Below are 50304 nucleotides of genomic sequence, written 5' to 3'. Positions count from 1 at the left end.
CGGGCCAGCTCGGCCCGCATGACCAGAGCCAGCACACCGCCGATACAGAAGAACGCGAACGACGTGACGAGATACAGCGTGCCGATCGTCTTGTGGTCCGTGGTGGTGAGCCACTTGATCACGACGTTTCCGGGCTGCTTGCGCCGTAGGGGCAGCTCGTCCTCGTAGTACGAGGGTTCAGCCGCCGAGGCGCCCTGAGGTTCGTTGACGATGCTCACAGGTTGTTCGTCTCCCGGTTCTTCTCGTGGCTCGTCTGCGCGATGCCGGCGGGAACGTAACCGGTCTGCCCCTTCTTGGCGAGGTCCTTGAGGTGCTGCTGGTAACGCTCAGGGGAGACGACCTTCACGTTGAACAGCATCCGGGAGTGGTCGACGCCGCACAGTTCGGCGCACTTGCCCAGGAAGGTGCCCTCCTTGTTGGGAGTCACCTGGAAGGAGTTCGTGTGGCCCGGGATGACGTCCAGCTTCATCAGGAACGGCACCACCCAGAAGGAGTGGATGACGTCACGCGAGGTGAGGACGAAGCGGACGGTCTCGCCCTTGGGGAGCCACAGCGTCGGACCGGGGTTGTTGGTCTGCGGGTTACGCATACCGGGGGTACCGACGTCGTAGACACCGCCGGCGTTCGCCGGGAATTCCTTCTTGAACCGGTCCGGAATGGCGGCCAGGTTCTTGTCGGTCTTCGCGTCACCGGTGGAACCGTCGACGCTCTCGATGTAGTTGAAGCCCCAGCTCCACTGATAGCCCACGACGTTGACGGTGACGTCGGGCTTCTTGTCGAGACTGAGGAGCTTCGACTCGTCGCGGGCCGTGAAGTAGAAGAGCACCGAGACGATGATGATCGGGACCACCGTGTACAACGCCTCGATCGGCATGTTGTACCGGGTCTGCGGAGGGACCTCGACCTTGGTGCGGCTGCGCCGGTGGAAGATGGTCGCCCACAGGATCAGGCCCCAGACCAGCACGCCGGTGGCGAGTGCGGCCGCCCAGGAGCCCTGCCAGAGGGAGAGGATCCGCGGAGCCTCTTCTGTGACCGGGGTGGGCATACCAAGGCGGGGGAAGTCCTTGTATGTGCAACCGGTGGCGGTCGACAGGACCAAGCCCGCGGTCAATGCCTGGAGCAGCTTCCGCCGCATCGGGCGCCGCGGCGAGCGGTCGGAGCCGTTGGGACTCACGTAGCGCCTTCCCGAGAGTCTCGCCCGCGCTGTTCGGCTGCGGCCTTCTCGCTGGTCGGTCGCCGCCCTGCGTCGGGCAGGGGTTTGGATGTTTATGCGGACCAAACCCTACTGGACGCTATTTGGGGTCGCGCGGGGAGGGTGGCCAACGCGCCGCCGGTCACCCCGAACGGGGTGGGTTGTCCTGCTGCGGCTGTTTTCTGACGACGGGTTCGGCGGCGACCGGCGGTCCCGGGTGTGTCCGCGGCGCCCCGCGGTCCGCCGCGCCGCCCTGACGTCCTAGCGTGGCGGTGTGTCCTACTTCGATGCCGCTTCCGCCGCTCCCCTTCACCCCGTTGCCCGGCAGGCCCTGGCCGCCGCCCTCGACGAGGGGTGGGCCGACCCCTCGCGGCTGTACCGGGAGGGGCGCCGGGCGCGGCTGTTGCTGGACGCGGCGCGGGAGGCGGCGGCCGAGGCGGTGGGGTGCCGGGCGGACGAGCTGGTGTTCACGTCCTCCGGCACCCGGGCGGTGCATGCCGGGATCGCGGGCGCGCTGGCCGGTCGGCGGCGCGCCGGAAACCACCTGATCGTGTCTGCGGTCGAACACTCTTCGGTGCTCCATTCGGCCGAGTCGCACGAGGCGGCGGGCGGTTCGGTGACCCAGGTGCCGGTGTTGCGGACGGGCGCGGTGACCGCGCGGTCGTACGCCGAGGCCCTGCGCCCGGACACCGCGCTGGCCTGTCTGCAGTCGGCCAACCACGAGGTGGGCACCGAGCAGCCGGTGGCGGCCGTGGCCGAGGTGTGCCGGGAGGCGGGCGTCCCCCTTCTGGTGGACGCGGCGCAGTCGCTGGGCTGGGGCCGGGTGGCGGACGGCTGGTCGCTGTTGACGGCGAGTGCGCACAAATGGGGCGGGCCGTCCGGGGTGGGCCTGCTGGTGGTCCGCAAAGGGGTGCGGTTCGCGCCCCAAGGGCCGGTGGACGAGCGCGAGTCGGGACGGGCGGCCGGCTTCGAGAACCTCCCGGCGATCGTCGCGGCGGCGGCCTCGCTGCGGGCCGTACGGGCCGAGGCGGAGCAGGAGGCGGTAAGGCTGCGGGAGCTGACGGACCGGATCCGGACCCGGGTGCCGTCGGTCGTACCGGATGTCGAGGTGGTCGGCGATCCGGTGCGGCGCCTGCCCGGGGTCGTCACGTTCTCTTGTCTCTATGTCGACGGGGAGACCCTGTTGCACGAGTTGGACCGGGAGGGCTTCTCCGTCTCGTCCGGATCGTCCTGCACGAGCAGCACGCTGACACCCAGCCACGTCCTCAGGGCGATGGGCGTGCTGAGCGAGGGGAACGTCCGGGTGTCGCTGCCCCTCGGCACCCCGGCGGACGAGGTGGAGCGGTTCCTGTCCGTGCTGCCGGGCGTGGTGGCGGCGGTGCGCGAGAAGCTCGGCGCACCGGCTCCCACGGCGGTCGTGCGGGCGGACGAACTCGTGGTGGACGCGCTGGGCAAGCGCTGCCCCATCCCGGTCATCGAGCTGGCCAAGGTGATCGGCGACGTGCCGGTGGGCGGCACGGTCCGGGTGCTGTCCGACGACGCGGCGGCCCGGCTCGACATCCCGGCGTGGTGCGAGATGCGGGGGCAGGAGTACGTGGGTGAGGAGCCGGCGGACCACGGTTCGGCTTATGTGGTCCGCCGGGTGTCGTGACCACGGCTGGGCGGACGTGGTCCGCCGTCGCCGCGGCTACGGTTCGGCGGATGCGGTCCGCCGGTGCCGTGACTACGGTTCGGCGGATGCGGTCCGCCGGTGCCGTGACTACGGTTCGGCGGATGCGGTCCGCCGGTGCCGTGACTACGCCAGGTGCCGCTTGACCTCGCCGGCGGCCTCGTCGCCGTAGGCCTTGGTGAAGCGCTCCATGAAGTGGCCGCGGCGCAGCTGGTACTCCTGGGTGCCGACCGTCTCGATGACCAGCGTGGCGAGCATGCAGCCGACCTGGGCGGCACGCTCCAGGGAGACGCCCCAGGCCAGGCCGGAGAGGAAGCCGGCGCGGAAGGCGTCGCCGACGCCGGTGGGGTCGGCCTTGCGCTCCTCCTCCGCGCAGCCGACCTCGATCGGGTCGGCGCCGACCCGCTCGATGCGCACACCGCGCGACCCGAGGGTGGTGACGCGGTGGCCGACCTTGGCGAGGATCTCCGCGTCCGTCCAGCCGGTCTTGGTCTCGATCAGGCCCTTCTCGTACTCGTTCGAGAACAGGTACGTCGCGCCCTCCAGCAGTATCCGGATCTCGTCGCCGTTCATCCGGGCGATCTGCTGGGAGAAGTCGGCGGCGAAGGGGATGGACCGGGAGCGGCACTCCTCGGTGTGCCGGAGCATCGCCTCCGGGTCGTCGGCACCGATCAGGACCAGGTCCAGGCCGTTCACACGGTCGGCGACCGTCTTCAGCTCGATGAGCCGGGCCTCGCTCATCGCGCCGGTGTAGAAGGAGCCGATCTGGTTGTGGTCGGCGTCGGTGGTGCACACGAAGCGGGCGGTGTGCAGCGTCTCGGAGATGCGGACCGAGTCGGTGTCGACGCCGTGCCGGTCCAGCCAGGCCCGGTACTCGTCGAAGTCGAAGCCCGCGGCACCGACCAGGATCGGCTCCGTGCCGAGCTGGCCCATGCCGAAGGCGATGTTCGCACCGACACCACCACGGCGCACGTCGAGGTTGTCGACCAGGAAGGAGAGCGAGACCGTGTGCAGCTGCTCCGCGACGAACTGGTCGGCGAAGCGGCCGGGGAAGGTCATGAGGTGGTCGGTGGCGATGGAGCCGGTGACTGCGATGCGCACGGCGTGGACTCTCCTGGGGGGAGGGGCATTGACAGTTCACGCTACCCGGTCGACCGGGTACCGTTGAAGCAGTCGAAACTACCCGATAGTAGATCTTTCTTCGTGCGCTCCCCCTACATACGGTGCCGTTATGACGAACCTGAAGCCTTGCGCCCCCGCCCCGGCCGACCTGGAGGGCGATCTCGCGTCACTGCGCGGCGACTGCGCCCTGATGGCCTCGCACTGGGCGGTCCCCGACCGGATCACTCCCCTGCCGGTGTCCCCGTCACGCATCCACGGCGTGACCGTGCCGTCCCGGTCGGCGCGGCTGCTGGACGCGATGTCGGAATACGGGGACTGAGCGGCGCCCGGATCGCCCGTCGGCGCGCTCCAGGGAACCGTGCGCTCCCCCGCTGCGTCCCATCGCCGTCCCCCGTCTAGGGGATGCGGGATACGACCCCCCAGCCGGCCGTTTTGACAGGGCCGGGTCAGGGTCGGTCACTGGGACAGCAGCCGAAGGAGCGATGCGGTGAACACCGAGCGACCCGACAACGACGACGCCGCACGCGAGCGGGGCGCCGCCGAGACCGCCGGTGCGCAGGAGGTCCGGGGCGCGCAGGAGATCCGGGACGACGAGGATCGGGCTCGGCCTCGCGGCGGAGAGAAGCGGGCCGAGGTCCGCGAGGAAGAACAGGCGGAGGCCCGCGGCGGCGAGGCCGGTGAAGAGGCGGGCGAGGAGACGCCGGCCGGGGCCCGCGGCGACGCGGACCGGGACCGGGCCGAGGAAGGCCAGGCCCCGGCCCGGCCCGACAGCGACAGCGACAGCGACAGCGACAGCGACAGCGACAGCCAAGAGGGCCACGCAGAGACCCGCGATGAGACCCGCGATGAGAATCGCGATGAGGACCACGCGGAGGTCGGTACCGAGGCCGCCCCGCCGGAGGTCCCCGCCGCGGCTCACGCCGAGGAGGCCCGTCCCACCGAGGTGGGCCTCGCCGGGGACGGCGACACAGCCGACAAGGACCACGCCGACCAGGCCACCGTCGACCACGCCACCGCCGGCCCGGACCGGCGTCAGGTCCCGGACCGGGACCCCGACGGTACCCACGAGGGGAGTGCCGGGCGGCCCGCGGGCCGGCGGCGTTCGCCCGTGGTCGTCGCCTCGGTGGCGGCTGCCGTACTGCTCGTCGGGGGCGGTGGCGCCTACCTCGCCACCAGCGCGTCCGGGGGTTCGGGCGGCGGTTCGGGCTCCGGCTCCGGGATGCCCGCGGGCGACGGGGGCACTCCCGCGCCGCTGGCCCTCGACGGCTACACGGAGGGCGGTGCGGGGAGCTCCGGCGACTCGAACGGCATCGCGCCGGGCGAGCCGAATCCGTACGGCGTGACGTACCGGGCCGCGGGCACGCTGCCCGACGGCCCCGGCTCGGCGCCGGTGTACTGGGCGACCGGCACGGTCACCCGGGACGAGGTGGCCCGGCTGGCCGAGGCGCTCGGTGTGGACGGCACCCCGGTGGCGCAGGGCGAGTTCTGGAAGGTCGGCACGGGCAAGGACGGCGCGGGCCCGATGCTCCAGGTGAACAAGGAGGCGCCGGGCTCCTGGACCTTCAGCCGTTACGCGCCGGGCACGGACAACTGCAAGAGCACGGTCGTCTGCGCGCAGGACCCCGGCGCCCCGGCCGACGACCCGGTGAGCGAGGCGGCCGCGAAGAAGGCGGCCGCGCCGGTCCTGAAGGCGCTGGACCAGGACGACGCGAAGATCGACGCGAGCCAGGTCATGGGCGCCCAGCGGGTGGTGAACGCGGACCCGGTGGTCGGCGGGCTGCCCACGTCCGGCCTGACGACCGGGCTGACCGTCAACACGCAGGGCGAGGTGATCGGCGGGAACGGGCAGCTGAGCACACCGGCGAAGGGGGACACGTACCCCGTGCTGAGCGCCCGCGAGACGCTGGACCTGATGAACGCGGCGCCCGGGACGACCGGGCAGCGCATGGGCATCGGCGGCTGCGCCAGTCCCGTACCGCTGAAGGACCGGCTGGAGCAGCCGTGCGGGTCGTCGACCGGGTCGACCGCGGCGCCGGGCGGTGACCGCCAAACGATCACGGTCGAGGACGCGGTCCTCGGGCTGACCGTGCGGGGCGCGAACGGGCGGCAGGCGCTGGTGCCGTCGTGGCTGTTCGAGGCCCGCGGGACGGGCGCGCAGGACGACTTCACCGTGACGTACCCGGCGGTGGACCCGAAGTACCTGACCCCGGCCCCGTCGGCCACCGCGTCCCAGGCGACCGGGGCGCCGACGTCGTACGACGTGAAGGTGGACGGCTACACGGCCGAGGGCGAGGAGCTCACCGTGAGCTACACGGGCGGGGTCTGCGCCGACTACGACGCGAAGGCGGTCGAGAGCGCGGACCAGGTGACGGTGAAGGTGACCGGGAAGCCCTGGCCGAACAAGGTCTGCATCAAGATCGCCAAGCTGTTCCACCAGACCGTGCGGCTCGACCAGCCGTTGGGCGACCGGAAGGTCGTGGGGTCGGACGGCCGGGAGATCCCGCTGGAGAAGCCGGGGGCGCGGCTTCCGCGGTGACGGTCGGGCCGTGAACAGGTCCGCGCGCGACGAGAAGGCGGCGGCCCCCCTCACAGGGGGCCGCCGCCTTCTCGTCGTTCAGGTCCGGCTGAGGGTGTTCAGGCTCAGCTGAAGGAGTCGCCGCAGGCGCAGGAGCCCGTCGCGTTCGGGTTGTCGATCGTGAAGCCCTGCTTCTCGATGGTGTCGACGAAGTCGATGGAGGCGCCGCCCAGGTACGGGGCGCTCATGCGGTCGGTGACGACCTTGACTCCGCCGAAGTCCTTGACGACGTCACCGTCGAGGGAGCGCTCGTCGAAGAAGAGCTGGTAGCGCAGACCCGAGCAGCCGCCGGGCTGGACGGCGACGCGCAGCGCGAGGTCCTCGCGGCCTTCCTGGTCGAGCAGGGCCTTGACCTTGGACGCGGCGGCGTCGGTCACGATGATGCCGTCGGTGACGGTGCTGGTCTCGTCCGATACGGACATCTACATCTCTCCCGGGTTGTACGGAGACTGCTTGCCGACGGTTGCAACCGGCGGGGCCGCGGATTCATTCCGGGCCGGGCACGTGTCTTTCGGCTCCGTCGGCTCCGACGGTTCCGTGTGGATTCCTTCGGTTCCTTCGATTCCCACCTTCATGCTCGCACATGTGCCAGGGAGCGGAAAACGGCTGATCGGGATTCGCGTCACACCGACAGAACCGCCATCGTCAAAGTGACGTGAAGCGGTTATGATAGATAACGTCATTTAGACGAAAAGTAGCGTCGGCCCGATGTTCCGAGCCGGCGAGCCGCAGAACAGAAAGGGTGCGTGTCGTGACCACCGCCCAGACCACGGAGCTCGACGTACAGCCGACGCCCCTCGCCCTGCTGCTTCTCGGCCGGGAGGCCGACCCGAGGAGCGAGCGCGGTGTCGAGTGTCCCGGTGACCTCCCCTCGCCGTCCGACCCGGACCTGGTCGAGCGCGCCCGCGCGGCCAAGGAGAAGCTCGGCGACAAGGTCTTCGTACTCGGCCACCACTACCAACGCGACGAGGTCATCCAGTTCGCGGACGTCACGGGCGACTCCTTCAAGCTGGCCCGGGACGCGGCCGCCCGCCCGGAGGCCGAGTACATCGTGTTCTGCGGTGTGCACTTCATGGCGGAGTCCGCGGACATCCTGACCGGCGACGACCAGAAGGTCGTCCTCCCCGACCTCGCCGCCGGCTGCTCGATGGCCGACATGGCCACCGCCGAGCAGGTCGCCGAGTGCTGGGACGTGCTGACCGAGGCCGGCGTCGCCGGGCAGGTCGTGCCGGTCTCGTACATGAACTCGTCCGCCGACATCAAGGCGTTCACGGGCAAGCACGGCGGCGCGATCTGCACCTCGTCCAATGCGAAGAAGGCCCTGGACTGGGCGTTCGAGCAGGGCGAGAAGGTGCTGTTCCTCCCCGACCAGCACCTCGGCCGCAACACCGCGGTCCGCGACATGGGCATGTCCCTCGACGACTGCGTGCTCTACAACCCGCACAAGCCGAACGGCGGCCTGACCACGGAGCAACTGCGCGCCGCCAAGATGATCCTGTGGCGCGGCCACTGCTCGGTGCACGGCCGTTTCTCGCTGGACTCGGTGAACGACGTGCGCGAGCGCATCCCGGGTGTCAACGTCCTGGTCCACCCCGAGTGCCGGCACGAGGTCGTGGCGGCGGCGGACTACGTGGGCTCCACGGAGTACATCATCAAGGCCCTGGAGGCCGCTCCGGCCGGCTCCAAGTGGGCCATCGGCACGGAACTGAACCTGGTGCGCCGACTGGCGAACCGTTTCGCTCCCGAGGGCAAGGAGATCGTCTTCCTCGACAAGACGGTCTGCTTCTGCTCCACCATGAACCGCATCGACCTCCCCCACCTGGTGTGGACCCTGGAGTCGCTGGCGGCGGGCACCCTCGTCAACCGCATCGAGGTCGACAAGGAGACCGAGGCGTTCGCGAAGCTGGCCCTGGAGCGGATGCTGGCGCTGCCGTAGCCGCGTCCGTGCGCCGGCGCACCAACCGCGGGGCGCAGGGCACGACACTACGACGCAACGACAGAGCGACGGCCGGGTCTCGATTCGAGACCCGGCCGTCGCTCTGTCGCTCACGGCGTCACGGCGTCACACCGTCGCCGGCTCCGGCACCTCCGCCTCGGCCTCGGCCTTCTCCAGCCCCCTCGCCTGCCCGTCCCGCTTCGCCGCGCGCTTCTTCGCGCGGCGCTCCTTGCGGAGCTCCACCATCGCGTAGAGCGTCGGGACCAGCAGCAGGGTCAGCAGCGTGGAGGTGATCAGGCCGCCGATCACGACCACCGCGAGCGGCTGGGCGATGAAGCCGCCCTCACCGGTGACGCCCAGCGCCATCGGCAGCAGGGCGAAGATCGTCGCCAGCGCGGTCATCAGGATCGGGCGCAGCCGGTGGCGGCCACCCTCGACGACCGCTTCCACGACGCCGTAGCCCTGGCGCCGGTACTGGTTGATCAGGTCGATCAGCACGATCGCGTTCGTCACCACGATGCCGATCAGCATCAGCATGCCGATCATCGCGGGGACGCCCATCGGGGTGCCGGTGACCAGCAGCAGGCCGATCGCGCCCGTGGCCGCGAACGGGATGGACACCAGCAGGATCAGCGGCTGGACCAGCGAGCGGAACGTCGCCACCAGCAGCATGAAGACGATCGCGATGGCCGCGAGCATCGCCAGGGCGAGGTTCTTGAACGCGTCGTCCTGGTTCTGCGAGACGCCGCCGATCTCCGCCGTCGCGCCCGCCGGGAGCTTCAGGGACTTCAGCTTCGACGTGAGGTCGGCGCTCACCGCGCCCGTGTTGTCGCCGGTCGGCTTGGCGGTGATCGTCGCCGCCCGCTGTCCGTCGATCCGGGTCATCGAGACCGGGCCGTCCACGAGTTCCACCGTCGCGATGTCGCCCAGCTTCACCGCGCCCAGGCGCAGGTCGCGGAGCTGCTCCAGCGTCCGGGCGGGCTTGGCCGACTTGATGACGACGTCGCGCTCGGTGTCGTCGATGATCGCCTTCCCGGCCGTCGTACCCCGTACCGCCTGCGCGACCGCCGCGCCCAGCGTCTGGTCGTCGAAGCCCGCGGCCGCGGCCTTCGCGTTCGCCTTGACCGAGATGCGCGGCACGCTCTGGGCCAGGTCGCTGGTGACGTCCGTGACGTCGTCGAGCCCGGCCACGGTGTCGCGGACCTGGTCCGCCGCCTTGCGCAGCACGTCCCCGTCGGCGGCCTTGACGACCACGCTGAGGTCCTGGTTGCCGAAGCCGTCACCGGCGGAGACCGTGGTCGTGCCGATGCCTTCGAGACCGGCGAGGCCCTTCTCGATGCTGTTCTGCACGTCGGTGTACGACGCCGAGTCGTCGAGCATCACCTGGTAGGACGCCTGGTTGGTGTCCGTGCTGCCGCCGAAGGCCGCCATGAAGCCCGACGAGCCGACGGTGACCTGGTAGTCCTTGACGCCCTTCACCCCGGCGAGCAGCCGCTCGACCTTCCGCGCCTGCTCGTCGGTCGCCGCCAGGCTGGTGCCCGGCGCGAGCTCCTGCTTGACGGTGAGGACCTCCTGCTCGCCCTGGTCGAAGAAGTTCGTCTTCAGCAGCGGGGCCATGGCGAAGGTGCCGATGAGGACGACCACCGCGATCGCCACGCTGGTGAGACGGCGACGGGTGGCGAAGCGCAGGACGGGGACGTAGAAGCGCTGGAGGCGGCTGCGGGCCTCCTTCTCCTCGGCCTTGCGGCGGGCCTCCTGGGCGTCCGCGGGGGTGCCCTTGGGGGCGCGCAGGAACCAGTACGACAGCACCGGGACGACCGTCAGCGAGACGAGGAGCGAAGCCAGCAGGGCCGCCGTCACCGTGATGCTGAACGAGCCGAACAGCGCGCCCACCATGCCGCCGACCAGGCCGATCGGGAGGAAGACCGCGACGGTGGTCAGGGTCGAGGAGGTGACCGCGCCGGCCACCTCGCGGACCGCGGCGACGATCGCGGCGTGGCGCTCCTCGCCGTAGCCGAGGTGGCGCTTGATGTTCTCCAGGACGACGATCGAGTCGTCCACGACCCGGCCGATCGCGATCGTCAGCGCGCCCAGCGTCAGCATGTTGAGCGACAGGTCGCGCGTCCAGAGCACGATCAGGGCCAGGACCACGGAGAGCGGGATCGAGACCGCGGTCACCAGCGTCGAGCGGATCGACGCGAGGAAGACCAGGATCACCAGGACCGCGAAGAGCAGGCCGAGGCCGCCCTCCGTGGTCAGGCCCTCGATGGCCTTCGACACGGCGGGGCCCTGGTCGCTGACGACGGTGATCGACGCGCCGGTGCCCAGGTCCTTGCGCAGAGCCGGCAGCTTGTCCTCGACGGCGTTCGAGATCGCGACCGCGCTGCCGCCGTGGTCCATGGTGACCATCACGGCGAGGCTCGGCTCGCCGTTCGTGCGCGTGAGGGAGTCGGCCGGGGCCTCCTGCCGGCGGACCGAGGCCACGTCGGCGAGAGCCACCGGCTTCTGGCCGCCCGGTCCCGTCACCATCAGGTTCTCGATCTGCTCCAGCGTGGTGAAGCCACCGCCGACCTGGACGGTCCGGCTCTTGCCGGACTCGTCGAAGGAACCGGCCGGGACGGTCGCGCCGCCCGCCTGGAGCGCCTGGGCGAGGGCGGCCGTGGTCAGGCCCGCCTTCTTCAGCTTCGCGTCGTCGGGGGTGACGGTGACCTGGACGTCACGCACGCCGTTGACCATGACGCGGCCGACGCCGTCGATGTCCTCCAGGGACGGCACGACACTCCGGTCGAGCTGGTCCGCCAGTGCCTGCTGGTCCTTGTCCGAGGTGACGGCGAGGACGACGGTCGGCATGTCGTCCGTCGAGCCGGCGACGACCTGCGGGTCCACGTCGTCCGGCAGCTGGGCCCGGGCCCGGTTGACGGCCTGCTGCACGTCGGCGACGAGCTGCTTGGAGTCGATGCCGTAGTCGAAGGACGCCACGATCACGGCGTTGCCCTCGCCGGCCGTGGAGGTGACGCCCGAGATGCCGTCGACCGCTTCGAGGGAGTCCTCGATCGGTTCGACGACCTGCTTCTCGACGACGTCCGGGGACGCGCCCTGGTAGGGCGCGAGCACCGACACCATGGGCAGTTCGATGGTGGGCAGGAGCTGCTGCTTGAGCTGCGGGATCGCGATCGCGCCGAAGGCGATCGCGATGAAGGACATCAGGCCTATCAGGGCCCTTTGCCCGAGGCTGAACCTGGACAGCCAGGACATGGATCTGGGTCTCTCTTCCGGGGACGGCAGACGTCACGGAACGCACGACACGCACAGGTGAGCGCCCGCCTTACCACCCTGAGCCATGGCGGGGCGGTGTTCCGTAGGCCCCAGGTCCATTTCCTTATACGGCGCCTACTCCCGGCGCAGTACGACGCAGTGGAGGTCACTCCACCCTCGGACGTACCAGACCCGACTCGTACGCGATCACCACCAGCTGGGCCCGGTCCCGGGCGCCGAGCTTGGCCATGGCCCGGTTGACGTGTGTCTTCACCGTCAGCGGGCTGACCTCCAGGCGTTCGGCGATCTCGTCGTTGGAGTGGCCTCCGGCGACCTGGACGAGCACCTCGCGCTCGCGCACGGTGAGTGCCCCGAGCCGTTCGGAGCGGACCGGGTCGGCGCCGTCCGCCGCGTCGCCCTGGGCGAGGAAGCGGGCGATCAGACCCTTGGTGGCCGCCGGGGACAGCAGGGCCTCGCCGCCGGCCGCGATCCGGATGGCGGCGAGCAGTTCCTCCGGCTCGCTGCCCTTGCCCAGGAAGCCGGAGGCACCGGCCCGCAGCGACTGCACGACGTAGTCGTCGACCTCGAAGGTCGTCAGGATCACCACGCGGACCTGGGCGAGGGACGGGTCGGCGCTGATCAGGCGGGTGGCCGCGAGTCCGTCGGTGCCGGGCATCCGGATGTCCATCAGGACGACGTCGGCGCGCTCCTCCTTGGCCAGCCGGACCGCCTGGGCGCCGTCGGACGCCTCGCCCACGACCTCCATGTCGGGCTCGGAGTCGACGAGCACGCGGAAGGCGCTGCGCAGCAGTGCCTGGTCGTCGGCGAGCAGGACACGGATGGTCATACGGTCTCCCCCGGCTCTCCCGCCCCGGTGGTGCGGGGCTTGACCGGCAGGATCGCATGGACGCGGAAGCCGCCGCCGTACCGGGGACCGGTGGTGAGGGTGCCGCGCAGGGCGGTGACCCGCTCGCGCATGCCGAGCAGCCCGTGGCCGCCGCCGGTGTGCGGGACCTCGTCGGCGCTCGGACCGCCGTCGTCGAGGACGGTGATCTCGATGTGCGGTCCCACGCGTACGACGCTGACCTCGGCCTTGGCCTCGGTGCCCGCGTGTTTCTGCACGTTGGTCAGGGCCTCCTGGACGATGCGGTAGGCGGCCAGGTCGACGGCGGCGGGCAGTGCCGTGTCCTGGTCGGCGCGGGCGACCTCGACCTGGAGCCCGGCGCTGCGGAAGGTGCCGACGAGCTCGTCGAGGCGGTCGAGGCCGGGGGCGGGCTCGGTGGGCGCCTCGGGGTCGCCGGACTGGCGCAGCAGGCCGACGGTGGCCCGCAGTTCGTTGAGCGCGGAGCGGCTGGCCTCGCGCACGTGGGCGAGGGCCTCCTTGGCCTGGTCGGGGCGCTTGTCCATGACGTGGGCGGCGACTCCGGCCTGCACGTTGACCAGGGCGATGTGATGGGCGACGACGTCGTGCAGGTCGCGGGCGATCCGCAGGCGCTCCTCGGCGACCCGGCGGCGGGCCTCCTCCTCGCGGGTGCGTTCGGCGCGGTCGGCGCGGTCGCGGATGGCCTGGACGACGGCGCGGCGGCTGCGGACGGCGTCTCCGGCGGTGGCGCCGATGCCGGTCCAGGCGAAGATGGCGAGGTTCTCCTGGGCGTACCAGGGCAGCGGTCCGGCGAGCATGGACGCGCCGGTCAGGACGGTCATGGTGAGCAGGCCCACCCGCCAGGTGGTGTGCCGGTCGGTGGTGGAGGCCACGGTGTAGAGGGCGATCACCGCGCACATCGCGACGGGGGCGCGGGGGTCGCCGGTGACGCTCTCGACGAGCGCGAAGCCTCCGGTGAGGGCGAGCACCGTCATGGGCGCGCTGCGGCGGAAGACGAGCGCCATCGCGCCGAGGGTGATCAGGACCAGGCTGAGGGGGTCCGGGGAGCGGAAGCTCCAGCTGACACCGTGCTCACCCTGTGGCCGTACGAAGGAACCGGCGACCATGCAGACGAGCACGGCCGCCGCCAGCGCCGCGTCCAGCGCCAGAGGGTGGGCCTTCAGCCGGTTGCGGGCGCGTTCGAGGGTGCTCACGAGGGAACAGTACGGGGGAGTCGCCGACGCCGGAACCGGTGCCGTCGTACCCCCGTACCGCCGATGTCAGCCCGGGATCAGGCCGTCGTCGCTGAGCAGGTCCCGGACTTCCTCCAGGGTGGCGTCCTCGGCGGGCAGGATGAGCTCCGACGGTTCCAGGGAGTCGTCCGCGAGGGGCTCGCCCAGCTCGCGGACCCTGGTCAGCAGTGCCTGGAGGGTGCGCCGGAAACCGGGGCCGTCCCCCTTCTCCACCTCGGCCAGAAGCTCGTCGTCCAGCGTGTTCAGCTCGGTGAGGTGGCCTTCGGCCAGCCTCACCTGCCCCTCCCCCATGATCCGTACGATCATGTTCGCCCTCCTCGGCGTGGGCCCCGGCCGCGATCTACTGCTTGTCGAAGCGCGGGGTGTCCTGCGGCTGCTGCTGGGACTGCGGGCGGCCCGTGCCGCCCTCGATGGCCTGCTGGTCCGCGGACGGGCCTCCGGCCAGCTCCGCCTTCATGCGCTGAAGCTCCAGCTCTACATCCGTACCACCGGAGAGCCGGTCCAGCTCGGCCTGGAGGTCGTCCTTGGCCATGCCGGTCGGGTCGTCGAGGGCACCCGAGGCGAGCAGTTCGTCGAGGGCGCCGGCGCGGGCCTGGAGCTGCGCCGTCTTGTCCTCGGCGCGCTGAATGGCCAGGCCCACGTCGCCCATCTCCTCGGAGATGCCGGAGAAGGCCTCGCCGATCCGGGTCTGGGCCTGGGCCGCCGTGTAGGTCGCCTTGATCGTCTCCTTCTTCGTGCGGAAGGCGTCGACCTTGGCCTGGAGGCGCTGGGCCGCCAGGGTGAGCTTCTCCTCCTCGCCCTGGAGCGTGGAGTGCTGCGTCTCCAGGTCCGTCACCTGCTGCTGGAGCGCGGCGCGGCGGGAGAGCGCCTCGCGGGCCAGGTCCTCGCGACCCAGCGCGAGCGCCTTGCGGCCCTGGTCCTCCAGCTTGGAGGACTGCTGCTGCAACTGGTTGAGCTGGAGTTCCAGGCGCTTGCGCGAGGTCGCCACGTCGGCGACACCACGGCGCACCTTCTGGAGCAGCTCCAGCTGTTTCTGGTACGAGTAATCGAGGGTTTCGCGCGGGTCCTCGGCCCGGTCAAGGGCCTTGTTCGCCTTCGCGCGGAAGATCATCCCCATACGCTTCATGACACCGCTCATGGGCTTCGCGCGCCCCCTTCTGACGGACTCCAGCTCCAGCGACTGCAACAGGACCCACAGTACGGGCCCCACATCCATTACCGCACTGTTCGGGGACGGATGCGCTCATCCCCAAGGACGACTGACGACGGCTCCGCTCCGGCGTGAGGAGTAGGTGACCCCCGAGGTCGCCCGCGGCGGGCCTCCCGGATGTGCACGGGATGTGCACCGGGTGTGCACCGGGTGAACCGTCTGCGTCGCCCCCTCTGTCCCCCTACAGACGACCGGTGTTGCCGGATCGTTCCCCACGGGGCTGTGGTCCATGCCCCCGCACCCCGTACCCTTGGGTTTTGTGTTCCGTAGCCGTGCCAAGGAAGAGAAGGCCCCCGCCGACAAGGCGCAGGTGACCGACTCCAAGCAGACCCGCGACCCGCAGGCCCCGAAGGGCAGGCCCACGCCCAAGCGCAGTGCGGCCCAGTCCCAGCGCCGCAGCGTCGCCAGCACCTCGTCGCTGTCGCGCAAGGACGCGTCCAAGCGTCAGCGCGAGGAGCGCCGCCAAGCCATGGACCGGCAGCGCCAGGCGCTCGCCAGCGGCGACGAGCGGTACCTCCCGGCCCGTGACAAGGGTCCGGTGCGCAAGTTCGCGCGCGACTTCATCGACTCGCGCTTCAACATCGCGGAGTTCTTCCTGCCGATGGCCGTGGTCATCCTCGTGCTGAGCATGGTGCGGGTCGGCTCGCTGCAGAGCATCGCGCTGCTGCTGTGGCTCGTGGTGATCGTGCTGATCGTGCTGGACTCGATCCTCTCCGGCTTCCGCCTGAAGAAGCGGCTGGCCGAGCGCTTCCCCGACCAGAGCAGGCGGGGCGCGGTCGCCTACGGCCTGATGCGCTCCCTCCAGATGCGCCGGCTCCGGCTGCCGAAGCCGCAGGTCAAGCGCGGAGCGCGGCCCTGAGTGCAACGTCTTTCTCCGGGGGCGCGGCGGATGCCTGGCTGAGCAAGCTGGGCGGGCTGCGGAACGTCGTACGGCAGGAGCTGGTGGCTCGCCAGCTGGACGAGCAGATAGCCGGGCGGTTTCCCGTCGGGCAGCGGCTTCGGGTGCTGGACGTCGGGATGGGGCAGGGCACGCAGGCACTGCGGCTGGCGCGGGCCGGTCATGAGGTGACCGGGCTCGAACGCGACGCGACGATGGTCGCGACGGCGCGGGAGTCACTGGCGTCGGAGCCGGAGGGGATCCGCGATCGGGTGCGGATCCTGGAGGGGGACGGCCGGGACACCGGGGTGCACTTCCTGCCGGGTGCGTTCGACGTCGTGCTGTGTCATGGCGTCCTCATGTATGTCGAGGAGCCCGACCCGCTGGTGGCGGGGCTCGCGCGGATGCTGGCGCCGGGCGGTCTGCTGTCCCTGCTGGTGCGCAACGCGGACGCGCTGGCGCTGCGGCCGGGGCTGTCCGGGGACTGGTCGCAGGCGCTGGCCGCCTTCGACGGCACGGTCTACCGCAACCGGCTCGGGCTCGACGTCCGCGCGGACCGGCTCGCCACGCTGACCGCCACGCTCGCCGGGATCGGGGCGCCGCTGCACGCCTGGTACGGCGTACGGGTCTTCACGGACACCGCGGCGGACGACGCGGAACCGCCGGCCGACGTCGACACCCTGCTGGCGGCCGAGGAACGGGCCGGCCGGACGGACCCGTACCGGGCCGTCGCGGCGCTGCTGCACCTGTGCGGGGTACGGGGCTGAACTTCGGCGGGGCCGCCTCGCCATCGCGGGTTGCCGGTTCGGGGGCGCCGTCGCCTGTCGCTGGTGCGAAGGCGCCATCGCTTGTCGCTGGTACGAGGGCGCCGTCGCCTGGAGCTGCTACGAAGGCGCCGTCGCGTGCAGTGGGCATGGAGGCCCGGCGTCGCGGAACGGGTACGCGGGCGGGACCGCGCCGGGCGGCTACGAGAACCATCGCGCGCCGCGTGCGTACCGGGACCCGAGACCACGCCGAGCTTGGCGGGTGAGGGTCGGGGTGCTCGTTCGGGGGAGCACGGCAAGCCGGGGACGCGCCCCGACGGGAGACTCGGGGTATGGACGTCTTCCCTGCCCGTGTCCTTCGGCCGGCCGTGCTCGTGTGTGCCGCCGTGCTCGTCTGCGGGTGCTCCACGTTCGGTGCACCGGGCGACGCGGCGGACGCGGCGCGTACGGCCGCGAACGCGGCGGCGGTTCCCGGGCCGGGCAACGACCTGGAGAACGACTACCAGCGGGTGATCAAGGACGTACTGCCGTCGGTCGTGCAGATCCAGGCCGACGAGGACCTGGGGTCGGGCGTCGTCTACGACGACAAGGGCCACATCGTCACCAACGCGCACGTCGTCGGGCGGGCGACGACCTTCCAGGTGACGACCGCCGGCGCCGAGGAGCCGCTGACCGCGAGCCTGGTCCGCTCGTACCCGGAGCAGGACCTCGCCGTCATCAGGCTCGACAAGGCGCCGAAGGGGCTGCGGGCCGCGGTCTTCGGGGACTCCGCCACGGTGCAGGTGGGGCACATCGTGCTGGCCATGGGCTCACCGCTCGGGCTGTCCTCCAGCGTGACCCAGGGCATCGTGTCCGCCACCGGACGGACCGTCAGCGAGGGACAGACGGACGGCGGCACCGGCGCCACCATCGGCGACATGGTGCAGACCTCGGCGGCCATCAACCCCGGCAACAGCGGCGGCGCGCTCGTCAATCTGGCCGGCCGGGTCATCGGCATCCCCACGCTCGCCGCCGCCGACCCGGGCCTCGGGGGCGCCATGGCGCCCGGGATCGGCTTCGCGATCCCCGCCTCGACGGTGCGGAGGATCGCCGACCAGATCGTCAGGACCGGCAAGGTGACCGACTCGGGCCGGGCGGCGCTGGGCATCACCGGCCGTACGGTCGTCGACGACGCCTTCCGCGCCACCGGGGTCGCCCTGGTCGAGGTGCGCGGCGACGGCGCCGCCGCCCGGGCGGGCCTGCGGGCCGGGGACGTCGTCACCAGGCTGGGCACCGCGGACATCACCTCGCTCACCTCGCTGTCGGAGGCACTCGCGGCGAAGCGGCCCGGGGACCGGACGACGGTGACCTTCACGCGCGACGGCGTCGGCGGGACGGTGCAGGTGACGCTGGGCGAGCAGTGAGCGGGGCGAGGGCCGGCCCGCGGCCCCCGCCCGGGCGCCCGGGGCTCAGGCCTCCTCGGCGTGCAGGCTCATCGGCCCGTAGATCTCCGTGGAGTCCTCGAACAGCCGCACCTGGTCCGCGCCGCCTTCGACCAGGGCCTTCCAGGCCTCCCCGATCCAGGACTCGGCGTCCCCCTGCGTCGTGAACTCCTCGGGCTGCACCGCGGGCTGGACCTCTGTCCCGTCGGCCTTCTCGAACCGCCACAGCCATGCCGCCATGTACGCCTCCCAGATGTGAGCACATGCAGAGCAGAAGCCGGATCTTGGTCCGGCCGCTGCCCCGCAGCCTATGCGCTCCACCGGGCCGGCCGTGAGAAGGCGGCGGATCATCCGCCGGGCGTGGACCGCGCCGTCCCGGCCCTTCCGCGCCCGCGCGGCGATCCGTCCGGGCGGACGCAGCCGCGCCGGGAGACGGCGCCACGCCCCCGAAGGGGGTCTCCATCACGCGGGACCAGCGGTGACAGGCGAAAATCGCTTCCGTGGAACTGACTCTGCTCGGCACCGGTGCCCCCGCGGGACTCCCCCGCCCCGACTGTCCCTGCGCGGCCTGCGCCTGCGCGCTCGGCGCCGACGCGCGGGCGGCCACCTCGCTGCTCGTGGACGGCACGCTGCTGCTGGACCTGACGCCCGGCGTCGCCTTCGCGGCGGCCCGGGCGGGGCGCACGCTGGGCGGCGTACGGCAGGTGCTGCTGTCGCATCCGCACAACGGGCCCGCGGTGGAGGTGCCGGCCGGGCTGCCGCAGCCGGGCCGGGTGCCGGACGGGCGGGAGCTGGCGCTGCTGACGGGGCATCGGGTGCGGGCCCTGGCGATGGACGCGCCGGGCACGGGATACGCGGTGACGGGGCCGGACGGACAGCGCCTGCTGTATCTGCCGCCGGGGTGCGCGCCCGCGGGACTGGAGGAGGGACACGAGACGGCGGTGCCGTACGACATGGTGCTCGCCGATGTCGTGGGGCGCCCGGACGCGCTCGCGAAGCTGCGGGCGGTGGGCGCCGCGGGGCCGACGACCGACGTCGTCGCCGTGCACCTCGATCACGACGTACCGCCGGGGCCCGAACTGCGGCGGCGGCTCGCGGCGGCCGGGGCCCGGGCGGTGCCGGACGGGTCGACGCTGGTGGTGGGGATGTACGAGGACGTGCCCGACGTACCGCGACGGACGCTGGTGCTGGGCGGCGCCCGGTCCGGGAAGTCGGTGGAGGCCGAACGCAGGCTGGAGGCCTTCCCCGACGTGCTGTACGTCGCCACCGGCGGTTCGCGCGGCGGCGACCAGGAGTGGGCGGCGCGGGTCTCGGCGCACCGGGAGCGGCGGCCGGGGTCGTGGCGGACGGTGGAGACGTGCGACCTGGTGCCGTTGCTGGCGGAGGACGGGGCACCGCTGCTGGTCGACTGTCTGTCGCTGTGGCTGACCGACGCGATGGACACGGTCGGGGCGTGGGACGACGCGGTGTGGGCGGACGGGGGCGAACGGGCGCTGCGCAAGCGGGTGCGGGAGCTGACGGCGGCGGTGCGCGCCGCCCGGCGGACGGTGGTCGCCGTGTCGAACGAGGTGGGGTCGGGGATCGTGCCGGCCACGGCGTCGGGGCGCCGGTACCGGGACGAACTCGGGCGGCTCAACGCCGCGTTCGCCGGGGAGTGCGAGCAGGTCCTGCTGGTGGTGGCGGGGCAGGCGCTGCCGCTGCGCGGCTGAGCGCGGCACCGGGGCGGGGTCAGTTCCGGCGGGCGATGACGCGGTACGTGTTCGAGAAGCGGGTGCGGCGGAGCACCGGGGCCAGGGTGTGGTCCAGGGTCGCGGCCGCGGCGACGAGCGGCGCGCTCACGGCGAGCAGGACCGCGCGCAGCCGGCGCTGGAGCTCGCCGGGCGGGGCCGCTCGCCAGGGCGCGTCCGGCGCGGGGAGCGCCCGGTTCAGGGCGAGGGACAGGGCGCCGGCCAGGTCGTGCGGCACGTGGGAGGCACGGCGGTCGACGGTGACGATCGTGCAGCCCTGGGACTCCAGTTCCGTGCGCAGGTTGGACAGCGGGATGAGGTGGAGGTGCCGGGGCTGGCCGTACGGGAGCCACCACTTGCCCAGCAGGGTGGCGAACACGCTGTGCGGGTCGGGGAGTTCGAGCAGCAGGTGGCCGCCGGGGCGCAGGGCGGTGAGGGCGGCGCGGAGTTCCTCGCGCGGATCCGGGGTGTGTTCGAGGTGGTGGAGCATGCTCACCACGTCGTAGCGGGCGCGCAGCCGGGTGGTGATCTCCGGGGAGCTCAGCCGGCCGATGTGCGCCTCCTCGACGCGGCCGGCCACCCTGGCCCGGGTCACCCGCGGGGTGGGGTCGACTCCGTCGAAGGAGGTGTAGGCGAACACCTCCTTCGCGGCCTCCGGGAAGTGGGCGTGGCCCGTCCCCACGTCCAGCCAGCTCTCCGGCTCGGGGAAGGGCAGCATCGCGCGGGCGGTGGCGCGCAGGTGCCGGCGGCGGCCGCGGGCCCCGAGGGCGCGTTCCGCGAGCGCGGCGATCTCGTCCAGGTGCCCTTCGTGCAGGTCGCGGTGGTAGAAGGCCAGGCCTTCGGCGGTCAGCCGGGGATTCTGGAAGGCGTGCGCGCAGTTCCCGCACTCGTCGACGACGAACGTGCCCGGCTTGCCCTGGAGCAGGTCCGGGGCGCGCAGCCGGGTGTGCAGCCGGGTCGAGCCGCACCAGGGGCAGTCCGCGCGGCGCGGCTCGTGGAAATGGTCGGTGCCCGCGGCGAGTTCGGCGGCGTAGCGGGCGCGCCGTCGCTCGGCCGCCGGTGAGGCACCGGACGGTGTGGAAGTCGGGGCGGGGGTCGGTGCGGGGGTGGCGGCGGGCTGGGCGGACAAGGCGGCTCCCGGTGGGGCGAGAGGGCGGCGACGGGGGCGGGATCACGGGCGGACCAATTCACCGCAAAGTGGAACGTATGGGATCCCGATCTTGGGCGCAACGACGTCGTGTCCGCGGGGTGGCGATGTGGCGCCGACGCGTTCGATCAGTGCCGGTACTGTTCGGCGAATGAGCTCGCTTAATCTCGACGACTTCACCGATCTGATCGAGCGTCCCGACGGCGGGGTGCGCCGCGACGCCGAGGCGCGCAGGGAGCGCCAGATCGTGCCGCCCGGATCGCTGGGGCGCCTCGACGACCTGGGCGAGTGGCTGGCCGCCGCGCAGTCGGCCGTGCCGGTGCGGCCGGTCGAGCGGCCCCGGGTCGTGCTCTTCGCCGGGGACCACGGGATCGCCGGGCGCGGTGTCTCGGCCCGGCCCGCGGGCAGCGCGACGGAACTGGTGCGCGAGGTGCTGGAGGGCGGCCGGCCCGTCTCCGTGCTCGCCCGCCGCCTGGGCGTGCCGGTACGGATCATTGACATGGCCCTGGACTGCGAGCCGGACACGCTGCCCGAGGACGTCGTACGGCATCGGGTGCGGCGCGGCAGCGGGTCCGTCGACGTCGAGGACGCGCTGACCCTGGAGGAGGCGCGGGCCGCGTTCCGGGCCGGGGTCGCGGTGGCCGACGAGGAGGCCGACTCCGGTACGGATCTGGTGGTGCTCGGCGATGTGAGCGTGGGCGGGACCACCGTGGCGGGGGTCCTGATCGCCGCGCTGTGCGGGACCGACGCGTCCGTGGTGACCGGGCGCGGCGGGCAGGCGATCGACGACCTGGCCTGGATGCGCAAGTGCGCGGCGATCCGCGACGCGCTGCGCCGGGCCCGGCCGGTGCTCGGGGACCAGTTGCAGCTGCTGGCGACGGTGGGCGGGGCCGACCTCGCCGCGATGACCGGGTTCCTGCTGCAGAGCGCGGTACGGAAGATGCCGGTGGTCCTGGACGGGGTCGTGACGGCCGCGTGCGCGCTGGTCGCCCAGCGGGTCGCGTTCCGGGCGCCGGACTGGTGGCTGGCCGGGCACAGCAGCGGGGAGCCGGGACAGGCCAAGGCGCTGGACCGGATGGCGCTGGAGCCGCTGCTCGACCAGGGGGTGACCGTCGGCGAAGGAGCGGGAGCCCTGCTGGCCCTGCCCCTCGTGCAGGCCGCGGCGGCACTGGCGGCGGAACTGCCGGAGAAGCCGGAGGCCGGGGACGCCAAGGACGGCGAGGGCGCCGAGAACACCGAGGACGCCGAAGGCGCCGAAGGCGCCAGGGACGGCGAGGGCACCGGGCAGGCCTAGCAGGAGAGGCGGGGCTCGTGGAACCCGTGGGGCTCGCAGAACCCGCGGGGCTACGGGGCTCGTAGAACCCGCGGGGCCTCCGCGGCCCGGGGGCGGCGAAGGCGAGACGCGGGACGTACGGGGCGGGCGGGAGGCGCGGGGGCGGAGCAGGCGACGGACAGAAGGCGCTGCCGCCAGAAAGGGCGCGGCGGCGAAAGAGCGATTCGAGGGTTACACGCCCATATGATCACCCTTCATGGGAGATGTCCGAATCGCGCCTGTCCGGGACCGTCGTAGCACCGGAGCCTCCCGGCGGGCCGCCGGCCTCGCCGTCTGGTATCTGCGGGCCGTCGCCTTCGTCAACTTCCTCAGCGCGGTGTGGGTCTCCCTGGGGCAGGACGTCCGCCGGCACAACCAGGAGGACTTCTTCACGCCCTACCTGCTGACGGCCGGGTTCGCCTCGGGTGTGTTCACCGCGTTCCTGGCCGTCACCATGCGGCGCCGCAAGCGGGCCTCCTGGATCCTCAACCTCGGGCTCAGCGGGCCGTTCCTGGCGCTGTTCGCCTTCGCGATGGTGTTCCCCGAGGTCCGGCAGTACCCGCAGAACTGGATCTCCCTGGGCCTCACCGCCGCCTTCGTGGGCACCCTGCTCGTCGGGCGGCGCGAGTTCTACGCCAAGGGCGACCGGGCCAACCCACGGCTCGCCGCGGTCGTGGCCGTCGGCGGGCTGCTGCTCTCCTCGCTGCTGGCCGCGCTGCTCGTGACCGTCACCGACCAGGCGGCGGACGCGGGCCGTTCGACGTTCACGGAGCGCTGGCGGTACGGCACGCTGCGGCTGGTCTCGGTCGCCGCCGACGAGTCCCGCCACCCGGGCATCTCGACGCCGAACTGGGCCGACGTCGCCATCAACGTGCTCAGTACGGCACTGGTGCTGGCCGTGTTCTACGCCGCCTTCCGCTCGCGGCGCGCCGTCGACCCGCTCACCGAGGACGACGAGAAGCGACTGCGGGCGCTGCTCGAACAGCAGGGCGAGCGCGACTCGCTGGGGTACTTCGCGCTGCGGCGGGAGAAGAGCGTCGTCTGGTCGCCGACGGGCAAGGCGGCGGTCGCCTACCGGGTCGTGGGCGGGGTGTCGCTGGCGTCCGGGGATCCGATCGGGGACCCGGAGGCCTGGCCGGGGGCCATCGAGCCGTGGCTCGCCGAGGCCCGCGCGCACGGGTGGATCCCGGCGGTGATGGGGGCGAGCGAGGAGGCCGGGACCGTGTACGCGCGCCACGGCCTGGACGCGCTCGAACTCGGCGACGAGGCGCTCGTGGAGGTCGCCGAGTTCACGCTGGAGGGCCGGGCCATGCGGACCGTGCGGCAGGCGTACAACCGCGTGAAGCGGGCGGGCTACGGCGTACGGATCCGGCGGCACGAGGACATCGGCGCGGACGAGATGGCGTACCTCGTCCGGCGTGCCGACGACTGGCGCGACGGCGCGACCGAGCGCGGGTTCAGCATGGCGCTGGGCCGGCTGGCCGACCCGGAGGACGGGCGGTGCGTGATGCTGGAGTGCACCGACGGGAACGGGGAGTTGAGGGCGCTGCTCTCCTTCGTGCCGTGGGGGCCGCACGGGCTGTCGCTCGACCTCATGCGGCGGGACCGGGACTCCGACAACGGGCTGATGGAGTTCATGGTCATCGAGCTGCTGCGGCGGGCCCGCGAGATCGGCATCACGCAGGTCTCGCTCAACTTCGCCATGTTCCGTTCGGTCTTCGAACGTGGAGCACGTCTCGGCGCCGGGCCGGTGCTGAGGCTGTGGCGATCGCTGCTCAGCTTCTTCTCCCGCTGGTGGCAGATCGAGTCGCTGTACCGCGCCAACGCCAAGTACCGGCCCATCTGGGAGCCGCGGTTCCTGCTCTTCGAGAAGAGCGCGGACCTGCCGCGCATCGGCGTCGCGTCGGCGCGGGCGGAGGGGTTCCTGGAGGCGCCGGGGCTGCCCAAGTGGCTGCACCGCAGGCATCTGGACACGCACAGATGAGACCACGGGGATGAGGAACACGGGATGAACAGGATCGCCCGTTGGGCCCGCGCCGAATGGGGGCTGCTGTACGTCACGGTGCGGGAGCCGCTGCTGAAGCGGCGCTGGCGGGCGATCCCGATGAGCATCGGGGCGGTGTGCCTGACGACGGTCCTGCAGATCGTGCAGAACCAGTCGTGGGGCTTCCGGTTCGTGCAGGACGTCGGTGCCGTGCGCGCCGAGGACCCGCTCTGGCCGGCCCTGCTGCGCACACCCCTGTCGCTGTTCGTGCCGGCGCTCGACCTGCCGGTGTGGGGCGCGCTGGCCCAGATCCTGTTCGTGTTCGGGATCGCGGAGATCTGCCTGGGCTGGTGGCGGACCCTCGTCATCGCCTACGTCGCCACGCTCGCCGGAACGCTCTACGCCCGCCTCGGCATCCGGCTCGGCCCCGGCCACCCGCTGGGGCTGCCCGCCTCGGACGCCCAGGTCGTGGACACCGGGCCGTCCGCGGCCGTGGTGGGGCTGGCGATCTTCCTCGGCTGGCGCTACGGCGCCTACGTGACCGCGGCCGCGGTGGCCCTCGCGATGGTCGCCGAGGTGCTCCTGAAGGAGAACCTGGCCGGCAAGGAGCACCTGGCGGCGATCGCGGCGGCGGTGCTGCTGTGCGGCGCGACGACCCTGCGCGGCCCGCGTCGTCCTCGCGGACGAGTGCGCGAGCGCCGGCCACGGGACCGTCACCCACCGGACCCCCGCCCACCGGACCGACGAGCACCGGACCGACCGCCTCCGGGCCGACCACCCCAGGACGACTGACCGCGGGACATCGGCGCTCGGCCACCGACCGCGGGGAGTATCGCCCATCGGACGCCGCCCGCCGGGCCGCCGACCCCGGCACCCCGCGCCCCTCGCCCCTCGGCGCCACCCCGCTCCCCGTACACCCCCTACCGAGTCCCCGCCCCCGGACCCGGCAGCCGGGCCGGGGCCGGGTCCGGTTTGCCGCCGATCCAGTTCTCCAGGGCGCGGCGGGGGCCCAGCCAGCGGCGGTCGTGGCGGTAGGCGCGCAGTCGGGACCTGGCCCGGGCGCGGGGACGGCGGCGGTAGAAGCGCTTGGCCCAGGGCGAGCCGGGGCGGGCCAGACGGACGGCGCCGAGGACGGCGACGACGGGGACGATCACCCCGAAGATCGCGGTCCGCGCCTTGCCCTTGCTCAGCGCGAGGAGGGAGAAGAGGAAGTTCACGGCGACGGTCGCCACGATTCCGCCGCGGTCCTGGAGTTCCTCGTCGGAGACGTCGTTGACGCCGAACGGGGAGAAGCCGGAGAGCAGCAGCCCGACCAGCGCGGCCGTGACCACCACGACCTCCACGCTCTTGCGCCCCTGTTCGGTCCAGTAGACGTCGTCGAGGTGCAGGATCAGCGCGAACTCGTCCAGGACGAGGCCCGCGCCGACGCCGAAGATGACCGCGCACAGGGCCGCGCCGAAGCCGTGCCGGCCGCTGGCGACCGCCCCGAAGCCGCCGATGACGGTGAGCACGACACCGGGGACCACGTGGTGGATGTGCACGCCGCCGGCCTTGACGTTGCCGAAGGGGCCCTTGCCCGCGCGGATCATGCGGGTGATGACCCGGGTGACGACGAAGGTGACGACGAAGGACGTGAGGGCGAGGAGCAGCGGTAGTTTGCCCGGCTCGACGATGTTCCGGTACAACCAATGTCCCATATGGGCACTTTATCCATGGGGGCCGTGAAGGCTTCCCGGGCCGCCGGGTAACCTGCGCCGGTGTCCAAGATCCCCGCCCTGCCGGACGGCCTCCGTTTCGCCTTCGGCACCCTGACCGTCCTCCCGGTCCGGGTGACCCGGTGGGACCGCGAGGCCGCGCGCGGCGGGATGCTGTGCGCGCCTCTGGCCGGCCTGGTGGTCGGCGGCTGCGCCGCCGCACTCGGCGCGCTGCTGCTCCTCCTCGGGGCCGGCCCGCTGCTCGCCGCCGTCGCCACCGCCGCCGTGCCCGCCGCGCTCACCCGCGGGCTGCACCTCGACGGGCTGGCCGACACCGCCGACGGGCTGGGCAGCGGCAAGCCCGCCGAGGACGCCCTGCGGATCATGAAGCAGTCGGACATCGGGCCGTTCGGGGTGATCACGCTCGTTCTCGTGCTGCTCGCCCAGGTGGCGGCGCTCTCCCAGCTGTACGGCGCCTCCTGGGCCCGCGGCGCGCTCGCGGCGGTGGTCTCGGCGGTGGCCGCGCGACTGGCGCTGACCCTGGCCGCCCGCGACGGGGTGCCCGCCGCCCGGCCGGAGGGGCTGGGGGCCGCCGTCGCCGGGGTGGTCCCGGTGCGGGCGGCGGCGGGCACGGCGGCCGTCGTGGTCCTCGGCGCCGCGGCCGGGGGCGCGCTCCTCGGGACGTACGACATCGTGCGCACGGCCCTCGCCGTGCTCGCCGCCGTCGCCGTCGCCGAACTGCTGCTGCGCCGCTGCACGCGCCGCTTCGGCGGCATCACCGGTGATGTGTTCGGCGCCCTCGCCGAGACGGCCGCGACGGCGGCGCTCGTGGTGCTGTCGCTCGGCCGCTGACACGGCCGGGTGGAAGCGGTTGCGCACCCGATGCGTGTGGCGCGGGTCATGGAGTGCGAGGATCGGCAGGTGACGACGACGCCACCCACGGGTGAACGCCCGCGGGACTGAGCAAACGCCCGTACGCGCGTACTCTCCTCCCAGGCGTCCGCACCGGTCCGCCGCACCGGTGAGGGCCCCGGTGGAGACCGCTCCCGTCGACCGGATCTAGGGTCGACAGCCGGGCTCGGTCGACCCACACAGTTCGGCCACTGACACTTCACATCGGAAGCGAGATTTCACCACCGTGACTGCTCTCACTCTCAGCACCGCCGCGGCGCCCGGTCTGCGGGCCGACGCCATCGTGATCGGTGTCGGCAAGGGTCCGAAGGGTCCGGTCGTCGCACCGGGCGCCGAGGCTGTGGACCAGGCCTACGACGGCAGGCTCGCCGGCGTCCTCGAGACCCTCGGTGCCTCCGGTGCCGAGGGCGAGGTGACCAAGCTGCCGGCACCGACGGGCTTCAAGGCGCCCCTCGTGGTGGCGGTGGGGCTGGGCCCGGTACCCGAGAAGGACTCCTCCTACGACGCCGAGGCGCTGCGCAAGGCCGCCGGCGCGGCCGCCCGCACCCTGGCCGGTGCCAAGAAGGCCGCCTTCGCGCTGCCGCTCGACGACGCCGCCGACCTCGGCGCGATCGGCGAGGGCGTGCTGCTCGGCGCGTACTCCTTCGACACCTACAAGGACAACGGCAAGGACGCCAAGGCGCGGGCCGGCAAGGCCCCGCTCGCCGAGGCCGCGCTGCTGGGCGGCAAGTCCCGCGACAAGGAGCACAAGGCCGCCCTCGAGCGCGCCACGGCCGTCGCCGAGGAGCTCAACCGCGCCCGCGACCTGATCAACATGCCGCCGAACGACCTGGACCCGGCGGCCTTCGCCGCTGTCGTGCAGGCCGCGGCCAAGGAGCACGGCCTGAAGGTGCAGGTGCTCGACGAGAAGGCCCTGGAGAAGGGCGGCTACGGCGGCATCCTCGGCGTCGGCAAGGGCTCGGCCTCCGGCCCCCGCCTGGTCAAGCTGTCGTACACCTCCTCGAAGGCGGACAAGCACCTCGCCTTCGTCGGCAAGGGCATCACCTACGACTCGGGCGGCATCTCCCTGAAGCCGGCCGGTCACAACGAGACGATGAAGTGCGACATGAGCGGTGCCGCCGCCGTGTTCGCCGCCGTCGTCGCGGCCGCCCGCCTGGGCCTGGACGTCAACGTCACCGGCTGGCTGGCGCTGGCGGAGAACATGCCGTCGGGCTCCGCCACCCGTCCGGGTGACGTGCTGCGCATGTTCAGCGGCAAGACCGTCGAGGTCCTCAACACCGACGCCGAGGGCCGCCTGGTGCTCGCGGACGCGCTGTGGGCCGCCTCCCAGGAGAAGCCCGACGCCGTCGTGGACGTGGCGACCCTGACCGGCGCGATGATGCTGGCGCTGGGCAGCCGCACCTTCGGGATCATGGCGAACGACGACTCGTTCCGCTCCGCGGTGCACGAGGCCGCCGAGGAGGTCGGCGAGCCGGCCTGGCCGATGCCGCTGCCGGAGCACCTGCGCAAGGGCATGGACTCCGCCACCGCGGACATCGCGAACATGGGCGAGCGGATGGGCGGCGGCCTGGTCGCCGGTCTCTTCCTGCGCGAGTTCGTCGGCGAGGGCATCACGTGGGCGCACCTCGACATCGCGGGACCGGCCTTCAACGAGGGCGGCGCGTTCGGCTACACGCCCAAGGGCGGCACGGGCACGGCGGTGCGCACGCTGGTGCGGCTCGCGGAGGTCACGGCCGCGGGCGAACTCGGCTGAGTCCCCCCGGGGGCCGGAGGCCGTGCCCCTCGACACCCGGCCCGCCGGCCTCGTGAGGCGCCGGCGGGCCGGGTGCCGCCGGTCGCGCCCGGGCGGCGCGGCCGCCGATCCGTGCGGCCGCGCGCCGCTTCGGCCGAAGGGGTCCGTCGCCGTCGGGACCGAACGTGGGACGTCTCACACCCCGGCCCCGCGTCTCGTCCGCCGCCGACAGGTGCGAAGATGGGGCACGGCAGGACAGGGCCCCCACCGAAGGGCCGACAGCAAGAAGCGGCCGGACACCAGCCGCCGACCGGTCACTGGAGACCGGCGTGGCGCACATGCATGGAGGACGTGACGTGGCGAACGACGCCAGCACCGTTTTCGACCTAGTGATCCTCGGCGGTGGCAGCGGTGGTTACGCCGCGGCCCTGCGCGGAGCCCAGCTGGGTCTCGACGTCGCCCTGATCGAGAAGGACAAGGTCGGCGGTACCTGCCTGCACCGGGGCTGCATCCCCACCAAGGCCCTGCTGCATGCGGGCGAGATCGCCGACCAGGCCCGCGAGAGCGAGCAGTTCGGTGTCAAGGCCACGTTCGAGGGCATCGACGTCCCGGCCGTCCACAAGTACAAGGACGGCGTCATCTCCGGCCTGTACAAGGGTCTCCAGGGGCTGATCGCCTCCCGCAAGGTGACGTACATCGAGGGTGCGGGCCGGCTGTCCTCGCCGACCTCCGTCGACGTCAACGGTCAGCGGATCCAGGGCCGTCACGTGCTGCTGGCGACCGGTTCCGTGCCGAAGTCGCTGCCGGGCCTGGAGATCGACGGCAACCGCGTCATCTCCTCCGACCACGCGCTCGTCCTGGACCGCGTGCCGCAGTCCGCGATCATCCTGGGCGGCGGTGTCATCGGCGTCGAGTTCGCCTCCGCGTGGAAGTCCTTCGGCTCCGACGTCACGGTGATCGAGGGCCTGAAGCACCTCGTCCCGGTCGAGGACGAGAACTCCTCCAAGCTTCTTGAGCGCGCGTTCCGCAAGCGCGGCATCAAGTTCAACCTGGGCACCTTCTTCTCGAAGGCCGAGTACACCCAGAACGGCGTCAAGGTCACCCTCGCGGACGGCAAGGAGTTCGAGGCGGAGGTCCTCCTCGTCGCCGTCGGCCGCGGCCCGGTCTCGCAGGGCCTGGGCTACGAGGAGCAGGGCGTCGCGATGGACCGCGGCTACGTCCTGGTCGACGAGTACATGCGCACGAACGTGCCGACCATCTCCGCCGTCGGTGACCTGGTCCCGACGCTCCAGCTCGCGCACGTCGGCTTCGCCGAGGGCATCCTGGTGGCGGAGCGTCTGGCCGGACTGAAGACCGTCCCGATCGACTACGACGGCGTGCCGCGGGTGACGTACTGCCACCCCGAGGTCGCCTCCGTGGGCATCACCGAGGCCAAGGCCAAGGAGATCTACGGCGCGGACAAGGTCGTCGCTCTGAAGTACAACCTGGCGGGCAACGGCAAGAGCAAGATCCTCAACACCTCGGGCGAGATCAAGCTCGTCCAGGTCAAGGACGGTGCCGTGGTGGGCGTCCACATGGTGGGCGACCGCATGGGCGAGCAGGTCGGCGAGGCCCAGCTGATCTACAACTGGGAGGCGCTGCCGGCCGAGGTGGCCCAGCTCATCCACGCCCACCCGACGCAGAACGAGGCACTCGGCGAGGCGCACCTGGCCCTGGCCGGCAAGCCGCTCCACTCGCACGACTGACCCTCGTTCGACCACGCGACGACACAGACTTCCGCAATTCGTAAGGAGCAACCGAAACCATGGCGGTTTCCGTAACCCTTCCGGCGCTCGGTGAGAGCGTCACCGAGGGCACCGTCACCCGCTGGCTGAAGGCCGAGGGTGAGCGCGTCGAGGCCGACGAGCCGTTGCTCGAGGTCTCGACCGACAAGGTCGACACCGAGATCCCCTCGCCCGTCGCCGGTGTGCTGGCCTCCATCAAGGTCGCCGAGGACGAGACCGTAGAGGTCGGCGCCGAGCTCGCCGTCATCGACGACGGCAAGGGCGCACCCGCTGCCGCTCCGGCCCCGGCCGCCGAGCCGGCTCCGGCCGCCGCTCCGGCCCCCGTGGCCGAGGCGGCCCCCGCCGCCCCCGCCCCCGCCCCGGCTCCGCAGGCCCCCGCCGCCCCGGCGGCTCCGGCCGGTGGCGCCTCGGGCACGGACGTGGTCCTGCCCGCGCTCGGTGAGTCCGTCACCGAGGGCACCGTCACCCGCTGGCTGAAGGAGGTCGGCGAGGAGGTCTCGGAGGACGAGCCCCTGCTCGAGGTCTCCACGGACAAGGTCGACACCGAGATCCCGGCGCCCGTCTCCGGCGTGCTGCTGGAGATCGTGGTCGCCGAGGACGAGACCGCCGAGGTCGGCGCCAAGCTCGCCGTCATCGGCGCCCCGGGTGCCGCTCCGGCGGCCGCCCCGGCCCCGGCCGCCCCGGCTCCGGCGCCCGCCGCCGCTGCCCCGGCGCCCGCCCCCGCGGCTCCGGCCGCTCCGGCTCCGGCGCCCACCCCGGCTCCGGCTCCGGCGCCCGCCCCGGTCGCCGCCGCCCCGGCCCCCGCTCCGGCGGCCCCGGCCCCGGTCGCCCCGGCTCCGTCGGCTCCGGCTCCGGCCGCGCCCGCCGGTGACGACGGCGCCTACGTGACCCCGCTGGTGCGCAAGCTCGCCGCCGAGCACGGTGTCGAGCTGTCCGCCGTCAAGGGCACCGGCGTCGGCGGTCGTATCCGCAAGCAGGACGTCCTCGCCGCCGCCGAGGCCGCGAAGGCCGCCGTGAGCGCTCCGGCCCCCGCGGCCGCCGTGACTGCCGGAGGCCCTGCCGCCGGTGCGCGGAAGACCCCCAAGCTGGAGGTCTCCCCGCTCCGTGGCCAGACCGTCAAGATGCCCCGCATCCGCAAGGTCATCGGCGACAACATGGTCAAGGCGCTGCACGAGCAGGCCCAGCTGTCGTCGGTCGTCGAGGTCGACGTCACCCGACTGATGCGCCTGCGCGCCCAGGCCAAGGACTCCTTCGCCGCGCGCGAGGGCGTCAAGCTCTCCCCGATGCCGTTCTTCGTGAAGGCGGCGGCCCAGGCGCTGAAGGCCCACCCGGCCATCAACGCCCGGATCAACGTCGAAGAGGGCACGATCACCTACTTCGACACCGAGAGCGTCGGTATCGCGGTGGACTCCGAGAAGGGCCTGATGACCCCGGTCATCAAGCACGCGGGCGACCTCAACATCGCCGGTATCGCCAAGGCCACCGCCGAGCTCGCGGGCAAGGTCCGGGCGAACAAGATCACCCCGGACGAGCTGTCCGGCGCGACCTTCACCATCAGCAACACCGGCTCGCGCGGCGCGCTGTTCGACACGATCATCGTGCCGCCGAACCAGGTCGCGATCCTCGGCATCGGTGCCACGGTCAAGCGTCCGGCCGTCATCGAGACGGAGGAGGGCACGGTCATCGGCGTCCGCGACATGACGTACCTGACCCTGTCCTACGACCACCGTCTGGTGGACGGCGCGGACGCCGCCCGTTACCTGACCGCGGTCAAGGCGATCCTGGAGGCCGGCGAGTTCGAGGTCGAGCTCGGTCTGTAACCCTCAGGAGCAGTCGTGCGGTGCCCCGGCCGGAGTCCTCCGGCCGGGGCACCGTCGTTTTGACGTCGGCACAGGTCACGCCTTGTCAGCAGCGTGTAAGCCTCGTCTCACCTGCACCGAAGCGCCCCCGCGCGCCCCTCCGGAAGACTCCCGCGGCCTTATTGTCTAAACGTCAAACGCCCCCGGGGTCCCGCCCGCCGCCCCTCGACGAGACCCTTCGGCCCACTCCATTGGATTCTGAGCCTCTCCCTAAGGAGCTCTCATGACCGCGCCCGTCGTCCACTCGCTGCGCGAACAGATCCGCGAGCACATCGTGGAGGGGATCGTCAGCGGGCGCTGGCAGCCGGGTGAGCGGATCGTGGAGCGGCGGATCGCGACCGAGCTGGAGGTCAGCCAGACGCCGGTACGCGAGGCGCTGCGCGAGCTGGAGTCCCTGCGGCTGATCGAGTCGGCGCCGAACAAGGGCGTCCGGGTGCGGAACCTGACCGCGGCCGACCTGGAGGAGAGCTATCCAGTCCGGGCCGGTCTGGAGGCCATCGCGGCGGAGCTGGCGGCGGAACGGCTGGCGGAGGACTGCTCGGCCCTGGAGCCGCATGTCGTGGCGCTGTACGAGGCCGACCGCAAGTCCGACGGGACGGGCCAGGTCCGGCACACGGTGGGCTTCCACCGGGAGCTGGTGCGGGCGGCCGGCAACTCGGTGCTGCTGCACACCTGGGAGGGGCTCGGCATCGAGGTGTTCACGGCGCTGTCGATCCGGTGGCTCGGCACGGTGCAGCAGTCGTACGCCGAGGAGCACGAGGAGCTGGTGCAGGCGTTCCGGCGCCGGGACCCGCGGATCGCGGAGCTCGTGAAGGCCCATGTCCTGGGGTGCGCGCCGCGCCCCTGACACGACCGAGCACGCGCCCGCTCACCTGCGAGAACACGGTGCGAAATCTCTCCAGAAGTCGGCACCGGGTGCCTGCCGTCCAGGCACCCGGTGCCGACTTTCTCGTAATCGAGAGGTTTTGGCCTCAAATCTTTGATCGATCATCGATCAGGGGGTTACAGTCTCCGACGGGCCGCGTGGCGGAGCCACACACAGGCACCGCACCAGGCCCCAACGCCCTGTCCTGCCAAAGACCTAGGGCACCCCCCGAACAACACCTCATAGGGAACCCCCTTCGACTGAGGGAGGCGGCGACATGACCGACCCCAACGCCATCCAGCCGAGCGCGCTCGACCAGCTCCCGGACCGCGATCCGGAGGAGACCGCCGAATGGCAGGCCTCGCTGGACGCGGTGACCGCGGCTGCCGGGCCGCACCGCGCGGCGTACCTGATGCGCCGGACGCTGGAGCGTGCGGAGGGCAACGGCATCGCGCTGCCCAAGCTCCTCGAGACGGACTACGTCAACACCATCCCGACCGCCGCCGAGCCCTCCGTGCCCGGTGACGTCGCGTTGGAGGCCAGGATCACCGCCTGGAACCGCTGGAACGCGGCCGCCATGGTGACCCGCGGCGCGAAGCACGGCGTCGGTGGCCACATCGCCACCTTCGCCTCCGCGGCCTGGCTGTACGAGACCGGCTTCAACCACTTCTTCAAGGGCAAGGAAGCCGACGGTTCGGGCGACCAGCTCTACATCCAGGGCCACGCCTCCCCCGGCATCTACGCCCGTGCCTTCCTCGACGGCCGGCTGGACGAGCACCACCTGGACAACTTCCGTCAGGAGGCCGGCGGCAACGGCCTGCCCTCCTACCCGCACCCGCGGCGGCTGCCCTGGCTGTGGGAGTTCCCGACGGTGTCGATGGGCCTCGGCCCGCTCTCCGCGATCTACCAGGCGCGCTTCAACCGCTACCTGACCGCGCGCGGCGTCAAGGACGTCTCCGCGTCCCACGTCTGGGCCTTCCTCGGCGACGGCGAGATGGACGAGCCGGAGGCGACGGCGGCACTCGCCCTCGCCTCCCGCGAGGGTCTGGACAACCTGACCTTCGTCATCAACTGCAACCTCCAGCGCCTCGACGGCCCGGTCCGCGCGAACTTCAAGATCGTGCAGGAGCTGGAGGCCCAGTTCCGCGGCGCCGGCTGGAACGTCGTCAAGTCGCTGTGGGGCTCCGCCTGGGACGAGCTGTTCCAGCTCGACACCACCGGCGCGCTGGTCCGCCGGCTGCGCGAGGTACCGGACGCCCAGGTGCAGACGTACCAGACCCGCGGCGCCGCCTACATCCGCGAGGACTTCTTCGGCAAGGACCCGGCGCTCGTCGAGATGGCGAAGCTGCTGAGCGACGACAAGATCCTCGACTGCTTCCACCTCTCCCGCGGCGGCCACGAGTCCCGCAAGGTCTACGCGGCCTACAAGGCGGCGGTGGAGTTCAAGGGCGCGCCGACCGTCATCCTGGCCCAGACCGTCAAGGGGCACACCCTCGGCGAGGGCTTCGCGTCGAAGAACGCCAACCACCAGATGAAGAAGCTGACGGTGGACGAGTTCAAGACGATGCGCGACCTGCTGGAGCTGCCGATCCCGGACAGCCGGTTCGCCGACGGCGTGGTCCCCTACGCCCACCCCGGCGCCGACTCCCCCGAGGTCCGTTACCTCCAGGAGCGCCGCGCGGCCCTCGGCGGCCCGGCCCCGGCCCGCCGTACGCACCCGCTCGCCCCGCTGCCGGCCCCCGCGGAGAAGGCGTTCGCCTCCTTCGACAAGGGCTCCGGCTCCCAGAACATCGCCACCACCATGGCCTTCGTCCGCCTGATCAAGGATCTGGTGCGTGACAAGGAGACCGGCAAGCGCTGGGTGCCGATCGTCCCGGACGAGGCGCGCACCTTCGGCATGGAGAGCCTGTTCCCGTCGCTGGGCATCTACTCGCCCAAGGGCCAGACGTACGAGCCGGTCGACCGCGACCAGCTGATGTACTACAAGGAGGCCAAGAACGGCCAGATCCTCAACGAGGGGATCACCGAGGCCGGTTCGATGGCCGACTTCATCGCCGCGTCCACCGCGTACGCCACGCACGGCGAAGCGATGATCCCGTTCTACATCTTCTACTCGATGTTCGGCTGGCAGCGCACGGCAGACCAGATGTGGCAGCTCGGCGACCAGCTCGGCCGCGGCTTCCTGGTCGGCGCCACGGCCGGCCGGACCACGCTGACCGGTGAGGGCCTCCAGCACGCGGACGGGCACTCCCCCGTCATCGCCGCGACCAACCCGGCGGCCCTGTCGTACGACCCGGCCTTCGCGTACGAGATCGCGACGATCGTCAAGGACGGTCTGCGCCGGATGTACGGCGAGGCGGCTCCGGGCGAGGACCAGAACGTCTTCTACTACCTCACCGTCTACAACGAGCCGATGCCGCAGCCGGCCAAGCCGTCCGGCCCGGGCATCGACGAGGCCATCGTCAAGGGCCTGTACCGCTTCAACACGGCGGAGGCGGCCGGCCTGTCCCCGGCGGCCAACGCGCCCCGGATCCAGCTGCTGGGCTCCGGCACGGCGATCCACTGGGCCCTGGAGGCGCAGCGGCTGCTCGCCGAGGAGTGGGGTGTCGCGGCCGACGTGTGGTCCGCGACCTCCTGGACCGAGCTGCGGCGCGACGCGCTGGAGGCCGACGCGGCCCTGCTGCGCGGCGAGGAGCGCATCCCGTACCTGCGTCAGGCGCTGAACGGCGCCGAGGGCCCGGTGCTGGCGGTCTCCGACTACATGCGCCAGGTCCCGGACCAGATCGCGCAGTGGGTCGAGCAGGACTACTCGTCCCTGGGCGCCGACGGCTTCGGCCTGTCGGACACGCGTACGGCGGCCCGTCGTCACTTCGGCGTCGACGCCCAGTCGATCGTCGTCGCGGCGCTGGCCCAGCTCGCCCGCCGCGGCGAGGTCAAGGCCACCGCGGTGAAGGAAGCGCGGGACAGGTACGGCCTGTAACACTGGTCAGTGGTGGAGGGGTACGGCGACCGACCGCCGTACCCCTCCACTGTCAGTGGGGCCCGGCATCATGGCCGTATGCGCGCTGCCCGGCTCATCAAGATGGTGCTGCTGCTCCAGTCCCGGCCCACCATGACCGCCGCCGAACTCGCCCGGGAACTGGACGTCTCGGAGCGGACCGTCACCCGGGACGCGCAGGCCCTGTCGGAGGCGGGTGTGCCGGTGTACGCCGAGCGGGGCCGGGCCGGGGGGTACCGGCTGGTCGGCGGGTACCGGACGCGGCTGACCGGGCTGGCCCGCGGTGAGGCGGAGGCGCTGTTCCTCAGCGGTGTGCCCGGCGCGCTGCGGGAGATGGGCCTGGACGACGCGGCCTCGGCGGCCCGCCTGAAGGTGTCGGCGGCGCTGCTGCCCTCCCTGCGCGACGCGTCCCGCACGGCCTCGCAGCGGTTCCATCTGGACGCGCCGGGCTGGTTCGAGGAACCCGCCACGCCCGGGCTGCTGCCGGCCGTGGCGGAGGCGGTGTGGGACGACCGGCGCGTCACCGCGCGATACCGGCGCGGTGGGCGGGACGCCGCGCGGGAGCGGGCGGGCGAGGGCGAGGGGGAGCGCCCGGGCGCCGAGGAGGTCGAGCGGCTGCTGGAGCCGTACGGGCTCGTGCTCAAGGCGGGTGTCTGGTACCTGTGCGCGCGGGTGGCGGACGACGGCGGCTTCAGGGTGTACCGGATCGAGCGGTTCACGGCGGTGACCGCCGACGGGGAGCGCTTCGAGCGTGCCGAGGAGTTCGACCTGCCCGCCTTCTGGGCGGAGCGGGCCGGGCAGTTCGCGCGGTCCATCCTGCGGTCCGAGGTCGTGGTCCGGCTGTCCCGGGAGGGGGCGCGCAGGCTGCCGTACGCCGTCGATCCGCTGTCCGCCCGGGAGGCGCTGGCGGATGCGGACGCCCCGGACGAGCGGGGGCGGGTGACGGCGACCCTGCCGGTGGAGTCCGAGGAGGTCGCCCACTCCCAGCTCACCGGGCTCGGGCCCGAGGTGGAGGTGCTGGCACCCGCGGGGCTGCGGGAGCGGTTCGCGCGGGACGCCGCGCGGCTCGCCGGGCTGTACGGCCCATAACAATCCGCCCCACTCCACGTGCGTCCCCTTCCGCCAGGCACGATGCTGGACCCGTGATGGACGAGACGGAGTTCTGGGAACTCGTGGACGCCGCCCGTGAGGCCGCCGACGGCGACCCCGAGGAGCAGGCCGAGGTGCTGACGGACCGGCTGCTCCAGCTGGATCCGGACTCGGTGCTGGACTTCGCCCGTCACTTCGAGTCGCGCTACAACCGCGCCTACACCTGGGATCTGTGGGGCGCCGCGTGGGTGCTCCTCGACGGGGCCAGCGACGACGCGTTCGACTTCTTCCGGTGCTGGCTGATCGGCCAGGGCCGGGAGGTCTTCGAGGGCGCGCTGCACGGCGGCCCGGACTCGCTGGCCGACCTGCTGGACGACTTCGACGAGGAGATCGACGGCGACGGCGAGGAGCTGGGTTACGCGGCGGACGAGGCCTACGAGCAGCTCACCGGTGTCGTCGCCCCTGACCTGGGCATCCCGCCCGCGTCCGCGGAGCCGGAGGGCACGCCGATCGACTTCGAGAACGAGACGACGCTCGCGGAGCGCTTCCCCAAGCTGTGGGACCGGTTCCGCGACTGACACGCACGGTCACCGTCGCGTTCCCGCGTCGTCCCACGGTGGCCCACGGCCGCCCCCAGGACGACGGCCGCGCCCGCGCGGACCACCGCCGAGGGGCCGCGCGCGCCCTGTGTGCCGCCTACGGCGTCGCTGTGGTCGTACGGCCCTGGAGGCGGGCCGCCGCCTTGCGGATGTCCGGCAGCTTGGCGTCCAGGGCCGCGCCGGGGCAGCTGGTCATGAAGCCGTCCTTGTGGGCGGCGAGGGCGGCGAGGGTGGCGGTGCTGCCGAGGGGGTAGCGGCTGAGGCTGTTGCTGGAGACCAGGTGGACGGTGGCGCGGGGGTCGATGTCGGCGGGGCCCAGCTTCCAGGCGGCCAGTGCCGCGATCGCGTCGGTCATCGCCTTCGGGACGGTGACCCCGGAGGTGAAGGTGCCGAGGGCGGCGATGCCGGTGGTGCGGTGGTTGAAACCCTGGGTGTGGGCGCCGGTGACGGCGCGGTCGACACCGCCCGCGCGGCCCTCGTAGATGGTGCCGCAGCGGTCCACGAGGAAGTTGTAGCCGATGTCGTCCCACTGGCGGGCGCCGGTCTGGCCCTCGTAGAGGTGGCGGATGATCTCGGGGGCGTCGGCGCACGCGTAGCCGTTGGGCGAGTCGGTGTGGTGGACGAAGACGGCGAGGATCTTGTCGTCGTAGCGCGGGGGCGGCTGTGTGTGCGGGGTTCCGGCGTCCAGCCAGGCCGAGCGCGGCACGATGGGGGGTTTGTCCGCCGTGTGCGGGGCGGTGAGGTCGCGGGCGGCGGACGGACGCGCCGGGCGGGCGGCCAGGGAGGCCGACACGGCGTTGTCGACGCCGTCGGCGCACAGCACCAGGGCGCCGAGAGCGGTGAGTCCGGGCAGACAGGCCAGCAGCACCAGCACGGTGCTCGGTACCCGGGAAGCACGCCGTGGGTGGTCGCTCCGTGTTCTTCGCGGGCCCGGTCGGAAGACAGACATGGACCCACTTTCTGCGCGAACCGCGACGTCCGCGATGTGTGCTGTGCCACCCGGTGGAACCATCGTCCCGGTCCGCGACGTTTTTCGGGGTACACGGCGGCGTGACGGCCTCCGATCGGCCACCGGCGCGTGACTGATCACCGGGACCGTCCCGCGCGTACTAGGAGACGCCCCCTGAGGGTCCGAGAGAAAGGCGGCTCCGTGGACCTGCTCGACATCCTGCTGTTGCTGGTGATCCTGGCCTACGCCGGGTCCGGCTACCGGCGCGGACTGGTGGCCGGCTGCGTCTCGCTCGCCGGGTTCGTGGGCGGTGCGCTGGTCGGCGTGTGGATCCTGCCGTGGGTGATGGAACTGGTCACGCCGGGGACGACGGCGGCGACGGTCACCGCGGTGCTGACGGTGCTCACCCCGGCCGCCGTGGGCCACGAGCTGGCCGGACGGCTGGCCCTGAAGCTGCGGCGCGAGCTGGACCGGGGGCCGCTGCGGGTGGCCGACGGGGTCGGCGGCGCCGCGGCCAACGCGGTCGCCGTGCTGATCGTGGCGTGGGTGGCCGCGAGTGTCCTGGGCGCGTCCTCGTCCCCGGTGGTGACGACGGCGATCCGTGACTCGGCGCTGCTGGGGACCGTGCAGAAGGCCATGCCGCAGACCACCCCGGCCTGGTTCTCGAACGCCACGACCGCCCTCACCCAGGCGGGCTTTCCCCAGGTCTTCAACCCGTTCGAGAACGAGTCGACCGCCGAGGTGGCCGAGCCGTCCGGGGACAGCGTCACGGCGAGCGCGACCAACGCCGCCAAGCTGAGCACGGTGAAGATCGAGGGCGCCGCGGGCGACCAGGGCCGCGAGGGCAGCGGCTTCGTGTACTCCACCGAGCGCGTGATGACCAACGCGCACGTCGTGGCGGGCATCGACCGGCCGAGCGTGCGCATCGGGGGCGTCGGGCGGTCGTACGAGGCCCGGGTCGTGCTGTTCGACCCGGACAAGGACGTGGCGGTGCTGTACGTGCCCGGTCTGCACGCCCCCGTGCTGCGCTTCGACGGCCGTGCGGCGCGCGGCGACCAGGCGGTGGTCGCGGGCTATCCGCAGGACGGCGCCCTGGACCTCCAGGCGGCCACGGTCGCGAGCCGGGTGAAGGCGACCGGCCGGAACATCTACAACGACTCCACCGTCACCCGTGAGATCTACTCGATCCGCTCGACCGTCCTTCCGGGCAACTCGGGCGGCCCGCTGCTGACCACCGACGGCCGCGTGTTCGGCGTCGTCTTCGCCCGCTCCACCTCGGACGACCAGACCGGCTACGCCCTGACGGCGGCCGAGGTCGCCCCGGACGCCAAACGCGCGGCGAAGGCGACGGCCCGGGTGGACACCGGCAAGCTGCTCACCGACTGATCGCCGGCCGGCCGCTTCCTGGTCCCCGTCCGCCGGTCTGATGGGCTGCGCGGGGCTTCACGGGTCAGGATGGTGGCCATGGAACGTACGCGAATCGCGGTGGCCGGCGCGTCCGGTCTCATCGGCAGCGCTCTGGTGCGGTCCCTGACCGCCGACGGGCACGAGGTGGTGCGGCTGGTGCGCCGGGCGGCCCAGGGCGGCAGCGAGGTCTGCTGGGACCCCTCGGAGCGGTACGTGGACACGGCCGGGCTCGACGGCTGTGACGCCGTGGTCAACCTGGCGGGGGCCGGGGTGGGCGACCGGCGGTGGACACCGGCGTACAAGAAGCGGATCCACGACAGCCGGGTGCTCGGCACGACGGCGCTCGCGGAGGCGATGACCGCGCTGGACCGGCCGCCGCGGGTGTTCCTCAACGGCAGTGCGATCGGCTTCTACGGGGACACCGGGGACCGGGTCGCCGACGAGGACACCCCGGCCGGGCACGGTTTCCTGCCCGGGCTCTGCGTGGAGTGGGAGGCGGCCGCGGCGCCCGCGCGGGAGGCGGGCGTGCGCACCGTGTTCTCCCGGACCGGGCTGGTGGTGGCGCGCGGGGGCGGCGCCTGGGGCCGGCTGTTCCCGCTGTTCAAGGCGGGGCTCGGGGGGCGGCTGGGCGACGGGCGGCAGTACTGGTCGTACATCTCGCTGCACGACGAGGTCGCCGCGATCCGGCACCTCCTCGACCGCGACGACCTGTCGGGGCCGTTCAATCTGACCGCGCCGCGGCCGTTGACGAACCGCGAGATCACGGCGGCGATGGGGCGCGTGCTGCACCGGCCGACGTTTTTCGCGGTGCCCGAGCCGGTGCTGCGCACGGCCCTCGGGGAGCTGGCCGAGGACGTGCTGGGCAGTCAACGGGTGGTGCCGAAGCGGCTGCTGGAGTCGGGGTTCGCGTTTGCGTTTGCGGGGATCGAGGACGCCATCCGGGCGGCGTGACCCCGTCGGGGACCGTATGCGACCGCCGTGCGACCGTGCCCTGGCCATGCGCGACTGCCCCTGACCGATCACGGCCCTAACCTCGATCCGAACTCGGGCATCCCGGACGCCCGTTGGGGGCATGACGTCTCCACCGGCCGCGCAACCTCGAGGAGGGGCACGTGCTTGAGCCCACGTACCAGGCAGATGTGGTCGTCGTGGGAGCCGGGGTCGCCGGTCTCACCGCGGCGCATCGGCTGACCAGCGCAGGAATCACGACCGCAGTACTGGAGGCCGCCCCCTGTGTGGGCGGCCGCATGGCGACCGAGAAAGTCGACGGATTCCGGCTGGACCGGATCGGACAGCTGCTGTCCACGTCGTATCCCGAACTGGACCGGGCCCCGGGGCTGGACGCGCTCGTGCTGCGCCCGTTCGCCCCGGGCGTCCTGCTGCACAGCGACGGGCACCGGCACCGGGCGGGCGCCCCGGCGGCCGGAGGGAGCGCAAGGGGCGCACTCCACGCCGTACGCGCCCTTGCGAGCGCCCCCCGGCCCGTCGCCCTGCCCCGGCCGCGGGGCGGCGTCCCGAGGCCGTCGTCCGTGCCCCGGGCCCGCACCGGCGCCCCGCTGGGCTCCGCCGTCGACCAGGCCCGCCTCGGCGCCGCGCTCAGCCGGATCGCGCACACCCCGGTCGAACGGCTGCTGGCCCGCCCCGAGGCACCGGCGGCCGACGCCCTCGCCGCCCGGGGCGTGCCCGCCCGCACGATCGACGGCTTTCTGCGCCCGCTGCTCGCCGCCCTGCTATGCGACCCGGACCTCACCACCTCCAGCCGGTGCGCCGACCTCGCCCTGCACTCCTTCGCCTCCGGCCGGCTGTGCCTGCCGGAGGGCGGCGCCGAGGTGCTGCCCGAGCTGCTCGCGCGGACGCTGCCGCCGGGCACCGTGCGCACCGGCGTCCGGGTCACCTCGGTCGCCACGAACGTGGTGACCACCGCGGAGCACGGCGCGTTCCGCTGCCGCGCGGTCCTGGTGGCCACCGACGCCCGCACCGCCGCCGAGCTGCTGCCCGGGCTGCGGGTGCCGGACTTCCACCCCGTGACGGTCGTCCACCACGCCATGGACGAGCCGCCGGACACCGGCGCGTCCCTGCTGCTGGACGCCGACCGCGGCGGCCCCGTCGCGCACACCACCGTGGTCAGCCAGGTCGACCCCAGCCGTGCGCCCGGGGGCCGGACCCTGGTGTCGTCCACGGTCCTCGGCACGCCCCCGGCCGACCTCGACACCGCCGTACGCACACACCTGGCCCGGCTGTACGGCACCTCGACCGCCCGCTGGGAGACCCTCGCCGTGCACCACACCGCCGAGGCCGTGCCCGCGATGCGGCCACCGCACGACCTGCGGCGGCCGGTGCGGTTGCTGGCGGGCCTGTACGTGTGCGGCGACCACCGCGACACCAGCACCGTGCAGGGAGCGCTGCACTCGGGCCGGCGGGCCTGCGCGGCGATCCTGGCGGACCTGGGGGCGGCGGGGTCGCTGCACGCGGCCGAGCCGCTGCGGTCGGCGGCCTGAGCCGGCCGCCGCCCGCCCCCTCACCCCAGGGCGGCGGCCACCTTGTCCCGGTACCCGCGCACCGGCGCGGCGTCCTTGTACGGCTCCAGCCTCCGTTCGAAGTCCCGTACGTACTCGATCGCGCGCACCGACCGCATCTCCGCCGCCTGCCCGGCCGCCTCGGCGCCGAGCAGGCAGGCCTGGTCGAGTTCACCGAGACCGAGCCGGGCGGAGGCGAGCACGATCCGGCAGAACACCCGGCTGCGGGCGAAGGAGGGGGCGCGCAGCTGCAGCGAGCGCTCGGCGTGCTGGGCGGCGGCCCGGAACTGTTGCAGGTCCCGGTGGCAGTGCCCGAACTCGTCGGCGAGCTGTGCCTCGTCGAAGAACCGCGCCCAGTACGGCACGTCGTCCCCGGTCCGGGCCGCCTCCAGGGCACGCTCGGCCCGGACGAGGGAGGCGGTGCAGGCCCGCACCTCGCCCAGCATCCCGTGCGCGCGGGCCTCGACCGAGTGCAGCAGCGCCTGCACGACCGGCGGGGCACCGGTGCCGACGCCCTGCTGGGCCACGCGCGCGAGCTGCACGGCCTCGCGCCCGTGCCCCAGGTACACGGCCTGGCGGCTCATGGTGATCAGGACGTACGAGCCGTACGCCCGGTCCCCCGCCGCCTGCGCCAGCCGCAGCGCCTGCACGAAGTAGCGCTGGGCGAGTCCGTGCGCGGCGATGTCGTACGACGTCCAGCCGGCCAGCCGGGTCAGGTCGGCGGCCGCGGCGAACAGCCGGCGCCCGGTCTGCTCGCCGTAGGTGCCGCGGAGCATCGGCTCGCACTCGTGCTCCAGGTAGCGCACGAGGGCCTGGCGGGCGTGGCCGCCGCCGTAGGCGTCGTCGAGGGTGCGGAACAGTTCGCCGACCGAGCGCAGCGCCGCGATGTCGCCGCCGGTGACGCGCTGCCCGACGCCGCGTTCGGCCTGGCCGCGCTGGCGGGGTACGGCGGAGCGGGCCTGGACCGACAGGGCCGCCGACAGCGCCGCCGCCGGGGCCGACAGCGGGAGCGGACCCTGGGCGGGCACCCGGGCGGCCGGTTCGCCGCGGGCGACCCGTTCGTCGGCCCGGCCGATCAGCCAGTCCCGGCTGGGGACGACGAGTCCCGCCGGGGTGAACGCGATCTTGCGCAGTTCGGCGTGGCTGCCGGAGTCCTTGCGCCACAGCCCGCTGACGATGTCGATGGCCTCCTCGGGGGTGCCGGCGAACTCCAGGCCGGCGTACACCGGGGCGCAGGCGTCCAGGCCGAGGTCCTGGGCCGACAGCCGGCGTCCGAGCCGGCGGGTGAAGACCTCGGCGATCAGCGCGGGGGTGGTGCCCCGGGGCTGTTGTCCGCGCAGCCAGCGCGTCACGGATGTCTTGTCGTATCTCAGGTCGAGCCCGTGCTCGAGACCGAGCTGGTCCACCCGACGGGCGAGACCTGCGTTGGAGAACCCCGCTTCTGCGATGAGCGCGGCGAGCTGGCGGTTGGGAGTGCGCTGCGCGGGTCGGTCCGTCATCTGCGGTGCGGTCTCCTGCCTTTCGGGCCTCGCGGAGGCCCTGCGGTGCCCGGATTGCCTGTGAGCAGCCCATATGGCCTCGTGAACGGCGCGAATGTAGCGGAGCGTAAGCAGTCGATCGCACATCTCGACGTTCATTCATCCGATCGTGTGAGGATTGACCGCAAGGCTGACGGGATTCCGCCCGACGTACAGTGGCGTGGGCATGTTTCGTGCCTTACGGGCTTCTAGGGAGGCGCTTGCCGTGAGTGAGTTGCGGTTCGTCCGCATGGGGTTCGACGCGGACGCCGTCGAGTACCAGCGGGCGTGGGACGAGCAGCGCCGGGTGCACGCGGCGCGGTTCGCCGACGAGGTCCCCGACACCGTGCTGCTCCTCGAGCACCCTCCGGTCTACACGGCCGGCCGGCGCACGGCGGACAACGAACGCCCGCTCGACGGCACCCCGGTCGTCGACGTGGACCGCGGCGGCAAGATCACCTGGCACGGGCCGGGCCAGCTGGTGGGCTACCCCATCCAGAAGCTCCCGCGTCCGGTCGACGTCGTCGCCCATCTGCGCCGCCTGGAGGACGCGATGATCCGCGTCTGCGCGGAGTTCGGCGTCGAGACCAGCCGGGTCGAGGGCCGGGCCGGCGTCTGGGTGCTGGGCGACCCGGTGGAGCGGCGCCCGGCGATCGGCGGCCTCTCGCTGGACTTCGACCCGCGGCTGACCGACGAGGAGTTCGACCCCCGTCTCGACGGCCCCGAGTACGCGCCCTCCAACGCCGGCCAGCGCCGCGAGGACCGCAAGATCTGCGCCATGGGCATCCGCGTCGCCAAGGGCGTCACCATGCACGGCTTCGCCCTCAACGTGAACCCGGACACCTCCAGCTTCGACAAGATCATCCCGTGTGGCATCCGCGACGCCGGGGTGACCTCCCTCGCCCACGAACTGGGCCGCGCCCTCACCATCGCCGATGTGCTGCCGGTCGCCGAACGGCACCTGAGGGACGTCCTGGGCGACGCGGACCTCAAGCCGCGCGAGATCGAGAGGGCGACCGCCTGACCCCGGGGAATGCGCCCGCCGGTTCTCGGGTTGGCCTCACAGCAGAGCCCGCCAAACACGGGCGTACGCTGGTGTACGCCGAAGAATCGAAGACTACTCACAGCAATCAGCAGGGAGCCGATGTGTCCGCAGTCGCACCCGACGGACGCAAGATGCTGCGCCTGGAGGTCCGGAACGCCCAGACCCCCATCGAGCGCAAGCCCGAGTGGATCAAGACCCGGGCGAAAATGGGTCCCGAGTACACGAAGATGCAGAACCTCGTGAAGAGCGAGGGCCTGCACACGGTCTGCCAGGAAGCCGGCTGCCCGAACATCTACGAGTGCTGGGAGGACCGCGAGGCGACCTTCCTCATCGGCGGCGACCAGTGCACCCGGCGCTGCGACTTCTGCCAGATCGACACCGGCAAGCCCGAGGCGCTCGACCGTGACGAGCCGCGCCGCGTGGGCGAGTCCGTGGTCACCATGGACCTGAACTACGCCACCATCACCGGCGTCGCCCGCGACGACCTGGAGGACGGCGGCGCCTGGCTGTACGCCGAGACGGTCCGCCAGATCCACGCGCAGACCGCCGGACGCGAGGCCGGCCGCACCAAGGTCGAGCTGCTCGCCCCCGACTTCAACGCCGTCCCCGAGCAGCTGGCGGAGGTCTTCTCCGCCCGGCCCGAGGTCTTCGCGCACAACGTCGAGACGGTCCCCCGGATCTTCAAGCGGATCCGCCCCGGCTTCCGCTACGAGCGCTCCCTGAACGTGATCACCGCCGCGCGCGACTACGGCCTGGTCACCAAGTCCAACCTGATCCTCGGCATGGGCGAGACCCGCGAGGAGGTCAGCGAGGCACTCCGGCAGCTGCACGACGCCGGCTGCGAGCTGGTCACCATCACGCAGTACCTGCGCCCCTCCGTGCGCCACCACCCGGTGGAGCGCTGGGTGAAGCCGCACGAGTTCGTCGAGCTCAAGGACGAGGCCGAGCAGATCGGCTTCTCCGGCGTGATGTCGGGCCCGCTGGTCCGCTCGTCGTACCGGGCCGGTCGGCTCTACCAGATGGCCGTCGAGAAGCGGGGCGCCTACATCGCCACGCAGGCCGTCTGACGGTCCGCGCGACGGACCGTTCGGCGACCCGCCCGACGAGCCGCGCGGCGGACGGTTCGACGAGCCGCGCGGCTGACCGTCCGGTGGATTGTTTGACGGACCGTCAGCTTTCGTACCCCGGATGGTCGCGAGACAAGCGTGTGAATTCGGGCACAAGATACTACTGGCCAGTAACGGCTGATTCGACGCGGTCCCGACCGTCCTCGCAGATGAGGGCGCCGTCAGGACCGCGTCAGTCTTTCGAGGACCCGCGTCAAGGTTTCATTGGCGTTTGACCGGTCGGTCACGCCCTGGTAACACCAATCAGTGACGCTGAAGTCACACCATGTAGACCGCGCCCGTTCCCGGAGCCGTACCGAGGGGGGACCTCCCACCATGCAGGCCGCGCCCGTTCGCGCCACCGCGATCCCGTCCTTCACCGACGCACTGCGTGCCGTCGAGTCACTGCTCATGAGCAGTGGCCAGCGCACCGCGCGTCGCAACGCCTGGACCTCCGTGCTGGAGGACCGCCGCCGCGCCAAGGACCGGGTCGAGACCCAGCGCGTCCTCGACGAGACCCTGTCCGCCCGTCTCTGACCGCACCCCCTCCCCCGCTCCCCGGACACTGCCGTCGTCGGCGCTCCGGGGGCCACGTAGACTTCGTGGCATGGCGAGGAAGGACAACGCGGCGGACGCCGCGAACACCGGGCGACTGAAGCAGATCGCTCTGACGTACAAGATGACCCGCAAGGCCGACAAGAAGATCGGTCTTGTACTCGCGGCTGTCGGCATCCTCACTTTCGGTGTCTTCCTCGCGATCGGTTTTCTGATCGGTCACCCCATCTATCTCGGCATCCTGGGCCTTCTGCTCGCCTTCCTCGCGACGGCGATCGTGTTCGGGCGCCGGGCCGAGCGGGCGGCTTTCGGACAGATGGAGGGACAGCCCGGCGCCGCGGCGGCCGTGCTGGACAACATCGGCCGGGGCTGGACGACGACCCCCGCGGTGGCGATGAACCGCAGCCAGGACGTGGTGCACCGCGCCGTCGGCAAGGCGGGCATCGTGCTGGTGGCCGAGGGCAACCCGAACCGGGTGAAGTCGCTGCTGGCCGCGGAGAAGAAGAAGATGAACCGCGTGGTGGCGGACGTACCGGTGCACGACGTGATCGTCGGCACGGGCGAGGGCCAGGTCGAGCTGAAGAAGCTGCGCACGACCATGCTGAAGCTGCCGCGCGTGCTGACCGGCCCGCAGGTCACGGCGACCACCGACCGGCTGCGTGCGCTGGGCGACCTGATGAGCAACATGCCGCTGCCGAAGGGGCCGATGCCGAAGGGCATGCGGATGCCCCGGGGCGGCCAGAACGGCCGCTGACCCACCACCTCGTACGGGTCCCGTACGACGACCTCTACGCGGAAGGGGCGCCCGGATCACTCCGGGCGCCCCTTCCGCGTATGCGGGCGGCGCTAGATACGGACCTCGACCGTGCCGGCCAGCCGGTCGTGCAGCCCGCGGCCGTCACGGTCCCAGATCAGGGCCGGGAGGGCGAGGCACAGCAGGACCGTGCGCAGCAGGGCGCGCAGCGGGTTGACGGTGCCGGTTCCCAGGGCGACCACACGCAGGCCGAAGACGCGCTTGCCCGGGGTGCTGCCGACCGTGCCGACGGTCAGGACGCCCAGCACGAGGAAGACCAGCAGCGTCCAGTTGGCGGTCCGCGGGTCGTAGCCGTCCGTGATGAGGCCGTATGCGATCAAGAGGCACAGGCCCCAGTCCACGGCGAGGGCGCCGAGCCGCCGTCCGGGGCGGGCGATCGAACCCGGCCCCTCCTGCGGCAGACCGAGCTGTTCGCCCCGGTATCCGAAGTCGGCACCGGCGTCTTCCATGGCCGCGCGCGGCCCGGAAAGCCACGATCCGATTGCTTGCCTGTTGTCCACCCGTCCAAGGTACTGCGCCCCTATATGACCGGGGGACGCCGGGGTGGGTCGGGGCTACGGTGGAACCAGACCTGGTTAACGTCTGTGAAACAAACGGGTCACGCCCGAGAAATCACGCATCCCTAGGGTCGGGGACAATGTGTGCCACCGCACTGGCCGCACAAACGAACTACCACCCCGGCGGGACGGTCGGGAGTAGGAGGAGCTGGATGTTCCAGAACGCCGACGAGGCCAAGAAGTTCATCGCGGACGAGGACGTCAAGTTCGTCGATGTCCGTTTCTGCGACCTGCCGGGGGTCATGCAGCACTTCACGCTGCCCGTCGAGGCGTTCGACCCGGACGAGGAGCTCGCCTTCGACGGCTCGTCGATCCGCGGCTTCCAGGCCATCCACGAGTCCGACATGGCCCTGCGCGCCGACCTGTCGACGTCCCGCGTCGACCCGTTCCGCCGGGACAAGACCCTCAACATCAACTTCTTCATCCACGACCCGATCACGGGCGAGCAGTACTCCCGTGACCCGCGCAACGTGGCGAAGAAGGCCGAGGCCTACCTCGCGTCGACCGGTATCGCCGACACCGCGTACTTCGGCCCCGAGGCCGAGTTCTACGTCTTCGACAGCGTGCGCTTCCAGACCTCGGCGAACGAGTCCTTCTACCACATCGACTCCGAGGCGGGCGCCTGGAACACCGGCGCCGTCGAGGACAACCGTGGTTACAAGGTCCGCTACAAGGGCGGTTACTTCCCGACCCCGCCGGTCGACCACTTCGCCGACCTGCGGGCCGAGATCTCCCTCGAGCTCGCCGCCTCCGGCCTCAAGGTCGAGCGCCAGCACCACGAGGTGGGCACCGCCGGCCAGGCCGAGATCAACTACAAGTTCAACACGCTGCTCGCCGCGGCCGACGATCTCCAGCTCTTCAAGTACATCGTGAAGAACGTCGCCTGGCGCAACGGCAAGACCGCGACCTTCATGCCGAAGCCGATCTTCGGCGACAACGGCTCGGGCATGCACGTCCACCAGTCGCTGTGGCAGGGCGGCTCGCCGCTCTTCTACGACGAGGCCGGTTACGCGGGCCTGTCGGACATGGCCCGCTACTACATCGGCGGCATCCTCAAGCACGCGCCGTCGCTGCTGGCCTTCACCAACCCGACGGTGAACTCGTACCACCGTCTGGTGCCCGGCTTCGAGGCCCCGGTCAACCTGGTGTACTCGCAGCGCAACCGCTCCGCGGCCATGCGTATCCCGATCACCGGCTCGAACCCGAAGGCCAAGCGCGTCGAGTTCCGCGCGCCCGACTCCTCCGGCAACCCGTACCTCGCCTTCTCCGCGCTGCTGCTCGCGGGCCTGGACGGCGTCAAGAACAAGATCGAGCCGGCCGAGCCGATCGACAAGGACCTCTACGAGCTGGCGCCCGAGGAGCACGCGGGCGTCGCGCAGGTCCCGACCTCGCTCCCGGCCGTCCTGGACCGCCTGGAGGCCGACCACGAGTTCCTGCTCGCGGGCGACGTCTTCACGTCCGACCTGATCGAGACGTGGATCGACTACAAGCGCACGAACGAGATCGCCCCGCTCCAGCTGCGCCCGCACCCGCACGAGTTCGAGCTGTACTTCGACGTGTGATATCGCCCCAGGTCAGAGCGGGTTCCCGCTCCCCTGGGCCGTCTGTGGGCCGTCGGCCGTGCTCTTCCTCGACCGGAGGGAGCACGGCCGCCGGCCTTTCCGGGCCCGCCTACCGCGAGCCCAGGCGGAGGACGGGTCGACGTACGGACCACGGGCCATGTCAGCCGCGATCCCTGACAGCCAGGGCGTCACCGGTCGTAACACGTGTACGAGCCGTCCGGGTTCTGAGCGATGGCGTTGTGGCTCCAGCACTTCACCATCGGCGAGAGCGTGTAGCCCCGGTAGCCGGCCGCGACGATCAGGACGCCGCATACCGCGCCGACGACAGCCGGCAGACCGCGGGACGTCCGCATGGCTGTGGCCAGTCCTCCGAGCAGCGCGACAGCACCCAGGATCAGGACGACCAGCGCAACGCTGCTGTGGTTGTCCCTCAGCCCC

At 72.2% G+C, this 50304-nt stretch carries 42 protein-coding genes and 1 pseudogene (1 of these 43 only partly in view); 27 read left to right on the top strand and 16 right to left on the bottom strand.

Going from position 1 to position 50304, the window contains the following annotated elements:
• Nucleotides 1-218: pseudogene (locus ACWCQK_RS17550) on the bottom strand (cytochrome ubiquinol oxidase subunit I); the annotation flags it as partial.
• A complete protein-coding gene (gene ctaC / locus ACWCQK_RS17545) occupies nt 215-1174 on the bottom strand; it encodes an aa3-type cytochrome oxidase subunit II (RefSeq protein WP_385788968.1) in 960 nt (319 codons plus the stop codon). The gene ctaC and the pseudogene ACWCQK_RS17550, both read right to left, overlap by 4 nt.
• Nucleotides 1175-1466: 292 nt before the next feature.
• Between ctaC and ACWCQK_RS17540 the strand changes: the two genes are divergently transcribed.
• On the top strand, nt 1467-2843 hold the full coding sequence (locus ACWCQK_RS17540; protein WP_451156025.1) for an aminotransferase class V-fold PLP-dependent enzyme: 1377 nt from the start codon (nt 1467-1469) through the stop codon (nt 2841-2843).
• A gap of 144 nt (nt 2844-2987) precedes the next feature.
• Here ACWCQK_RS17540 and ACWCQK_RS17535 read toward each other — a convergent pair whose 3' ends face one another.
• On the bottom strand, nt 2988-3962 hold the full coding sequence (locus tag ACWCQK_RS17535) for a carbohydrate kinase family protein (protein ID WP_451156024.1): 975 nt from the start codon (nt 3960-3962) through the stop codon (nt 2988-2990).
• A 130-nt stretch (nt 3963-4092) separates the two neighbouring features.
• Between ACWCQK_RS17535 and ACWCQK_RS17530 the strand changes: the two genes are divergently transcribed.
• Complete coding sequence (locus tag ACWCQK_RS17530) at nt 4093-4302, top strand: hypothetical protein (protein WP_451156023.1); 210 nt, start codon at nt 4093-4095, stop codon at nt 4300-4302.
• Between the two features lie 168 nt (nt 4303-4470).
• Complete coding sequence (locus tag ACWCQK_RS17525; protein WP_451156022.1) at nt 4471-6519, top strand: hypothetical protein; 2049 nt, start codon at nt 4471-4473, stop codon at nt 6517-6519.
• 104 nt (nt 6520-6623) lie between these two features.
• Here the strand turns inward: ACWCQK_RS17525 and ACWCQK_RS17520 are convergent, their stop codons facing one another.
• On the bottom strand, nt 6624-6980 hold the full coding sequence (locus tag ACWCQK_RS17520; RefSeq protein WP_451156021.1) for a HesB/IscA family protein: 357 nt from the start codon (nt 6978-6980) through the stop codon (nt 6624-6626).
• A 329-nt stretch (nt 6981-7309) separates the two neighbouring features.
• Between ACWCQK_RS17520 and nadA the strand changes: the two genes are divergently transcribed.
• Nucleotides 7310-8494, top strand: coding sequence for a quinolinate synthase NadA (gene nadA, locus ACWCQK_RS17515; protein ID WP_451156020.1), 1185 nt, complete (start codon nt 7310-7312; stop codon nt 8492-8494).
• Between the two features lie 126 nt (nt 8495-8620).
• Here nadA and ACWCQK_RS17510 read toward each other — a convergent pair whose 3' ends face one another.
• The 5 genes from ACWCQK_RS17510 to ACWCQK_RS17490 form a co-directional block, all read right to left on the bottom strand.
• A complete protein-coding gene (locus ACWCQK_RS17510) occupies nt 8621-11749 on the bottom strand; it encodes an efflux RND transporter permease subunit (RefSeq protein ID WP_451156019.1) in 3129 nt (1042 codons plus the stop codon).
• A gap of 166 nt (nt 11750-11915) precedes the next feature.
• Nucleotides 11916-12596, bottom strand: coding sequence for a response regulator (locus ACWCQK_RS17505; protein ID WP_451156018.1), 681 nt, complete (start codon nt 12594-12596; stop codon nt 11916-11918).
• Entirely contained in the window at nt 12593-13825 is a 1233-nt protein-coding gene (locus ACWCQK_RS17500; protein ID WP_451156017.1) for a sensor histidine kinase, read from the bottom strand. The genes ACWCQK_RS17505 and ACWCQK_RS17500 overlap by 4 nt, the downstream gene beginning before the upstream one ends.
• Nucleotides 13826-13891: 66 nt before the next feature.
• Nucleotides 13892-14170, bottom strand: a complete 279-nt coding sequence (pspAA, locus tag ACWCQK_RS17495) for a PspA-associated protein PspAA (RefSeq protein WP_451156016.1) — start codon at nt 14168-14170, stop codon at nt 13892-13894.
• A gap of 34 nt (nt 14171-14204) precedes the next feature.
• Entirely contained in the window at nt 14205-15002 is a 798-nt protein-coding gene (locus ACWCQK_RS17490) for a PspA/IM30 family protein (RefSeq protein ID WP_451156042.1), read from the bottom strand.
• A gap of 301 nt (nt 15003-15303) precedes the next feature.
• Between ACWCQK_RS17490 and ACWCQK_RS17485 the strand changes: the two genes are divergently transcribed.
• From ACWCQK_RS17485 to ACWCQK_RS17475, 3 genes are all read left to right on the top strand, one after another.
• Nucleotides 15304-15933 carry a DUF3043 domain-containing protein gene (locus ACWCQK_RS17485; RefSeq protein ID WP_451156015.1) on the top strand — a complete coding sequence of 210 codons (630 nt, stop codon included), beginning with the start codon at nt 15304-15306 and terminating at the stop codon, nt 15931-15933.
• Nucleotides 15934-16016: 83 nt separating this feature from the next.
• On the top strand, nt 16017-16718 hold the full coding sequence (locus ACWCQK_RS17480; protein WP_451156014.1) for a class I SAM-dependent methyltransferase: 702 nt from the start codon (nt 16017-16019) through the stop codon (nt 16716-16718).
• A 329-nt stretch (nt 16719-17047) separates the two neighbouring features.
• Entirely contained in the window at nt 17048-18118 is a 1071-nt protein-coding gene (locus ACWCQK_RS17475) for a S1C family serine protease (RefSeq protein WP_451156013.1), read from the top strand.
• Nucleotides 18119-18163: 45 nt separating this feature from the next.
• Here the strand turns inward: ACWCQK_RS17475 and ACWCQK_RS17470 are convergent, their stop codons facing one another.
• Complete coding sequence (locus tag ACWCQK_RS17470; RefSeq protein WP_385788995.1) at nt 18164-18376, bottom strand: hypothetical protein; 213 nt, start codon at nt 18374-18376, stop codon at nt 18164-18166.
• A gap of 260 nt (nt 18377-18636) precedes the next feature.
• Between ACWCQK_RS17470 and ACWCQK_RS17465 the strand changes: the two genes are divergently transcribed.
• Nucleotides 18637-19845 (top strand): bifunctional adenosylcobinamide kinase/adenosylcobinamide-phosphate guanylyltransferase, encoded by a 1209-nt coding sequence (locus ACWCQK_RS17465; RefSeq protein ID WP_451156012.1) that lies wholly within the window; start codon nt 18637-18639, stop codon nt 19843-19845.
• A 19-nt stretch (nt 19846-19864) separates the two neighbouring features.
• Here ACWCQK_RS17465 and ACWCQK_RS17460 read toward each other — a convergent pair whose 3' ends face one another.
• Nucleotides 19865-20992 carry a class I SAM-dependent methyltransferase gene (locus ACWCQK_RS17460; RefSeq protein ID WP_451156011.1) on the bottom strand — a complete coding sequence of 376 codons (1128 nt, stop codon included), beginning with the start codon at nt 20990-20992 and terminating at the stop codon, nt 19865-19867.
• A gap of 169 nt (nt 20993-21161) precedes the next feature.
• On the opposite strand from ACWCQK_RS17460, the gene cobT reads away from it, so the two are divergent.
• The 3 genes from cobT (at nt 21162) to ACWCQK_RS17445 (ending at nt 25098) form a co-directional block, all read left to right on the top strand.
• The gene (gene cobT / locus ACWCQK_RS17455; RefSeq protein ID WP_451156010.1) at nt 21162-22304 is read left to right on the top strand and encodes a nicotinate-nucleotide--dimethylbenzimidazole phosphoribosyltransferase; all 1143 of its coding nucleotides are present in this window, start codon (nt 21162-21164) and stop codon (nt 22302-22304) included.
• A gap of 235 nt (nt 22305-22539) precedes the next feature.
• Nucleotides 22540-24306, top strand: coding sequence for a phosphatidylglycerol lysyltransferase domain-containing protein (locus ACWCQK_RS17450; protein ID WP_451156009.1), 1767 nt, complete (start codon nt 22540-22542; stop codon nt 24304-24306).
• Between the two features lie 24 nt (nt 24307-24330).
• Nucleotides 24331-25098 (top strand): hypothetical protein, encoded by a 768-nt coding sequence (locus tag ACWCQK_RS17445; RefSeq protein WP_451156008.1) that lies wholly within the window; start codon nt 24331-24333, stop codon nt 25096-25098.
• Between the two features lie 128 nt (nt 25099-25226).
• Here the strand turns inward: ACWCQK_RS17445 and ACWCQK_RS17440 are convergent, their stop codons facing one another.
• On the bottom strand, nt 25227-26003 hold the full coding sequence (locus ACWCQK_RS17440) for a hypothetical protein (RefSeq protein WP_451156007.1): 777 nt from the start codon (nt 26001-26003) through the stop codon (nt 25227-25229).
• Between the two features lie 60 nt (nt 26004-26063).
• Between ACWCQK_RS17440 and ACWCQK_RS17435 the strand changes: the two genes are divergently transcribed.
• The 8 genes from ACWCQK_RS17435 to ACWCQK_RS17400 all read left to right on the top strand — a co-directional run bounded on the left by ACWCQK_RS17435 (nt 26064) and on the right by ACWCQK_RS17400 (nt 37817).
• The gene (locus ACWCQK_RS17435) at nt 26064-26852 is read left to right on the top strand and encodes an adenosylcobinamide-GDP ribazoletransferase (protein ID WP_451156006.1); all 789 of its coding nucleotides are present in this window, start codon (nt 26064-26066) and stop codon (nt 26850-26852) included.
• Nucleotides 26853-27138: 286 nt separating this feature from the next.
• The gene (locus ACWCQK_RS17430; protein ID WP_451156005.1) at nt 27139-28665 is read left to right on the top strand and encodes a leucyl aminopeptidase; all 1527 of its coding nucleotides are present in this window, start codon (nt 27139-27141) and stop codon (nt 28663-28665) included.
• Nucleotides 28666-29000: 335 nt separating this feature from the next.
• Nucleotides 29001-30389 carry a dihydrolipoyl dehydrogenase gene (gene lpdA, locus ACWCQK_RS17425; RefSeq protein ID WP_451156004.1) on the top strand — a complete coding sequence of 463 codons (1389 nt, stop codon included), beginning with the start codon at nt 29001-29003 and terminating at the stop codon, nt 30387-30389.
• A 59-nt stretch (nt 30390-30448) separates the two neighbouring features.
• Nucleotides 30449-32248, top strand: a complete 1800-nt coding sequence (gene sucB / locus ACWCQK_RS17420) for a 2-oxoglutarate dehydrogenase, E2 component, dihydrolipoamide succinyltransferase (RefSeq protein ID WP_451156003.1) — start codon at nt 30449-30451, stop codon at nt 32246-32248.
• A gap of 262 nt (nt 32249-32510) precedes the next feature.
• Complete coding sequence (locus tag ACWCQK_RS17415) at nt 32511-33134, top strand: GntR family transcriptional regulator (protein WP_451156002.1); 624 nt, start codon at nt 32511-32513, stop codon at nt 33132-33134.
• 295 nt (nt 33135-33429) lie between these two features.
• A complete protein-coding gene (gene aceE, locus ACWCQK_RS17410; RefSeq protein WP_451156001.1) occupies nt 33430-36132 on the top strand; it encodes a pyruvate dehydrogenase (acetyl-transferring), homodimeric type in 2703 nt (900 codons plus the stop codon).
• Between the two features lie 78 nt (nt 36133-36210).
• On the top strand, nt 36211-37239 hold the full coding sequence (locus ACWCQK_RS17405; RefSeq protein WP_451156000.1) for a helix-turn-helix transcriptional regulator: 1029 nt from the start codon (nt 36211-36213) through the stop codon (nt 37237-37239).
• A gap of 56 nt (nt 37240-37295) precedes the next feature.
• A complete protein-coding gene (locus tag ACWCQK_RS17400) occupies nt 37296-37817 on the top strand; it encodes a DUF4240 domain-containing protein (RefSeq protein ID WP_451156041.1) in 522 nt (173 codons plus the stop codon).
• Between the two features lie 118 nt (nt 37818-37935).
• On the opposite strand, the gene ACWCQK_RS17395 is transcribed toward ACWCQK_RS17400, so the two are convergent.
• Complete coding sequence (locus tag ACWCQK_RS17395; protein ID WP_451156040.1) at nt 37936-38706, bottom strand: peptidoglycan recognition protein family protein; 771 nt, start codon at nt 38704-38706, stop codon at nt 37936-37938.
• 282 nt (nt 38707-38988) lie between these two features.
• Between ACWCQK_RS17395 and ACWCQK_RS17390 the strand changes: the two genes are divergently transcribed.
• The 3 genes from ACWCQK_RS17390 (at nt 38989) to ACWCQK_RS17380 (ending at nt 42692) form a co-directional block, all read left to right on the top strand.
• Nucleotides 38989-40173: a MarP family serine protease gene (locus ACWCQK_RS17390; protein ID WP_451155999.1), complete on the top strand. Its 1185-nt coding sequence runs from the start codon at nt 38989-38991 to the stop codon at nt 40171-40173.
• 78 nt (nt 40174-40251) lie between these two features.
• Nucleotides 40252-41145, top strand: coding sequence for a TIGR01777 family oxidoreductase (locus tag ACWCQK_RS17385; RefSeq protein WP_451155998.1), 894 nt, complete (start codon nt 40252-40254; stop codon nt 41143-41145).
• Between the two features lie 161 nt (nt 41146-41306).
• On the top strand, nt 41307-42692 hold the full coding sequence (locus ACWCQK_RS17380; RefSeq protein ID WP_451155997.1) for an NAD(P)/FAD-dependent oxidoreductase: 1386 nt from the start codon (nt 41307-41309) through the stop codon (nt 42690-42692).
• A gap of 20 nt (nt 42693-42712) precedes the next feature.
• Here the strand turns inward: ACWCQK_RS17380 and ACWCQK_RS17375 are convergent, their stop codons facing one another.
• Complete coding sequence (locus ACWCQK_RS17375; protein ID WP_451155996.1) at nt 42713-44209, bottom strand: regulator; 1497 nt, start codon at nt 44207-44209, stop codon at nt 42713-42715.
• Nucleotides 44210-44414: 205 nt separating this feature from the next.
• On the opposite strand from ACWCQK_RS17375, the gene lipB reads away from it, so the two are divergent.
• From lipB to ACWCQK_RS17355, 4 genes are all read left to right on the top strand, one after another.
• Nucleotides 44415-45251, top strand: a complete 837-nt coding sequence (lipB, locus tag ACWCQK_RS17370; RefSeq protein ID WP_451156039.1) for a lipoyl(octanoyl) transferase LipB — start codon at nt 44415-44417, stop codon at nt 45249-45251.
• A gap of 122 nt (nt 45252-45373) precedes the next feature.
• Nucleotides 45374-46339 carry a lipoyl synthase gene (gene lipA, locus ACWCQK_RS17365; protein WP_451155995.1) on the top strand — a complete coding sequence of 322 codons (966 nt, stop codon included), beginning with the start codon at nt 45374-45376 and terminating at the stop codon, nt 46337-46339.
• Nucleotides 46340-46714: 375 nt separating this feature from the next.
• Nucleotides 46715-46915 carry an SCO2195 family GlnR-regulated protein gene (locus tag ACWCQK_RS17360; protein WP_451155994.1) on the top strand — a complete coding sequence of 67 codons (201 nt, stop codon included), beginning with the start codon at nt 46715-46717 and terminating at the stop codon, nt 46913-46915.
• A gap of 70 nt (nt 46916-46985) precedes the next feature.
• Nucleotides 46986-47687, top strand: a complete 702-nt coding sequence (locus ACWCQK_RS17355; RefSeq protein WP_451155993.1) for a DUF4191 domain-containing protein — start codon at nt 46986-46988, stop codon at nt 47685-47687.
• Between the two features lie 92 nt (nt 47688-47779).
• Here ACWCQK_RS17355 and ACWCQK_RS17350 read toward each other — a convergent pair whose 3' ends face one another.
• The gene (locus ACWCQK_RS17350; protein WP_451155992.1) at nt 47780-48247 is read right to left on the bottom strand and encodes an RDD family protein; all 468 of its coding nucleotides are present in this window, start codon (nt 48245-48247) and stop codon (nt 47780-47782) included.
• A gap of 209 nt (nt 48248-48456) precedes the next feature.
• Between ACWCQK_RS17350 and glnA the strand changes: the two genes are divergently transcribed.
• Nucleotides 48457-49866 carry a type I glutamate--ammonia ligase gene (glnA, locus tag ACWCQK_RS17345; protein ID WP_451155991.1) on the top strand — a complete coding sequence of 470 codons (1410 nt, stop codon included), beginning with the start codon at nt 48457-48459 and terminating at the stop codon, nt 49864-49866.
• A 188-nt stretch (nt 49867-50054) separates the two neighbouring features.
• On the opposite strand, the gene ACWCQK_RS17340 is transcribed toward glnA, so the two are convergent.
• A protein-coding gene (locus tag ACWCQK_RS17340; RefSeq protein ID WP_451155990.1) for a hypothetical protein crosses the window boundary here: on the bottom strand, nt 50055-50304 show its 3' portion. 155 nt of this gene lie beyond the right edge of the window; 250 of the gene's 405 nt are visible here — the last part of the coding sequence; its start codon lies beyond the right edge, outside the window; the stop codon is at nt 50055-50057.

Source organism: Streptomyces sp. NPDC002306 (assembly GCF_053593435.1).
This window is presented reverse-complemented; position numbering and strand designations above follow the sequence as displayed.

Coding starts and splice junctions, on each gene's coding strand:
- ACWCQK_RS17440 (WP_451156007.1), bottom strand. CDS start 26,003: ATGGGACATTGGTTGTACCGGAACATCGTCGAGCCGGGCAAACTACCG.
- cobT (WP_451156010.1), top strand. CDS start 21,162: ATGAGCTCGCTTAATCTCGACGACTTCACCGATCTGATCGAGCGTCCC.
- ACWCQK_RS17490 (WP_451156042.1), bottom strand. CDS start 15,002: ATGAGCGGTGTCATGAAGCGTATGGGGATGATCTTCCGCGCGAAGGCG.
- lipB (WP_451156039.1), top strand. CDS start 44,415: ATGTTTCGTGCCTTACGGGCTTCTAGGGAGGCGCTTGCCGTGAGTGAG.
- ACWCQK_RS17485 (WP_451156015.1), top strand. CDS start 15,304: ATGCCCCCGCACCCCGTACCCTTGGGTTTTGTGTTCCGTAGCCGTGCC.
- ACWCQK_RS17415 (WP_451156002.1), top strand. CDS start 32,511: ATGACCGCGCCCGTCGTCCACTCGCTGCGCGAACAGATCCGCGAGCAC.
- ACWCQK_RS17450 (WP_451156009.1), top strand. CDS start 22,540: ATGGGAGATGTCCGAATCGCGCCTGTCCGGGACCGTCGTAGCACCGGA.
- ACWCQK_RS17400 (WP_451156041.1), top strand. CDS start 37,296: ATGGACGAGACGGAGTTCTGGGAACTCGTGGACGCCGCCCGTGAGGCC.
- glnA (WP_451155991.1), top strand. CDS start 48,457: ATGTTCCAGAACGCCGACGAGGCCAAGAAGTTCATCGCGGACGAGGAC.
- ACWCQK_RS17355 (WP_451155993.1), top strand. CDS start 46,986: ATGGCGAGGAAGGACAACGCGGCGGACGCCGCGAACACCGGGCGACTG.
- ACWCQK_RS17405 (WP_451156000.1), top strand. CDS start 36,211: ATGCGCGCTGCCCGGCTCATCAAGATGGTGCTGCTGCTCCAGTCCCGG.
- sucB (WP_451156003.1), top strand. CDS start 30,449: ATGGCGGTTTCCGTAACCCTTCCGGCGCTCGGTGAGAGCGTCACCGAG.
- ACWCQK_RS17505 (WP_451156018.1), bottom strand. CDS start 12,596: ATGACCATCCGTGTCCTGCTCGCCGACGACCAGGCACTGCTGCGCAGC.
- ACWCQK_RS17475 (WP_451156013.1), top strand. CDS start 17,048: ATGGACGTCTTCCCTGCCCGTGTCCTTCGGCCGGCCGTGCTCGTGTGT.
- aceE (WP_451156001.1), top strand. CDS start 33,430: ATGACCGACCCCAACGCCATCCAGCCGAGCGCGCTCGACCAGCTCCCG.
- ACWCQK_RS17360 (WP_451155994.1), top strand. CDS start 46,715: ATGCAGGCCGCGCCCGTTCGCGCCACCGCGATCCCGTCCTTCACCGAC.
- ACWCQK_RS17470 (WP_385788995.1), bottom strand. CDS start 18,376: ATGGCGGCATGGCTGTGGCGGTTCGAGAAGGCCGACGGGACAGAGGTC.
- pspAA (WP_451156016.1), bottom strand. CDS start 14,170: ATGATCGTACGGATCATGGGGGAGGGGCAGGTGAGGCTGGCCGAAGGC.
- ACWCQK_RS17520 (WP_451156021.1), bottom strand. CDS start 6,980: ATGTCCGTATCGGACGAGACCAGCACCGTCACCGACGGCATCATCGTG.
- ACWCQK_RS17375 (WP_451155996.1), bottom strand. CDS start 44,209: ATGACGGACCGACCCGCGCAGCGCACTCCCAACCGCCAGCTCGCCGCG.
- ACWCQK_RS17445 (WP_451156008.1), top strand. CDS start 24,331: ATGAACAGGATCGCCCGTTGGGCCCGCGCCGAATGGGGGCTGCTGTAC.
- ACWCQK_RS17385 (WP_451155998.1), top strand. CDS start 40,252: ATGGAACGTACGCGAATCGCGGTGGCCGGCGCGTCCGGTCTCATCGGC.
- ACWCQK_RS17510 (WP_451156019.1), bottom strand. CDS start 11,749: ATGTCCTGGCTGTCCAGGTTCAGCCTCGGGCAAAGGGCCCTGATAGGC.
- ACWCQK_RS17530 (WP_451156023.1), top strand. CDS start 4,093: ATGACGAACCTGAAGCCTTGCGCCCCCGCCCCGGCCGACCTGGAGGGC.